This is a genomic window from Ornithinibacillus jepli, from assembly GCF_047228935.1.
GTDB lineage: Bacteria > Bacillota > Bacilli > Bacillales > Amphibacillaceae > Ornithinibacillus.
The window spans coordinates 288,358-346,028 of the sequence record NZ_JBFEGG010000003.1 but is presented as its reverse complement, the minus strand read 5'-3'; the positions used below and the strand labels follow the sequence as shown (position 1 = coordinate 346,028).

The window sequence follows — 57,671 nt, the reverse complement described above, 5'->3', positions numbered from 1 at the left end:
ATAAATTTTTTAATATTAGGTTCACTATCCATTTTTCTTCAATACTGTACCTATAATACCATTTATATTATAAATAATAACACTACTTAATTGCTTATGCCAACTACATCACATTGCATTTAATTTGAAAATTCTATATTAAATTCAAAAGGCGATCTCAAGATTTGAGATCGCCAGTAGTTTTATTTTATTAATTATTTGGTTCAATTAAACCGTATTTTCCATCTTTACGGCGGTAGACAACATTAGTATCACCAGTAACGGCATTTTCGAAAACATAGAATGCGTGTCCTAACATATCCATCTGTAGAACCGCCTCTTCTGAGTCCATAGGCTTTAAATCAAATCGTTTTGTTCTCACGATTTCAATTTCATCTGATTCTTCCACCTCATCTAACTTTTCTGCTAAGCTAGATGCTACAAAACTCGGAGTACTGTTCTGACGGACTTTACGATTAACTTTAGTTTTATATTTTCGAATTTGTCTTTCTAGCTTATCTACTACTAAGTCAATAGCAGCATATAAATCCATATGCTCGACTTCCGCTCTTAGTAATAGACTAGTCATTGGTACTGTTACCTCGATACGTTGTTGATTGTTGTAGACACTTAAATTCACATGTACATCTGATGTTAATGGGCTCTCAAAATACTTTTCAAGCTTACCAATCTTCTTTTCTACGTACTCTCGAATTGCTTCTGTTACCGTAAGATTCTCACCACGAATGTTGAATTTCATAAAGTGTCACTCCTTTTCTACCTTTGTATATATTATACTATACTTCCCATTAAAATTCCTGCCTAAACTTGTCCATTTTGTAAACACAGCCTTATCAAATACAATCAAATCTCTTGATACATATGGTGTAGACGTATTTACAATTTATTTACTTACAATTAAAAAATCTCGTTATATACTGGTTGCTAGGTCTAATGACTTACCTCTCCTACATCATAATTTAGTACATTCCAAAATAAAAAGAAGTTGTCCCAAGTGGTATTATGGTAAATAAAAATATCCGAATAATTCGCACTGAAACAGCTAGTTCAGCGTATTATTCGGATTAAAATTTCAAACTTTTTAATATTGGGACAACCTAATCATTTATTTACGCTTATCCATAAACATTCCATCGTTCGTCTGTACTTTATCATATGGATTGGTGTATTTAAGATTGGAGTTTTTTTGTTTTTTTACTTGTTTCATTTCTGCTTTTAAGCCTTGGAATAGAAGGTTAAGCTTTTGTTCAACATCTTTATTTAACAGAAGAAGTTTATTCCCTGTCTCTAACTCTTCTTTAGTATATGGCTCTTTCGCTTCTTCCATAATCGTTCCTCGCTGAAGAAGAAGTTTATTAATCTCTTCAATAACAGATTCACGATCATTCGATGTAGTAGTAGAAGGAAGTAGTTGTTGCATCTTTAATGTAATGTCATAGATTGGTTGTACACGATTCATTATACATGTTCACCTTGAGCATATTGTTTTTGTCTTGTTTTTAAGATGACTTGCTTCCACGTATCTCTAAAATCAACAACAAAACCTTCTACTTCTTGAAGAATACTAACATCATTTTTTATATTTGCCTCCATTAAACGATGATGCATGTAGTCATATAAAGGCATAATCTGATTAGAAATCTCAACCTCTTGGTCCAATGTAATCATTAATTCTTGAATGATTCTTTGTGCCTTTTGGATATTCGTATTTTTTGACTCTATTTTATTATCTTGTATATCTTTTATCGCTTGTTTAATGAATTTTATACAGCCATTATAAAGCATCAGAGTTAATTCGCCACCAGTTGCAGTGTTAACAGCATTATTCTGATATGCTTGATATGGTTTATTTAAAGCCATAAGGTAAAACTCCTTTTAGTAGAATTGAAATAATTACATTCCACCGCCAAATTGTGATAACAATTGTGCCGATTGATTATTCAGACGAGAAATCGCTTGCTCCATTGCACTAAATTGTCGCCAGTACCGATTTTCAATAGATACTAGACGGTCTTCAAAGTCCGATATTCTCGTATTTAAATCTATAATTCGTTTTCCTAATGTGTAATTATCCAAGGTACTTGTTGATTTACCTGCACGCTCTTCTATACGCTTCATTGTTGATTCTATAGAATCCTCTAAACGGTTGATTAAACCACGGCTAGGGTCATCTTTAGATTCAGTTGAATTTGAGAATAACTTGTAAACGCCATTCGGATCTTCTCTTAAAGCCTTTTTCAGTTCCTCTTCATCTACATGAAGCTTTCCACCGTTCATGTAATCTGCTGTTGTAGTGATTCCGATTTGTGTTAATGAAGTGATTTCTCCACCAGTTTGAACCGTTTCATACCAATTCTGTCTCATTGAGGATAGACCAGAAGTTAAAATAGAGTCGCCACGAAGAATCCCACTTTTGGCCCTCTCTTCCCATAGCTCAACTTGCTTATCCTCCATTTCCGCTTTCTGTTGATCTGTTAAAGGCTTATAATCTCGGTACCGTTCTTCTGTTTGTGATTTGTTAATTAATTCAACTATTTCATTGTATTTATCAACAAATTCCATAATAGAATCTATGGCTGCATCTACATTATTGTCTACTGTTAGGGTTACCGTTTCACCTTTTGTTACATTCTTAAATTCGAAGTTAACATTACCTAAAGTATAACTATTGGTTTTTGAAGTTAAAGTAAGTCCGTTATAGATAAACTCCGCATCCTGAGCATCTGTTTCACGTTTCTGCCAAGTCCCATTTACATTTTCGCCATTTTTAATCCCTAAAAAATCAGTGAAAAAGCTAGAATTAGTAGAAGAATTAAATCCAATTTCGGCTCCTAAAAATTCTCCAGACGTATTATACTTACCTGTACGAGTAGTTTCTAGAATAACTTTTTGAGAAGTAGAATCATAGAATGCACGGACATTGTTTCCTTTATCATCTGTAATTCTTTTTAATATATCGTTTAAGGAATCTCCGTCTTTAACCTCAAAAGTATGCTGTTGTTTGTTTCCATTTTCATCGAAGGTAAAAAATTCGTAAGTACCAGTTTTAAAAGCATCTGCATTTACTAGAGAATCCAGTTGGTCATTGATTGGCTTACTAGGGTCAAAGGTCTTCCCAGCTGCAACAATACCGCTTTCACTAATGTTTACTGCTGATTTTGCTAGTTGATTTACTTGGATGGAGTATGTACCATTTGATGCCCCAGTATTTGCTGTTGCTATAACTGCACTATCATTCGAAGAGCTAACCGACTTCGAATTATAAGTACTATTGTATTTCATATTTAAAATTAATTCGGTATCCATTTCATAAAGCTTTTGATAGATTTCACGATAACCATCACGTTGCCATTCTAGTAATGTACGGTCTTGTTGCATTCGATCCAGCGGCATACGTTCTGCTGTCATTAATTTTTGGATAATCTCATCAGTATTAATTCCGGATGCTAATCCACCGATTCTCATATTATTCATTCTTTATCACCTCTTCTAAATCTTCTTGTCAATTAAAAACCCCATATAATCGGCCATTGCCGCATACATATCCAATATTTTTTTTGATGGAATTTCCTTTATTACTTCATTCGTATTCGGGTTAATTACCGTAACGTAATATTCATTTAATTCTTCATGTAATTGAAACTTAAGGTTTGTAGTAACTGGTTCAAAAAAATCATTTAGTTTGTCTACAACTGTTTCTACTTGATTCTTTGTAGGTTCTTTTACTTCTTTTAATTGGTTTACTTGCTCAACAGCTTTGTCATCTGCTGCTTGTCTATTGTTGTAATCACTGTTTTGCAAGGGTTGTGTTCCAACTGATACAGATTCTACTCGCATCGTCTCGAACTCCTTACAATTGTTTTCTTTTATATCGGATCGATATATAAAAAGTTAAGCATTACCTTATTTGTCATTTTTCTGATTTAGTAAGTTTAATAAATCAATCGATATATTAGCTGCTTCATTGTTTTGATTTTGAATATCTACGTATATTTCCTTCCGATATATCTCAACAGATTTCGGTGCAGTGATTCCTAGTTTTATCTGGTCTCCTTCTATCGCTAATACTTTAATTTCAATATCATCACCGATCTGAATTACATCATTAAGCTTACGAGTTAGAACTAGCATCACTACACCCCTTTTCCAGCTGTAGTTGGTTTAATCAACGCTTTGCTCTCGTAATCGTCAGAGTTTAATATGTACTGTTTTCCAAGCATTTTCTTTTGATTGACAATTATGGGAGCCTTCAAATTAATCGTACTAGATTCAAATGGATCCTTTAGTGTAACAATAGACACAACCGTTACATCCGCTTCACTATTAACCTCTAAAGATTCAATCGTTGCATTATCTAATTCAAAGGTGTAGTCATTATAAAAATGATACGGACTAGCAACAACAAAAGCTAATTCAGGTGTATTAACCGACTGTAAAAATTGAAATACAGGATTTCCAGGAATATTTAATAATACAAATTCCTTCTCATCGATAAATCCAGGAATACCCGAGGGGAAATTTATAATTTGTGTATTTTTTATTTCAACATTATCAAGATACTTTGTTTGTATGTTCATTTTGATCTCCTTCATACATTATTTATCATCCGGAAAAAGATTTACGAAATCAATATCTAAATCTTCATACTGAGCCATAAAAATATCAACTTTGCCTGGAATATAGTTAATTTCCGGCTTATTAATACGGGAATCGATGATTGGTTTATTTACTTTCACATCGATCTCTAATTCGGATGGCTGATAATTTATTTTGACAGCAAATACTGAAGGAATAAAACCTATAGCTAAGGAACGTTCTGACTTATATCCATTTTGATATGCTTGAGTTTTTATAGGGTTTCCTTTATTTTCAATTTTCATAAGTTCAGTACCTTGGGAAGCCCTTCTAGCTGTCCCTTCACTTGCACTTTGCATTCCTTCTTGAGCAAATTCTTTTATCGACCGAGAAGCAGATTTAAGGTTCATATCTTCCCATGCCTGTGTTTGGTCTATCGTTAACTTTGCGGGAGTCGTTTTCATGGAAATCATTGCATGAGGCTGTTCTATAGATATATCTGCTTTAGGTTGACGAATTTCTAGTCTAGCAGGATTGGAAGTCATACTAATTCTTGCCAATTGTGATTGCATGCGAATCTGCGGCATTTCCATTCTAATCCCTCATTTCTTCAAAAAAACTATATAAAAGAAAACCCTATACCCTTATTTCGGGTTAGGGTTAAGTTTACCGTAGAAAATCTATTAACGATGGTTGAATAATTCTTGAACCAGTAGAAAGTGCTGCACGATGAATACTTTCTTGCGTTATTAATTTTGTAATAGCTTCTTCATAATCAACATCTTCATTCTTAGACATCATCTGAGTGGCCGAAATCTTTTGTGAGCTAAGACGATTTTCAATTAAATCTAAACGGTTCATTCTAGCACCTAGATCAGCACGAGCGTTTAGGATATTATCAATATTGCTATCAATATCTTCAATACTCGCTTCGATGTCCGCTTCATTTATTTCTCCGTTTTCACCGCCACCGAGAGCTAGAATCAATTTATCTATTTTTTCAAAAGCTTCATTACCAAATATTTCATTGGCATTTACATTCGCCTGAATCATAATACCACTGGATACTTCAATATTCACCGGATTTTCATCTAAGGTAATATTAGTTGGGTCTTCAATTGGCATTTTATCTGTATCGGAACCATTAAAAATATATTTACCATTTACATTCGTATTAGCAATATCTATTAAATGTTCTTTTAACTGTTCAACCTCTGCTTTAATGTGCTTTCTTTCCGCGTCATCATATGTGTCATTACTTGCTTGAACAGCCAATTCACGCATACGTTGTAATGCTTTTGTTGCTTGATCAAGCGCATCATCTGAATTGTCCATCCAATTGTGCACTTCGTTAGTATTTCGTTGGTATTGTTCTACTTGAAGTAGTTGACTACGATAATCCATTCCTTTTACAGCTACAACAGGGTCATCAGAAGGGCGGTTAATCTTTTTACCCGTATTCAACTGGTCCATATACTTACCCATATTTGCATAACTCTTCGATAGATTCCGTAGCATATTATTAGATAACATGGATTGCGTTACGCGCATTTATACCCCTACCTTCCTACAATTCCTAGATTATTAATGATTCGGTCAAGCATTTCATCAATAGCTGTCATATTTCTCGCTGCAGCATTGTATGCTTGTTGAAATTTAATCATATTCGTCATTTCTTCATCTAATGATACGGAGCTTATCGACATCCGTTGTTCTTCCACTTGGGAACGAAGAACAGTCGTATTATTTGTCATGCGATTTGATTCCTGTGCCGCGACACCTAACGTACCTATTAGACCTTCATAATAGCTTTTAATTGAATTTCCATTACCAATAGCAGGTTCTTGTCCAACTGCTTCGTTGAAAACATGGTCGAATACTTTACCTAATTCTAATGCGTTATCACCATTACCGTTTTTATTAGTTAAACTAGCCGCAATTAAATTCGGGTCATTAACGATATCTTCAACTACTGTCATCACACCTGTAGTTTCATTATATTGGAAAAAGTCCCCTGCTACTGCTTCATTCATGCCAGTACCTTCTCGATGCTGAGCATTAAATGCATTAACGAAGGTTTTAGCTAATTTATCCAAGTTTTGTAGCATTAACTCAAATGAAACAGTATCTTCATCTGGAGTGCTTTTACCATGTACATCGATAAGAGCTTTTAAAGAGCCTGAAGGTAATTCTGTAATTTCTGTATTACCAAAAAATACTTCTTTATCTTCTGTTACTTCAAACTGACCTAGTTCTTCGTCTGGATTCTCTGGATTTATTAGATAGATAGGATTCTCGAATGGCTGTCCGTTATCCTGTAATAATTCTATTTTAGCTAATCCAGCAGCAATATCAGGTGCACTATCTGCACTTGGAACACGGGTAACTTTAATATTAACAACACTTGATAATTGATCGACTAAACGATCACGTTGGTCATATAGATCATTGGTTAAATAACCATGTGGCTCCAATTCTTTAATTTGCTCATTAATACTATTAATTTGTTTTAGCAGTGAGTTAGCTCCACTAATCGTAACATCGATTTCGTTACTTACATCAGACTTCATTTTTGTTAAGTTCTGTTGTAAATAGTTAAACGTATCTGATACTGCAAGACCACGCTGTATAACAACTTTTCTCGCACCAGTATTTTCTGGATTACCAGCTAGATCTTGGAGTGATTGCCAAAATTTATCCATTGTATTGGCTAAACCACTTTCAGAAGGTTCATTTAGTAGACTTTCCATACGATAAAGTGAATTAGACATCGTCTCCCAGTAGCCTACTTTGCTATTCTCTGCACGATACTGTAAATCTAGAAAACTATTACGAATACGTTCCACAGATCCAGCTTGGACACCTTGACCAAGTTGGCCAGGTATTTGTGGTCGATTGCGGGAACCACTCGGATATGCTGGTAACGTTTCAAAATTAACTCGTTGTCTGGAATAACCTTCTGTATTCGCATTTGAAATATTATGACCAGTTGTATATAAAGCTGATTGTTGTGTATATAGCGCTCGTTTCGCCATTTCCAATCCGTGGAATGTACTCATGTGATTTCTCCTTCTCTACTCATTTCTTTATGCTTTTGAATCAAAGACCGAACGATTAATTTGTGACTCTCCTTCTTTGTCCTTACTATAGTTTATATTTTTCAAAGAAGGACTAAGTAAATCGATAGAAAGCTGAACAAATTGCATGGACTGTTGAATCAAGGCCATATTAAGTTGTTCCTGTTGTTTCAAATTCACGACAACCTCTGTTAAATAAACCGCTTTTTCTGCTAGTAGTCTTTTCTCTTCATCATTTTCTATATTATTAATTAAATTTGTTACAGTTGCCTCTTCGTTTGATAAGCCACGAACTGAGAACCATTCATCCACTTCTTTCTGGCGACTTTCTTCTACTTGGGCTAATTGAAGAACCATTTTACGTTCTTGGATTAATTTAGCTTGTAATTTTTCAGCATTTCCTTCTTTAACGATATTCGTTTTTTCCTTAGAAAGCTCTAACAGCTTTTCATGTATACTGATTAGCTTGTTCAGTTTTTCAAGAATTGATTGTACGGACACTAGATGAGTCCCCCTCTTATTGGTTCGACCAGAAATTAATCATTTTTTTTGCTACAATGTCATGATTGATTTCGTATTCTCCTGATTCAACACGGTTTTTAATTTCTTGGACATATGCATCCCGCTGTGCATTCACTTTCGTATTTTCCTGTAATTGCATTGCTTGAGATGAGATCTGTAATTGATCTTGTTGCTTTACAGCTTTTTTCAAATCCATTTGTTTTTGAATCTGGTTCTTATATGGATTAAAATTCGTTTGATTTGGTCCGTTAATTTTCATAAAGATCACCTCATTATTATTCCGATCTATTAGAGTCTTAGTTTTATTATCGGCATCATTCTAAATGTTTGAAGTATTATCTGCGATGTTTATCCAATGTGTAATAGATATTTTCTTTTGGTTTCGTATCTTTATTCCGCTCAGCTACTTTATGAATTTGATTAATGTGGTTTAACTCACTCTTAAGTTCAGATGAACAATTGGTACATAACTTACCAGTGGAAATCATGGAGCCACAACGTTCACATGGATAACCAAGCTTTGGAAACATCGAAGTTCGCAACCTGTTTTCTTTAATAAATTTCGTTATTAATGTTTCTTCTACTCCTGTTGCTTCCACTACTTCTATTAATGTAGCTTCTCTATTTTTTTGCTGCTTTAAAAATTCATATACTTTTTTAAATGCGGCTTCCTCTTCTTTATAGCAATCTGGACAGACATCCCGAAGACTTTTTACAAATACTTTTCCGCATCGACTACAATTGGATAACTCAACCATTTTTATCATTTCTCCTCATACTGATCTTAACATAATAATAACTTAGCCTCGAATTAATGTATATGTGTAAACACTTGAGCAACCAGCATCTTTTAATAACTTGGCGGCATGACGTAATGTAGTACCTGTTGTATATATATCATCGACAAGAATGACTGAATTGTTTAGTTTTTCATGTAATATAAACGGATTTTCAGAAGAAATTCTTTCCTTGCGGGATTTTTTGGATTGTTTTTCCCCGTGGATACGGGATAAAATGTGAGCTTGTGGAAGAGGTATAAACGTAGCTAGCATCTCAGCTTGATTAAAGCATCTTTCCTGAAGCCTTTCTGGGCTGAGTGGGATTGGAACTAAAACTGCATCCTTGAGTTGTCCAAAGACATGATGAAAATGCTCGCTTACTTTTTTCTTAAAGATATTTCCAAGTTCATAATCTCCGCGATATTTCCATTTTGCTATAAAGTCTTGCATGAACGGTGAGTAATGATAGATGGAATAATTAAACTCAAGTAAATCGGCTCCGTTATGGTATTTTTCCCACCATTTACAATCACTACATATGGTTTCATCTGTCACTCGACTACACTTTCTACAACGTTCGCCAGAAAGTTCCACTAAATTATCTCGACATTTATCACAAAGCAGTTCTACTTTATTTGGATAGAAAAGATTCGTCCAATTGACTTCAAATAAAATTTCTTCATTGCACCATAGGCATTTCATGATATGAATCCTCCCCTTTTATTCATCTGTTTTATAGAGCGGACTGCATTTACCATTGCATCGGTTTTTCCTTCGTGCAGGAAAATAACTTCTCCAGTCGGGTCATCCGCACTTCTTCCTGCACGACCTGCTATTTGTACGAGTGCAGCTTCATCAAACACAGAATGACCAGCATCTATAACGACCACATCAACAGATGGAAAGGTAACCCCCCGTTCTAGAATAGTAGTAGTCACCAATAAATCAATTTCTCGATTTCTAAATCGATTTATCTTTTCGAATCTATCGACATCCTCAGAATGAACTGATTCAATATAACGGAAGGAGAATGGATTGTTCCCTTTAACCATATCTACTAAGTCTTCTGCTAATTGGATAGTAGGGACAAACAGTAGTACTTGCCGTTTTGGATTTTTTCTATTTTTCACCCAATCTTTTAAGGAATTTGGCAATTTCTTTTGTTTTAAGCTTTTTTTAAGTGAAAAACTTATTTGTAATTGAGGAACAGGCAGTGGATTACCGTGATAACGTACAGGAACAAAAGTATGTGGTAATTGTTTTAGGGCAATTTGAAGTCTGTGCTCTTTTCGTGGGGTAGCAGTTAAGTAAATCGTGGTGCTTTTCTCCTTTTTCGATTGATTAACAGCATAAGAAAGAGTAGGTTCATTATGGTAAGGAAAAGCATCGACCTCATCAATTATTATAATATCAAATGTCTTATAGAAGCGTAGTAATTGATGGGTGGTGGCGATAATAATTTGTGTAGTGCCTTCCTTATCTCCGCTTCCTCCATATAATGCTTGAATGGGAATGTCTTTAAATGCTGATTTAATTCGTGGCTTTAATTCTCTTACGACATCTGCTCTTGGTGTCGCAATGCAAATCCTTTTTCCCTCCTTAAGACCTTCTTCTATTCCTTGAAAAAGCATCTCTGTCTTTCCAGCTCCACATACAGCCCAAATCAAATACTCAGGCAACTCTTCTTTAATAGCTTGTACTAATCTTTCAGATGCATGTTGCTGGGCAGAAGTAAGTTCACCTTCCCAGGTTAAGGACAGTGGATAGCTAGGCCAATCAGGTTCTGCACCAGAATAATAATATAATGGTTCACATTCCATCACACGTCCCATTTGGATACAACTTCTACAGTATAAATGGGATTGCTTACACTTTGCACAAGGAATCCTTCCAAATAAATCTCGGTTTTGGTTTCCACAACGCATGCATACATAATTTAGAAATTTTTTTCTTATTGAGGAGATTTCGGTGAAGGTTAATAAGGAATATTCATTAGGAAGCTCATTCTGGAGGAATAATTTTCCTGCATAGCGGTAAAAATCTTCGTGGCTCAACATTTCTGAGGATATTTTATTAGTCATAGTCACTCTCACTTTCAATTAAAAGTATGGACTGCCAGTTCCCTGGCAGTCATCAATAAAATTAAAAATGATTGCTTATTTATAATACCAGCATACTCCGATTGCACCTTCACCTACATGAGTGCCAATTACTGGGCCGAAGTAGCTAATTAATGCTTCTGTATTAGGATATTTTTCATTAAATCCTTCTTTTAATTCCAAGGCAGCTTGCTCATCATTTGCATGAACAAATACAACCTTTGCAACTTTATCTTCTTTGGCATCGTCTTCCAACATACCTAGAATTCGATTCAATGCTTTTTTACGAGTTCGTATTTTTTCAAAAGGAACGATAACTTTATCAACAAAATGTAATACTGGCTTTACTTGAAGTAAGCTACCAACTAATGCTTGAGCTCCATTTAATCTACCACCGCGATGTAAGTTAGTTAGGTCATCTACCATAAAGTATCCGTGCATTGTTTCCTTCATTTCATTTAAACGATCAAGAATTTCTTCGGGAGATCTATTTTCTTTTGCCATCTCTGCTGCTTCAAGTGCGTAAAACCCTTGTGCCATACAGCTAATTTCAGAATCAAACGCATACACTTTGATTCCTTCAACCATATCTCCAGCACTTACCATTGCCTGATACGTACCACTTATTCCGCTAGATAAATGAACCGAAACTACTGCATCATACTCTTTACTCAGTTCTTCTAATTTTTCTGTAATTAATCCGATCGCTGGCTGAGAAGTAGTTGGAAGTTCCTTTACATCTTTAATTTTTAGATAAAATTCTTCAGTCGAAATATCAACTTCTTCTTGATAAATCTCATCCCCAAAAATAACACTTAACGGAACCATATGTATTCCGTAAGCATTACGCATATCCTTTGGGATATATGCGGTGCTGTCTGTCATTACAGCGACTTTCATCTCTTCCCTTCCTCTCCTAGTTATTTTTGATAATCTTAAATGATTGCCCTTTATATTTTACATGAATGCTATAAAAAATGCACCATGATATATTTAGGTCAAGTATTGAAAGAGATGATGATCTCCTAGTTAATTTTATTTTTTTATAAAACACATTAGTGGATCACTTGTCTAAATCAATAAAACATTGCAATAATCCCACAAAAAAACCTTGATATCATAGACATCAAGGATTCTCTTATGTAGACTATAAAACCTCAACCCAACCTTTTCTTATTGCAGAAACTACTGCTTGGGTACGGTCATTTACATTCATTTTTTGTAGAATGTTACTTACATGGTTTTTAACTGTTTTTTCACTAATGTATAGTGCCTCTGCAACAGCACGATTGCTTTTGCCATCCGCTAATAATTGAAGTACTTCACATTCACGTTTTGTAAGCAAGTGTAATGGGCGGTGATATTCCATTCGACCTGCACCAATACCTACAGCAACTGTTTCTTTCGCTAAACGACGATATTCTTGTACTAAATTATGTGTCACTTTCGGATGTAAATAGGAACCGCCTTCACTAACAACCTTAATTGCTTCAATTAGAGAATTAGAGTCCATCTCTTTTAAGAGATAGCCTTGTGCACCAGTCTTTAGTGCATGGGTGACATAGCTTTCATCATCATGAATGGATAAAATAATAACCTTTGATTTTGGATAATTACGAACTAATTCAGCTGTAGCCTGTACACCATTCATATGTGGCATATTGATATCCATTAAAATAACATCTGGGTTATATTCTTTTACTAGTTTTGTTGCCATCGCCCCATCATCACCCTCTGCTACAACATTAAATGATGGTTCGAATTCTAAAATACGTTTAACCCCTTCACGGAATAGCTTATGATCATCAATTAGTACGATATTAATAGTCTTTTCTAAATTCATTGTCTTTTCCTCCTCAATACGTAATATTTATCCCCTATTACGTTTACACGATAGACAATTTCTATATCTCTATTTATTTAAATAAGGGCTCTTTGATAAGGTACCCGAATTGCTATTTTTGTGCCTTTGCCAATAGCTGATTTAATGTCCATTACACCATCAAACATCTCAACACGCTCTCTCATCCCCATTAAACCAAATGATTTATCTCGTTTAATAGTAGGATCGAAGCCTTTCCCATTATCTTCCACAATTAAATTTAAATTTCTTGAGCAAATTTCAATTTTAACTGTAATACGAGTTGCTTCCGCGTGTTTTACGGCATTTTGGATTGCTTCCTGGGCTAATCTAAAAAATGCAATTTCATATTTTTGATTAATCCGTTTAACTTCACCAATCGACGTAAATTCGATTTTGACATTGTTATACTCTGACGTTGTATTAATATATTTTTTAATCGTAGGGATGAGTCCTAGGTCATCTAGTGCCATTGGCCTTAGATCATAAATGATACGGCGAACTTCATATAGGGAAGAACGGACCATTTTTCGAACACTACGAATTTCCTCTATTGCATCCTCTGGACTGCCTTCACGGAATGTACGATCTACTAATTCAGATCGTAGTAGAATATTTGCTAGCATTTGTGCTGGTCCATCATGGATTTCTCGAGAAATTCGTTTACGCTCTTCTTCTTGTGCCTCGATGATTTTTAAACCAAATTCTTGTTTTTCCTTTGCTTCCTCTAGCATTTCGTTAACTTGTCTAAAGTCATCAGTTAAATATGTGAGGATAACGGAAATTTTGTTTGCAAGGTTTTCTGCGCGCTTAATTGTTTGGTCTAAGTTTTTTAATCTTCGTTCTAAGTCATCACGTTTTTCACGTAGTGCTCTTTCCTCTTGACGAAGCATTGCTAGTTTCGTCTGAAGCTCATGAGTAGTTTCATAGATTTCACGAATCTCATCTTCTGAATAGCGATCAAAATATTTACTAACTTCGGATAAACGTTTTCTAGAATAGCGAACATTATGCTCTAATTTGTCACCATCATCTATGTATTGTAAAACTTTAGCTTTGGTGTACTCTAGTTCCCCAAGCAATTGTTCATACTCCGAACGAGCCTCTTCACTAATATGAAAAATCTCATCCTTACTATTTTCGACTACGTCTACCATTTCATCCAGTATAAAATCTAATGCTTTCTCCCTAGTTTTTACTGCCATCAGCACTCACCAACCTATGGTATAATTATACGCGTTAGGAATTATTTTTTATAGGGTTATATCGAAAATATTTTAAAAAATGTTATAAAATTTTCATATTCCCTAGTTACTACTACCCAACCAATTCTTTACTAAAACATTTTTTAGAAATTTTTAACTATATTTGTATTCAAGGGAGGATTTTTTCCTGTGTTATCTAGGTACTATACTGTAAAAAAGGATGGTGGAACCCACGAGATTGTCATTCAAAAGTCGAGGTTCATTGGTACCATCAAGCGTGTGGAAACAGAAGAAGAAGCTCAAAGCTTTATACAAGAAATGAAGAAAAAATATCATGATGCTACACATAATTGTTCAGCATACGTTATTGGAGAGCATGACCATATTCAAAAAGCAAATGATGATGGAGAACCTAGTGGAACGGCTGGAGTACCGATACTGGAAGTTCTTAAAAAGCAAAATTTAAAGGATACAGCAGTCGTTGTTACTAGATATTTCGGTGGCATCAAGCTAGGAGCTGGTGGATTAATTAGAGCTTATGGTAGCTCAACATCTGAAGCTTTAAAAGCAGTCGGAATTGTTAAAAGACAACTTATGAAAGGATTCTCCATCACAGTAGACTATTCCTTACTTGGTAAATTAGAAAATGAACTTCGAAATTCAGAACATATTTTGGAAACAATCGAATATTTAGAGAATGTGGCATTTATCGTTTATGTAGAAGTTGGTAAGGAAAAAGCATTCCAAAATTGGATAACCGATATAACAAATGGTCAGTCTACTATTAACCACACCAATGACAAATATATAGAAATAGTTGTTGAAAGTACTAAAGAATAAAAGGAATCTTCCATCAGCTTACCGAAATAAGCGGAGATTGCTTCGAAGGAAGAGTAACAGAGTACACCGAGATGTTGCCCCTGTATTTGCAAGAAACGCTTCGAAGCAGATACAGGGGCAAAACATCTTTGAAGTTCTCTATTTTAGCAGCTTAGCTTAACTGCCGCCCGATGGATAAGTTGACACAGCGGGGCATTTTTCGGTAGTTGTCGCCTCTTGCTAGAAGAAAGCATCGTATTACTACTAGTTTATTCATTTTTGCAATAATGACCAATCCGACTATTCCAATCTCAGTTATTTTGATAGTTTTGATAAAGAAGCTACATCGGCAATAATGGTAACATTTGAATGTTCATTTAAAATCGAAGCAGGAAAAGTTTCCGAAATTTCCCCGTTTACTAAACGAGCAACTGTTTCGGCTTTATTTTCTCCTGAAATAAGTAAAATTATTTTTTTGCTTTCCATGATGGTCCCAATTCCAGTTGTTATTGCTTGGGTTGGCACGTCGTCCAAGCTTTTAAAAAAACGGGCATTTGCTTGTCGAGTTATTTCATCCAATTCTACTATATGGGTACGACTAGTGAACGAAGTACCTGGTTCATTAAAACCAATATGACCATTTAATCCGATACCAAGTATTTGTAAATCAATGGAAGCATGTTCTTGAATTAAGTTCTCATAGGAAGTACATTCTTTCTCTAAATCCTCTGCTACTCCATTTGGTACATATGTATTTTCTAATTCAATATCAATATGCCGGAATAACTTATCATACATATAATATCGGTAACTATTGGGATCACTCCCATGTAATCCAACATATTCATCTAAATTAAACGTCGTCACGTGACGGAAAGAAATGTTACCTTCTTTATGCTCATTAATTAAACACTGATAAAGCCCTTCAGGGGTTGAACCCGTTGCAAGTCCTAACACAGGTTTATCCATTGTGTTAATTGTTTCCGAGACTATCTCTGCGGCTTTTCTACTCATATCTTGATAATTCTTAACAGGAATTATATTCATTTCATTCTTCTCCTTTATACGCCATAACTCCACGACAAAATGTATATCGTATGTTGTATTTGCTATCAACTAATAGGATATCTGCATCTTTTCCTTCTTCAATACTACCTTTTCTATCAAAATAACCAATTTGCTTCGCTGGGTTAGCACTAGTCATTTTGATAATATCTTCAAAACCAACACCCGGTAACCTCAGAAGCTGCCGTACCCCCTGGTCCATTTTCAAAATACTACCAGCCAAGGTACCGTCCTCTAAAACAGCTTTCTCCTCATCAACGAATACCATTTGGCCACCAAGATCATAAGTGCCAGCGTTGAGGCATTTTGCCCGCATGGCATCCGTAATTAAAAGTAGTCTTTCACTACCCATATTTTGATAGATTAATTTTAACATTTCTGGTACTACATGAATCCCGTCTGCTATTAATTCCGCACGTAATTCTTCCAACAAAAATGCCGCACCAACAACCCCAATATCACGGTGATGAATACCGTTCATCGCATTACATAGATGAGTAACTTGCTTTACCCCATGTAATACTGCTTTTTTCATTCCATTAAAATTTATAGCAGTATGACCCGCAGAAACATTTATCCCCTGCTCTGCTAAGTATCGGATAAACGAACCGTCCTCATCATGTTCTGGTGCCATGGTAATTGTTTTAATTTTATTGTTAGCAATCGCCTGCCATTTATCAAACAATACTTTATCTGGTCTGTGAATATGCTCTAAAGGTTGTGCGCCTTTTCTACTTTCCTCAATAAATGGTCCTTCTAAATGGATACCGAGAACCTCAGCAAAGCCTTCTTTTATTTGATAATCTGCTATATTTTGGAGTGCCAGTTCAATATTCTCTTGAGACTGTGTGATTGTAGTAGCTAAGAAACTAGTGGTTCCTTCTTTTGGCAGTACCTTTGCTATATTATCTAATGATTCTTCTGTTCCATCCATAACATCTGATCCATTTGCACCATGAATGTGGCCATCAATAAATCCCGGTACAGCATTTAAGCCTCCTACATCCATAATCTTAAAATGACTTGGATAACTATTCGGTATTTCTTTTTCTCGAAAAATTGCTTTAATCTTACCTCGTTCTATTAATAAACTACCATTTACTAATACTTCTTTCTCTAAGTATACGTTTACATTTCTTATTAATAGTGATGTATGATCCATTCTGTATATTACCTACCCTTCAAAATACAATTACAAAGTAGCATAAGGCTATAGAGTTGTCCAGTTAAGGGCGATGTTACGGCCTACGCATAGAGGAGCTATTCCAAAAGAATAGCTCCTCTTTGATCACCAATTAATTTACAATACGTTTCTCCTCTTTGAATGCTCCTTGATCACTTAACTCTTTAATCAGTGTTTGAATTAGTTCATCAGATGAACGTATTTTATTTTTTTCAGTATCATCAATAACTCTCTTCATCATATTCTTAAAAAACTCACGTTCAACCATTACATTACCGCCTTGACCTAGTGTTTTGATATTATTGAAACCTATCTTATCACAAAATCGATGCCTTTTTGACCACAATTCTATTAAATAATTTTTACAAACGTTTTTTTAGCCAATTTAATAGAATGAAGCAAGCTATTATAGCTCCAAAGCCATCAATTAATACATCTCCATAATAAGGCGTTCTATTTGGTGTGAATCCTTGATGTACTTCATCAATAATAGCATATGCAAATGCGATTGAGAATGAGACAACTAGAATTTTTTGTAAATTCCATTCTAATGTCTTTCGTAAAGCTATCGTAATAAGAATTGTTAAAATAAAGAAAGAACCGAAATGGGCTCCTTTCCGAATGAAAAACTCTATAAATCCATTTTCTCCTAAGGCAGCAATACTAACTTCTGACTGATTATAATAAAAAGAAACCCAACTAAGATAGGGTCTTATAAATGAAAAATCAATTACACCTGTAAGATACGGTTTTATATCCTGTTTCTCATAAGGTGTTGATGAAGAAATAAAAATAATTGCCATCCATATAATTGGTAAAAACCAGTACTTAAGTTTACGAATCATCATTCCACCATACTTGTCTAATGTTTTTTCACAATGATACCACAAAAATAAAAAACCGCAGTTTGGCCCACGGTCTTAGTTTTGATTTTTTCTCCATTTATTAAATTCAAGAAAGTTTTTAAATTCCTCTTTAGAAACACCGGACTCCATAGCCTCTTTGACTATTTTAAGCCACTCGCCATCTAAATCTTCTAGTTCAACTGCGTCATTTGTATTAATTAACTCATTAACAGAGACACCTAAAACCGCGCTTATTTTCTCAATAAACTGGATTGATGGATTCGATTGGAGGTTACGTTCGATTGAACTTAAGTAAGATTTTGCGACATTCGCTTTTTCTGCGAGTTCCGATATTGACATTTTCTTTTCTTTACGTAGTTGTTTAATTTTTTCTCCGATCAAGTCGACTCACCTCTTTCAAGCGAAATTATACCACATAATAGGTGAGCAGTTCTATATAAAGTACAAAAATACACCAAAAGTCTTATGTATGTTTCTTGGCTTCAGCTAGAAATAGACGAACTTCTTCTAAAGTTATCCCTTGCTTTTTTGCCTCCTTGATTAACAAGATCCACTCATAGTCTAAACTGATCTCTTTTTCCACTTTATTCAAATCCCCATCCCCCATAGTTATCTATGCAATCCAGCCATCCAAGAATGGACCTGTGATTTTGCGTCCCCACCTTTCAATGGGTTTGCCTTTGTATAGATGGTATTATATTCTAATTATATTATACTAAAGAACTAGTACTTCATGTGTGTCTTGTTTTGTCAGAATGTAACTAGTTTTGTACGAGGAGTTTGCAGAAATAATACTTTTAATGATAATTTATACCTTACTAATCCGAGCTTTTCTCTTTCTTTTCGAAATTAATGAGATAAGTATTCCCGCAATTAGTAAACAAGCACCTATAACTAAATAATTAAACATATTTGATGCTGTATTAGGAAGCTGCTTACCTCCTGTATGATCATCACCGGTATTGATGACACCGTCTACCTCATCATTTGCTACTGGATTCTTATCGCCATTTTTTGGGTCTTCTGGATCTATAGAGTTTTCACTACCTTCTGCAACAAACGTAAGTTTAAAACTTGTACTAAGTCCCTGGAATTCATTACCTAAATGTTCAGGGAAACGAAGCGTAATGGTTAACTTCTCACTTTCAGTTGCTTCAAGTAATCTCTTAGGCAGTACGTCAAATTCAACTAGTTTTCCATTATAAATGGAACTGTCCTTATCCGTAATTTCTAATAGAAGTTCGTTAAATAATTTTTCGTCCCCTTCATTACTAATGCTCATCTGATAGGAGAAGTCCTGCTTTCCATTGTTTTTAATAGTAAGCTCTCTCGGAGCCCAATCCCCTGGTTTCATATTACTAACCTCAAATAAAACATCTGTTGGCGATAAACTAATATCAATCTCGGAATTTCCAGCGGAAACATTCGCATAGCTATTAACTGGGCCCATTACGATTGCAAAACTAAACATACATAAGATACTTACAAATAATATCCGTTTCACTTGATTGCCCCCTTTTCAGGCAAGATTTATATGTTGTTTAGAAATTATGTCAAACTACTATTCTCTTCTTTTACGCTTTTTTCTTTTGGCACATCTAATTCTTTGATTGCTCTCCATATTGTTATTGCAGCATAACCAAGTAAAATAACCCCTGGTATTAATAATAGAAAAGCACCATTTTGGGACTGTGAAAAATTAATAAAGTATCCTAGGTATGGAATTGTAAAACCTGTATATTCCGCCACCACATTTTCAGAAAGAACTGGGTTTAGATCCTCTGCATCATTGTTATCCCCTTTTGTTCTATACATAATGTTGCCACCACTATCTACAACTTCAGTAACTCTATGTGTAATTAACTTCCCATCTTCCTCTTGAAAGGTAATGACATCTCCAGGTTGGAATCGCTTCATATCCCCCCCAGGCTTAACTGCAATAACAGAACCCGTTTTAATACCCGGCTCCATCGAACCAGATAATACCGTTTTTAATTGGTATCCAAATATTTCTGGTTCACCTCCAGATGCCTTTGAAGAAATGACAAAGAATGTCATACTTATTAACAGAAGGAATAAGAGAACCGTCGTTCCATGATTTAATACTTTTAATACCATTTGTTTAGTCTGTTTCTTCATTCATTACCTCTCCTTCATCGGTCTTGTCATTATTTTCAGGCGAATTAGTATGATACTCTTTATTCGTATCGGTTGAAGAACTATCTTGTACTTGACTATCTTCAATTAATCCATCTGAAGTTTCTTCTTCTACCACTACTGAATCTTCTATAACTTCATTCGTTTTACTTTGCTCAGTTGGAGACTCATTAACATCCTTTTCTATATCTGTTGAATTAAGTTCTCCTTCCATATCGTTAGTCGTTTGTTTTTCGTTACAACTAACGATTATTTTTTCGCTCCAAATTATATCGTTTTCCCCTTCATATCCCTTACGTTGAAAAGCCTTAAACTCATAAAACCCACTATTAGTTGCTATATACGACAAAGATGTTTCTTCTCCAGCACCTAATGGGCCAATCACACCCTCACTATATACTGACGTACCATTTATACGCGGTTCTCCGTTTTCAACATAGTAAATTTCATACTTAGTAGGACCTGTCATATTAAAACCTTGATTCTTTATCTTCACTGTGATTTCAACATCAGTACATGATTTAATATGTTGATTTCCCTTTCCAGTAAATATAAGTTCACTTCCATCAAACCAGCTACCAGCCTCAAAGGTAATGCCTAAATTACCATTTGTGTTAAAGTAAGCAACGGTTCCATTTGTTAAATAACTAAAGGACAAGATGATTAGATAAAAAACAATCACGATCTTGGAAAATAATATTAATTTCTTTTTTCTCTTGTTTTTGTATACTTGAAGGCGACTAATTTCCAAATGCCTTTCCTCCTTTGAGACAACATTATTTTGCTTTAGTAAGCAAAACAAATTTGTGATGTTTACTAAAACAAAATAAAATTATTTTGTTATGATGAAAGTGAATAAACCTTCTCCATCCATAATTATGTAATTTATAGAGGAGAAGAATTCGTTCTCCTCTATAAATTAAGTAAAATTATTTCATTTCACCTTCTGTTTGATGAGCGTTAAAAGTCCAAGCAAGCTCTAAAGAATCTCCTTGGAATTGATTTTGATCTTGGCCATTATCTACGAATTCAAACGCAACATACATTTGGTCACTAGTTCCAGCTTCTAAGCCACTACTTTCTCCGTTTAATCCAAGTAGCCAAGTAAAGAAGCCTTGAACGTTTTCAACTGCATCTGGTGTTTGAGATTTTAAATCATATAAAGTTGTTTCAGAAATTACATCGTTGTAATCACCAATGATCCATCCATCACCTGTTTTATCTGCATTTTCTAAAAACAACACTTTAATGTGACGTCCAAAGTCTTCCGTATTATCTCCTTGAGCATCGTTTACAATATAGTCTGTTAATAAATCAATTGAAGAGATATCCAATGACCCATCATTAGATAGAACAAATTCACGAACAATTGTATCTCCTGGTTTTAAGTTTCCTACATCGACAATAGTAGTAGGATCAACAGATAGATCCAAAGTGCCTGCTGCAAATGTATTGGTTGTTTCTTCCACATCGTTAAAGTAAGCAAAAGTTCCTCCACCAATTAAAGCGATCCCTAAAGTTGCAGATGCAATACCCATACCTAATTTTTTCTTAATACTCATTCTCGTTTTCCTCCCTAAATTAATTCAAAATATAGAACAAACACTTTTAAACCTGCGCAAATTTAAAAGTGTCGGAGAAGAGTCATCGAGAAGACTCTTCCCATATGTATCTAACTAGTTAAACACTGTTGTTCTTTAGTAAGATTATTTTGTTTCTTATAAAGAACAATCTAGTTGGTAGTATAGGCTATTTTGCTTAGAAACAAAAATCCCAAAATCGGCGAAATTTTCACTATTGCGAACGTTTTTCTTTGAAATTCTTTATTTACCTTTAAATTCCTTACATTTTCATTCTTTAAAACATTCAATAAGTTCTTTAAAACGCACAATTAATTTGATAAACTGTTTTTAATACTTACTTCTCCAATTACCTTAGCAAAATAAAATTTAGGGGGAATGTCCTATAAATAAAATTGCTTTCCTTATTATTTTAATTGGTCTCGTTTTAATAAGCATGGGGACATATGAAATGATAAAGACAAACTTTTCTCAAACCCAAACACTTGCTGAAGCTAAAGACTTAGTGAAGACAAATTCTAATGAGCCAAAGGGTGTTAATGTTAATCTTAAATCAACCATTCCGAATGACTTCAATCCTTCAAAGGGTGAAACCGTAGGAATTCTTCACATCCCTTCACTTGAAGCGGAGCTACCAATAGTTGAAGGAACCGATCCTGACGAATTGGCAAAAGGAGTTGGTCATTACAAGGGAACAGCCTATCCACTCCAAAAAGATCAAATCGTGCTATCCGGTCATCGAGAAACAGTTTTTCGCAGAATGGGGGAATTAAAGCTCGGTGATACTCTAATTATTCAACTTCCCTTTGGAGATTTCTCTTATGAAATTATCAATACTAAAATAGTTAGTGCTGATGATCGAACGGTAATTAAATCCACTGCACCAAACGAGGTTTTAACGCTTACGACATGCTATCCGTTCAACTTTATTGGTGATGCACCAGAACGCTATATTATTACTGCCATTCCACTATCCAAAAATAATGAGTAATAAAACCTATTTTGCAATAGACTAAAACGACAGGATTCGATATAATATTTCCAATAGTTAACAATTGAGGAGAATGACAGTGGTCGATTCACGAAAAGAATTCAAGAAAAAGAAAAAACGTAAATGGTTATACTGGGTCGGTGGGATACTTCTATTCCTTTTACTAGTCGGTGGGGGATATGCATGGTATGTATGGGACAAAATCCACGACACAGTTGATACGATGCATGAACCTTTAGAACGGGATAAAGATCCTCAAAGGCAAAAAGTGATTAACAACATTTTTTCGGATAAAAAGTCAATCAATATTCTACTATTAGGTGTCGATGAGCGAGAAGGTGACAAAGGACGCTCAGATACTATGATTCTCATGTCCTTAAATCCTAAAACTAATTCGATGAAAATGCTTAGTATTCCAAGAGATACATATGTTAATATCCCTAGCCGTGGTTTGGATAAAATTAATCATGCATATGCTTTTGGAGGTGTAGAGCTAGCAGTTCAAACTGTTGAAGAAGCCTTTGATCTTCCAGTACACTTTTACGGAAAAGTTAATATGGAAGGGTTTAAACTTGGTGTAGACTCTTTAGGTGGCGTAACCATTAGTAATGATATGGAATTTACTCAAGATGGTATAGTCTTTGAAAAAGGTAACCTACATTTAAATGGGAAAGAAGCTTTGGCTTACATTCGTATGCGCAAAGGAGACCCTAGAGGAGATATGGGCCGTAATGAAAGACAACGTGCTGTTATCACTGCAGCCATGGATGAGGCAGCAAGTTTTTCAAGTATTACCAAGGTTGGAGAAATTCTTGATATACTAGGCAATAATGTCAATACGGACCTCCAAATGAAAAACATGCAAAATCTCTTTACAAACTATCTAGGGACAAGAGCCAATATTGATACAATGGAAATCTCCGGAAGCGGGCAAATTATTGGAGGAATATGGTATTATATTGTACCAGAAGCCGAATTCAGTAGAATTTCAACTGAGATAAAAAATCATATGGAAGCACGATAGAGTCCAAGTCACCTAATGCATTTAAGGTGACTTTTTCTATTATTTCAATTATATAATGGAACTAGTGAAAATAACGTGTAATCAGGGGGATTAATTATGAAACGCTTTTCCATCATCTTCTTTACATTATTCTTTATCTTAATTTTAGCTGGATGTTCCGAAGATGAAGTAACACCACACGATCGACTCGATGACTATTTTACACTTTGGGAAGAACAAAATTTCCCTAAAATGTATGACATGCTTACAGAGGAATCAAAACAAGCTTATCCTACAGATCAGTACATAGACCGCTACGAGAAAATATACAATGATTTGGGTATTACAGATGTTCATTTATCTTATGAGAAATTGTCGGAAGAACAGTTAAAAAAGGCATTAGAAGAAGGAACTGTAACATTACCATTTGCAGCCAGTATGACGACTATAGCTGGCCCAATTGAATATAATTATGAGGCAACATTAAAACAAGTAGGCGAAGAAGAAGAGAAAAATTGGTACTTAGAATGGGATCCAGGATTTATCTTTCCTGAAATTAAAGACGGAGGAGAAATTCGAATATCTACTGTTGAACCAAAGCGTGGGGATATTTTAGATCGGAATAGACTTCCCCTAGCTCTAAACGGAACGGTATATGAAGTGGGAATTGTTCCAGGAAAATTGGGTGATAATCCTGAAGCAAGTAAGGAAAAACTTGCTTCCTTATTGAACATTTCCGCCGCTTCAATTGACAATGCATTAAACGCTAGCTGGGTTCAGCCAGATTTCTTTGTTCCAATAGGTAAACAGGTTCCGGAATCCAATCAGGGATTATTAGAAGAATTATGGCAAGTAGAAGGTGTTATGACTCAAAAAACGACCGGAAGAATTTATCCTTTAGGTGAAGCTACTGCACACTTAGTTGGATATGTCACTAAAATAACCGCAGAAGATTTAGAAGACAAAGAGAATACTGGTTATACAGAAAATGATATTATTGGTAGAACCGGATTGGAACGACTGTACGAAAAGGAACTTAGAGGTGAAAAAGGTGTTAAAATTTATGTTACGAATGGTGATGAAGAGGTTGCTACCTTAGCAATGAAGCCTGTACAAGATGGTAAACATATTCAAACTACCATTGATAGTAAGATACAAAATGAAATATTTAGCTCACTTAATAATGCACCAGGAACAGCGGCAGCTATCCATCCAAAAACAGGAGAAACATTGGCTCTAGTTAGCAGTCCGTCCTTTGATCCAAATAAAATGGTATATGGTATTTCTCAAACAGAATGGGATGAACTTCAAAATAATCCAGACCAACCATTATTTAATCGATTCAGTGCAACCTATGCACCTGGCTCCGTCATAAAGCCAATTACAGCTGCAATTGGGTTACAAAATGGAACAATTACACCAGAAGAAGAACTGGAAATTTCAGGTTTAACCTGGGGAAAAGGCGATTCATGGGGAAATTATGAAGTAACTCGAGTAGTAGAGACTAATCCTGTTAACTTACTTACAGCTATTACTCATTCTGATAACATATACTTTGCCATGAAAGGAGTAGAAATGGGTGGTAACAACTTAGCAACAGGTCTAAAGAAATTCGGATTTGGGGAAGACTTCCCATTTAGTTATCCGATTTCGACATCTACTATTTCAGCTTCTGGTACACTCGAGGATGAGGTATTGGTTGCCAACACTAGCTATGGCCAAGGCGAAATTGAAACCAGTGTACTACACATGGCAACTCTTTATACTACATTTATGAATAATGGAAATATGATAAAACCTGTATTATTTTTGGATGATGAAACATCACAAGTATGGAAAGAAAATCTTGTAACTGAAGACCAAGCAAGCTTCATACAAGAAGCACTGCGCACTGTTGTAACAGATGGTTCTGCCCGCATTGCCAAAGACATGTCCTTCCCGATATCTGGTAAAACCGGTACTGCAGAATTAAAGCTTACATTAGATGAAGAAAACGGCGACCAAAACGGCTGGTTTGTAGGATATCCAACAGAGGATCAAGATATTCTTATTGCAATGATGATGGAGAAGGTTCAAGATGATGGAGCAAGTGGATTTGTTGTAGAAAAAGTAGCAAAAGTTTTAGAAGCGATTAAGTAGTTCAAATTTAACTAACGAAGCACCCCACTTACTGAAAAGATTAAGGAGGGTGCTTTTTTTTCGAGATAAAGTTCGGTACAGATAGAATGAAGCTTACCTATACGAGAGTACAAATTATAACATAGCAATCAAGTCATAAAACGCTTCTTCATTTCGCTCGTCTAAAGCCTTATCGATTAAACGCTTAATGTTTTGCTGTTCTAGTATATCTATAATAACATCGATATCATCATTAAGATTTTCCTCTTGCCTATAGTCGATATGTGACTTTGTAATAAAATATAATTTTATAAGGAAGTCTGGTATATTAATTAATTCATTCATAGATAAATAAAATACTTTATCTGCTTTTTTAAATGCAAATGTTGCATCTAAGTTTTCAATTTTCTTTGTTCTTCGGTTAATGATAAATTCTCGTGATTTTTCAGGGATAAATTGATATGTTTCATTTTGAATGGAAATAGTAAAATGTTCTTCATCCAAAATTACATATATATTTTCTAAATCCGTTTTTATACAATAGGGCTTTAATAGTTTCACAGTTACCATTGTTAATTCCCCCCATGCTTCATAGTAAAGAATAAATCTTATAAGCTTAATACCCCGTCTATTACTTTTTAAACATCGTGAATCAAAAATGAATCAAAAGGAGCATGCCTACCTAAACATTTAGGTAATCCGGCATACTCCCTTTGATTCATAACAACTCAACTAGTTCTCGGAACGTTTTTTCGTCACGTTCGTCCAGTGCTTTATCTATTAAACGCTTTAAATTTAATTTCTCCAGTTCATCCATAATCAGTCTATGTTCTGTTTCCATTTCATCCAATCCATGAATTTCATCATAATATGGTTTTGCAATATTGTGTAATTGGGTTAAAAATTCGGGAAGTGTTATAAGTTCGGTCATCGTCATATAAATAATTTCTTTTCCTTTTTGAAAAGCAAAACGACTTCCGACATTTTCAACTTTTCGTGTTCTGCGGTTGATGCGAATCTCTTTAGCTTCAATCGGAATAAATTGATACACATTATTATTAATCATTACCGAAAAGTATTGATACGCTAAAATAATACGTACATACTGATCGTCTGCCTTAATATAATATGGCTTAAGCATCTTTACAGATATCACGTATCCCACCTCCCCATTTATTATTAATCTTAATTTTCAGTTAATTAATTTTACATGATATTACAAGAAAAAACAAGAGTATTTTGGGTAATTACAAATATTGGTACAAAGGTCCTTTATTTGTGCGAAAAGTCCTGCGAGTATTTACATTATACTCACAGGACTTTTAATTATTCGATAATTTTACGAAAAATAAACGATTTAACCTTTTCAATATCTCGATCGTTTATTACAAAATTTTGTTCGACATTCTTTAATAAATCACCTGCTTCTTTCAAGCAGATAACTCCCTTCTTCATGTATGATTTATAACTATTAGTTAATTCATTAATTTCCTCACTATATTTTTCATCAGTACCTGGAGTTACTGCCTTATCATACATATCAATCACTTCTTCCCCCGGACCATTAGGGAAAAATTCATGTGGGTCTGTACTATCAAAGATACAGAAATCTAAATCTCTAACTAAAACCATATCAATACTATTCGGATCAAAGCTACAATGGTATAGTTCAACATCAAAACCATGTTCCCTACAAGCTGTCATAATTTTTTTCATAAACGTAGATTTTCCTGTTCCAGCACGACCTTTAATGAAATATTTTTGAGATACTTGACTTAAAATATCCGGAACGACATTTACAACGCCATCTTTCGTGTTAGTACCGAATAACCGGTGATATATTTGGGCGTTATTTCCTTGAGGCGATCCGTACTTTAAAATCGTGTCTATAAATTCTTCCGCAATTTTATTTGCCTTTATAAAGTCCATCTCCTTAATATAGATATCCTCTAATTGATCATGAATTCTTAACCCAGTTTCAAAATTAGTATAGGCATCCTCCGTTAAGGATTTAATCTGTGTACGTTCTATTGAGAAATCCGATGTAGTAACGTCGTCAACAGTAAAAAGAGATAGATCCATTTCAAATGCTCCATTTAAATCAGCACTACCTATTCGCTCATCAATTAGAGCTATCTTTTTGTCTCGGATAATAACGCCTTCCAAAAATTCCTCACCTAATGAGCTGTACAGTATTTCAAGATTATCCTCGGTTTCATATTCCTTTATGACTTCCTTAATAATCATTGTTTTCACAGTGTGGGAAGGGTGTTTCAGAATGATGTGGTGATGAAAATCCAATGTATTAGATGATAAATAATTTACAAAGCCTTCTGCTGTATTTCCACTAACATAATAACCTATTTTGTTTGGCAAAAAGACACATCCTTTAACTAATTTCTATAGATTAATTTATGTATAGGCGATTATCTTGGTGATTATTTTAATCAATTCAGCAATTTAACAATAAACTAAGAAAACACCCCCAAAAATTGGGAGTGCTTTTCTAGTTATTTATCGTTATTTATTTCTATTTCACTTCTGGTAATACTCTTACTTCTGTTGTCATGACGGATTGGCATAGTGGGCACTCTGGTTCTTTGTCGAAGCTAAATGATTCTCTCATCCAGCCATTACAATCATCACTTGAACATGCCCATACATTTGTTTCAACTTCCGGGACTGGCTCTTTTGGTCCTCTTGAGAAAGACATTGCAGCATCCCCTTTCAGGCGTTGTATATCTATTATACCTCTTTTTATATCACAATGAAAGGGACCTTGGATTTAGTTATCCGACAACATTATAAGACAAACTTCTCGATTGCTTTGGCGACACCGTAATTTATATGAGTATCCGTAACGTGATTAGCCACTTTCTTTATTGCTTCTTGTGCATTCCCCATCGCAACCCCGATACCTGCTTCTTGAATCATTTTAATATCATTTAAGCTATCACCACATGCCATCACTTCATCCATCGTGATACCAATTTCTTTACATACACGTTTCAGAGCTTTTGCCTTGCTAACACCTTTTGGATTGATTTCAATATTAGTTGGTAGCGAATTCGTAATCTCTAAATCAGCAAAATAGGATAATTCTTTTACTACATGATCTAATTTATCTTTATCATCTGAATCCACACCAAACTTCAACCATTGGTAATCATATAGATTTTCAGGTCGTTCACCTATGAAAAATCCTTCTGTTGAAGTCATCCACATATGGAGACCAAGGCCTTCCCCTAGATTCCAGATTTTTTCTACAATCTCTGTTTCTAAAAGATGTTCTTCCAGTAACTCTTTCTTCACAGTCCAAATTTGTCCACCATTACAAGTGACTAAATATGATGTCAGTCCTAGTTCTTCTGCATACGGATAACAGGTCCCAATCGATCTTCCCGTACTTAATACAACATGCACACCTTTAGCGAGTGCTTTTTGTATTGCTTCCTTCGTACGACTATCAACTTCGTGGTCTAAATTTAGTAACGTACCATCCATATCTAGTGCAATCAACTTAATCTCAGACATCTAAAAACTCCTTTATGCTTCTTTTTCCATTACTTGCTCGGAATCTACTATCCCTCGGTCATAAAGTTTTGTCGTAAAGAATGGAATAAATAATAAAACAATTAAACCAAAGAATAGTACTTGAATATTAAAGAAATCAACAACTAAACCACCTATGAAAGGTCCGAGCATTCTACCTGCAGCCGCAATACTATTCACAAATCCTTGGTAAAAACCAGCACGGCCTTGTGGTGCAAGTGCATTAGCTAATGTTGGAATAGCTGGCCAAATTAACATTTCTGCTATAGTTAATATTACCATACCTACTGCAAACATCGTAAATTGTTCTGCAAACATTGCAATGAGATATGAACCTAAAAAGATTACCGACCCAACATAAATATGTGTTCTAGGTGAAGTAATTCTATCCGTGAATAACTTTAATACTGGTTGACCTAATACGATCAAAAATCCATTAATTGCCCATAATGAACTATACTGTTCTAATGGAACACCAATGTCTTGTGTATACGATGCAATCGTAGACTGCCACTGGCTATAAGCAAACCAAGCAACAAAGAAACCTATACTTAAGATGATAAGCGCAGTAAATTTCGATTTATCTTTAATTTTTCCACTTTGTTCAATGACACTTGTGTGCATTTGACGATTTCGTTCTTCGTCCATTCCTTTAAACGCAAAGACGACCATCAAAGTAAAAACAAAAAATAAGGCTGCATTTGCCATAAAGATATAATCAAACGAAATACTTGCTACAAAACCACCAATAGTCGCCCCAAGTGCAACTCCAAGATTTTGAGCTACATAAATAGCATTAAATGCACGTCTTCCACCTTCTGGCCATACCGAACCTGCCATAGCAAACATGACCGGCCAAGTTATCCCAGAACCAAGTCCAATCAATAGTAGACAAATAGAATATGCGAAAATACTCTCATGATTAAATGTTAACAAGATTGATGAACCGGTGGAAAGAAACGTTCCTAAAAGAATAGTTTTGTAGGCACTAAATTTATCAAACAGAATCCCTCCAACTAAATTACCAACGATGTTAGCTCCTTGGTTGAACATTAAAATAAAGCCAGCAAATGCTAAGCTTTTCCCTAATTCGTTATGCATGTATATGGTGTTAAGCGGCCATAAAAAAGAACCACCAGTTACACTAATGGTTGTTGCTATAACTAAAAGCCAAATATATCTTGGCATAATCTCATCAACTCTCAATCTAATTTTCTCATCAACTACGTAATTTTAATATATTTAGTTGGGGAAAGCAATGGAGTTAATGTAGTATTTTTATAAATTTTTATGCACCTGAAGAATAAGCGTTTCTTCTTTGGAACATGAACGTGGAGAGAATACAATACCCTTTCCATCAGGTGACCCGTGAGACTCCGTGTATTCTCTCCACTCAGAGTAAATTCTTCTATATATTTACCCTTTAAATAAATTATTTCATTAACTATTTACTCGATACAACCCAATGCTAATCTCACTGCTTCTGTTAAGTCTTGTTGTGACCAGCTGGGCATGTTTTTCTTTACTGCTAAAGCATGGGATGCTGGAATGTGGATGAATCCGGATGGACGATCTAGTTCTTTTTCATTTAAATAATGTAAACTATGGTACATGACATTATTGCAAAGGTAAGCTCCCGCAGTATTTGAAATTTTTGCAGGATAACCTGCTTCCTCTAACCTTGATACGATTTCATAAATAGGAAGCTTAGAAAAATACGCATCAGGTCCATCTTCAAAAATCTTCTCTCCATTTGGTTTGTGTCCATTATTATCAACTGGACCATCATTACAATTAATAGCAACTCTTTCTGGAGTAATACAATTTCTTCCACCAGCCAGTCCTAAGGATACCACCGCATCCGGGTCATGCTTTTCAATTAAACCTAGTAACTGTTTTCCTGATTTGTGAAAGTCTACGGATAATACTTCCCCAATTACTTCATACTTACCAATCACTTCCCCATTTAAAGTGATGGCGATATCAGTTGTTGGGTTAATAGGAAATTCTAAAAATGGTTCGAATCCTGTAAGTAATAGTTTCTTCATGTTAACACCTCTCCTTTTTATACATATTTATCCCTACCTGCACCAAATCCAAAGAAAGTGACTAATACAGCTACAATGATTAAAGTAACTATCGGCACTGTCCATGCATGTGTTAAGTCGAATAAATATCCAATAAAGATTGGACCTACTGCTGCAAGAACATAGCCTAAAGCCTGAGCCATTCCGGATAAAGAAGCTGCTTGTTTTGCATCTTTTGCCCTCATTCCTAAGAAGGCTAATGCCAATGCGAATGTACCACTTAAGGCAAGACCAATTAATGTAATGCTAATGATTAAAGTAAGATGAGTCGAACCAAGTAACAACCCGCCATAACCTACAATGGACATTAGCCCCATAGTTGCAACAATTAAACGTTGTGAGGCAAATTTCCCAGCGAGTACTGGAACAATAAAACTGGCAGGAAGACCAATAAATTGTGTTAACGATAACATCCAACCAGCTGTCTCCATACTCATTCCATTGGAATGCAATATTTCAGGTAACCAAGATATCGTTACATAAAACAAAAAGGACTGTAATCCCATGTAGGCAGCAATTTGCCACGCTAAAGGCGACTTCCAAATATTTGTATCCGTATCAGTTATAAATGGGGTTTTACCTCTAGCATTCCTACTATTATTAGCTAAATAAATCCAAACAATAATACCGACTACAGCTGGTATTGCCCATACTAGAAGAGCTATTTTCCAGCCTAGGCCTAGCCCATCTGCTATTGGAACACTTACACCAGACGCAGTAGCAGCAAAAATCCCCATAGCAGTGGAATACACACTTGTCATTAAACCAACCTTTAATGGATATTTATCCTTAACAACCCCTGGCAACAGAACATTAATAACCGAAATCCCGATACCAACTAGTAATGTCCCGATAAAGATCAAAAGTATTATGGATACGGACCGGACTGCTATTCCGATTAACAGAAAAATAAGTCCACATAATATAACTCTTTCATTCGTAAATCGATTACCTAGCCTAGCAGCAATAGGCGACATAATTGCAAAAGCAATTAACGGTAGACTAGTTAACAACCCTACACTCCAATTTGATAAGCCAACATCATCACGAATCGTACTCATAAGCGGTCCAACAGACGTAATCGCCGGACGAAGGTTAAAGGCAACTAATATTATCCCAGTAAGTAACAAGAATTTATATAACTGATTATTCTTTAAGTCATGTTGATTAAATTCCAAACCTTTTGCCCCTTCCAATATATTCTGATATTACTATAGCATAAGGGAGTGTAGGAAGGAAAAAAGTTGGATTAATTGGTGCGGGTTGTCAGTTGAAGGCGAAGGGCATTTGGTTGATGTTTACTTAATTTCAGTTGATTTTTTTAAGTAACGGTTGATACACACCATTTCACGATCATGATGCCTCTTCCCACAACACTACAGCAACTCCCCCAACTAACTTCAAATATTTCCTCGGAAATAATAGAATATTGTCGAATGAAGCTCATCAAAAAGACACTACACAAATAAGTAGTGTCCTAAGAACATACTCTTATTCCGTTATCTGGCCACCTACTTGACCGGACTCTTCCTCTCTTTGCCTTTGAATAAACCATACTACAACAAGCAATGCAAATCCTATAATACTTGTTATTACTTCAGGAATAATCATCATTAATCCACCCACTAAGAGTATTACCCTTTCCCATACTCTTGAATGACAAATGAAGTACCCGATTACGGCGCTACTTACCCCAGCCATTCCAATCAATGCTGTTAAAATTCCAATAATTAATTTCACAGCAGTTACATCGACTAATACTAATATCGGATTGAAAACAAATATATATGGAATAATGAAAGCTGCGATTGCTAGTTTTACAGCATTCACCCCAGTTTTAAATGGATTTGCTCTAGCAATTCCAGCCCCTGCATAGGCGGCTAAACATACTGGCGGTGTAATGTCCGCAACAATACCAAAATAAAATACAAACATATGAGCAGCTATTGGAGCGACGCCAAATTCATTAATTAAAACAGGAGCTGCGATTGTCGCTGTTACAACGTAATTGGCAGTAGTAGGGAGGCCCATTCCTAAAATGATACACGCAATCATGGTGAATATTAGAGCGAATGGAAGTATCCCCCCAGATAAAGCGATAATTCCCGCTGCAAACTTGGATCCTAACCCCGTAATACTCACAACTCCAGCAATAATTCCTGCAGTAGCACAGGCAGCTATTACAGGAAGTGCTATCCGTGCACCTTGCTCCAGTACATTAATTGTTCCGTGTAAATTCAGACGAGTTTCTTTTCTAACTAAACTTACAATGAATGCCGAGATAATACCGATTAGTGCAGCACGCTGTGGGGAAAAACCTGTTAAAATAGTTCCTACTATCAACACAAGTGGCAAAAGCATGTACCAATTTTTTTTCATAAGCTTACGAAAACTAGGTAAATCTGCTCTTGGTAAACCCAGTATTCTTAACCGCTTCGCCTCAAAATGTGTCCCGATAAATATGCCAGCAAAATAAAGCATTGCTGGTATAATTGCAGCAAGCATTATAACCCCATAATCAACACCTAAATACTCCATCATAATGAAAGCTGCTGCCCCCATTAAAGGTGGCATGATTTGTCCACCAGTCGATGCAGATGCTTCTGTCGCTGCAGCAAATTCTGGCTTGAAACCTGCCTTTTTCATCATCGGGATAGTGAACGATCCAGAGGCAACAGTATTTCCAACCGAGCTTCCTGATACCATTCCTTGTAAAGAACTTGCAGCAACCGCAGCTTTTGCAGTACCACCGGTAAACCTACCTGTTAATGCAAAAGCTAAGTCATTAAAAAACTGACCAATTTTCGTATGAACTAAAATAACACCGAAGAATAGAAAGAGGAAAATAAACTTTGCAGAAATCTGAATTGGTGTACCGAACACACCACTTTCGGTAAACCATAAATTCGTAGAGATACGGTCAACAGCAAACCCTGGGTGTGACAAAATTTGCGTTGGAATCACATTACCGAAGATTCCATATAAAATCATGATGCTTGCAACTATGACAATTGGTACTCCAACAGTACGACGAGTGGCCTCTAATAATAGTAAAATAGCGACAATGGAAATAATAATATCTAATGTACTATAACCAGCTACTCGACTTCGTAATATATCATCAAAAAAAATAATCTTATGATACGCAACATACATGGAAGTAAAAGCTAACATTATATCATACCATGGAACAGTTTTTTGCTTTTTTTGTAGTCCCCTCTTAGCTGGGAAAAGTAAAAAGATTAAACCTAACGCTGTCCCTAAATGAATTGCGCCTTGTTGTTGGGAAGGGAGAACACTAAAATATGCTGTATAGAGATGAAATATTGTTAGCGCGACACCTAAGAATGTCACAACCCAAGCCCACTTGCCTATATTAAATCGGTAATTGCTTTCCTTATCATATTTTTCTAGAATCTTTTGAGCAGTGATTTCTTCTTGCGTCATTTGCTGTTTATCTATCATAATTTCACTTCCTTTCACTGTAAAATAGGAAGAAAGGGATCAAATGGCGAATCCATGATCCCTTTACTGATGTTTCATTAACTATTTCAACGGCTATTTCAAATCATCTAAGCTTTCAATTCCTGTTGTTTCTCGAGTGACGATTTGCACAACTTCTGGATAAATATGACCGATAAAGGCAACGTTTTCCACTTTAGCTCCTTCAAATTCGCCTGTTCCGTTAACAGCATCAAGTGCCGGAACGTGAACGGTCATCCCAATGTCCTGGTTCCCATCTCGTATGTCGGCTAAGTTTTGTAAAGATGCACCTGTTTCCGTATTCGTTACGTTAATTCCATCAATATTATTATTCCAAACAGTCGCCATTTCGCCACCAAGTGGATAGTATGTACCACCCGAACTACCAGTACCTAATATGAGATCAGCTTTTTCTTCTGTAATATTTAGCTCAGCAATAGGATTATCAAACTCTAATCCTTGTTCTTTATAATAACGTGCTGCACCGGGATGAATTGGTAACCCTTCCTCTCCTTTTAATGCGTTTTCTAATGTCATTTGGACACCTTGGGCATGGGTAATTTCACTTGAGTTTTCTACCATTATTTTTGCTAATTGATATCCTAGTTCCTCACTAATCGTATTCGTATTCGCCATTAAAATTGCATATGCTGTAACTGTCTCTACATCACTATCTAGAAAATCATACATATCTTGTGGAATCGTGTGGCGCTTATAGCCACTGTTCTCTTCAATGTAAGCTATTGCTTCATCGGATAATTCAAGCATTCGTACATCACCAGCAGAAGCTTGTAAACTCTCAATACTACCAGCTGGAAGCCCCAAAATCCCAATGGAGATGTCTATGTTTCCATCCTGTACCCCATTAGCAGCATCCCCAAAACTTTCCTGGAATGCGGTATAATCTCCTTCCTCAAGTCCATATGCTTCTAATATTAATTTTGAAACCGTATTCGTTTCACTTGCTGGTGGACCAATCGCAATATTTTTACCCCCACCTCCACAGGCAACTAACACCATAAGCATACTGAAGAAAATAATCAACATACTTGCAAACCGAAAATTCCGCAAACCTTTCCCCCCCTTTAAACTAAGTTAAATAAATCTAGGTAACAATTTTCATTGTGAATATTATTTTTCAGACTATTCTTTTAAATAGTACGCGCTACCTCCCATATTTATGCAAAAAAAAATAGGATGAGAGATTTGTCCCTCATCCAAAAAGGGTCAGGACCTCCAAAAAGAAGGTCTGACCCATTTAGTTTTATAATGTTATCCAATTATTTTTAATCGCTTTAATCACTGCATTTGTACGGTCTGAAACATGCAGTTTTTTTAAAATAGAACTAACGTGATTGTTTACCGTTCTAGTTGAGATATATAGTTCCTTAGCAATACTGCAATTGTTTAAACCTTTACCAAGCTCTTCTAAAACCTTCCATTCTTGCTCTGTTAAAATTCCAGCTGGTCTAATCGGCTTGTTTCTAGTCAATTTAACATAATCATCTAGTAATACCGTTGATAGTTTCGGATGTATATACTGCTGATCATTTAACATCGATTTCGTAGCAAAAATAAGTTCACTTAACTCCATACCATTATAAAAATATCCATGCAATCCATAACGGAAAAGCTCTCGTAACAAATTATCATCTAAATCAGATGCCCAAATTGCTACTCGGATATTTTGCTCTATAAAGTTATCAATTGCTGCTTGAATATTAATATTGGTATTCAGATCAATAATGACCAGGTCACTTTGAATAAAATTTTCTTTTTTTTGAAATTGATTTGAATCTAGTGCAGTCCAACTATGTTCTGGTAGATTTTCTTCTAGTTTTTCTACTATTATATCCCGTACTAAATCTTTTTCTTTAATTATTGTTATGTTACACATAGCCACTTCTCCCATCAAATTATTAACGTTTAAAAAATGGTAGAAATTGCCAAATATGAATTACTCCATTAAAAAAGACTATTCGAATAGAATAGCCAAAATATCATTCAATCCATTTTGGCAACCAGGCGATCATAGCCTTTCGACCTTAGACCCTTAGCTTTGCGTCCTATCCTTTCAGATAGTTTGCCTTTTTCAGTTGAAAATTAACTTCCTTGATTATCGTAACCTATATCTAGTATAAATAGCAACTAAAAAATACTAGACCTATGTGTGTAATTTATGGAAGAATGATATATTAAAAAAAGAAAGGCACTAACATGGATGTTAGTACCTTTCAATGTTATTTAATTACTTCCTGCTGAATTACCATTCTTTACTTTTTCTTTCTCTTGACCTTTACCTGTATTACCATTTCCACTGCCTTTTCCCTTACCGTTATTACCTTTAGTATCTTCAACATTAGAAGAATCAGTAATAAATAGTCTACCATCTGCTTGCATGCGAGTTTCGTTACCGAAGCGGTCACTTACTTTTACTTCGATAACTGCACCTTCCGCCAGTACGTTGCTCGGTACAGTCCAATAACCAACATAATGACCAGGTGTTGTTTCCATCATCGGAAGTTCAATTGGATTATAGGAAACTACCCCGTTTAGGTTCGTTAATGGCAACAAAATGGAAAACGTTGCTCTTAAGCCAGGTTCGGCATCAAATTCAATTCTTACACTCTCACCAACTTGAAGATGGACATCCTCGCTTGGTGTTAGGTTCGTAATTTCAGGAGCAGTATAATCGGCATCAAGTGTAATTAGCTCAGACGATACGTTCCCAGCAAGGTCTTGTGCTACAACCTCAATGGTATTTTCTCCCTCATCTAGAAGAATTCGTTTAGAGAACGTACCATCTTCTGATACATCAGCTTGTTGACCATTTACAGTAACAAAATCAATATACTCATCCGAAACCATTCCTTCAACTGTAACTGTTTCACGATTTGTCGTATCTCCATCAACTGGACTTATTACGGTAAGCTCAGGAGCATGTGAATCCAGTGTAACCGTAATAGGTTCAGAAATCTTCGCTAGTTCTCCATTAATTAACGTATGGGCAACTAACTCATTCGCACCTTCAACTAGTTCTACATCAAGTGCAAATGCACCTTCATCATTAACATCCTGTATACCAGCAGATTCCCCATTATTAAATAATTCTATCGTAGCTCCTGGAGTTGAAGAACCTTCTATTGTAAGCACGGATTGATTAGTAAAGGAACCATCAAGTGCTGGATCAAGTACAGCACCTTCTACCGGACTTGCAATATTCGCTCTAATCATTGCATTTCCATAATCAGGGAATAATTCAAACTCCCTTGCAGAGAAGAGATATGTTCTTTGTGCATTTTGACTATTCTCATCTACTGCAATACCTGGTCCTGCACTACCCCCTTCAGTTTGAACATAAACCATAAAGAAGTCACCAGTTACCTCAATGTTGTGAGCACTTAAATCTACAACAGTTTGTTGATTTACATCACGGATAGCAGTCCCTTCAACTGGTCCTGCAATCATCTCATCTGGCAAACCATCTTCACCTGCAGACCATACTTCAACCGTAAAGGCTGTTCCACCAGGCGATGGGAAATCAGTACCCCAGAACTGGAAGACACCTTCTGTTACAATTGCACTGTCCATACCTTCAGGTAATGACATTTTCACCGCTAATCCATCTCCTCCAGCATTTAAGGAAAGAGCATTTTCTGCTGTACCATCATCATATGCGATTTGACCAGCTGGTATCGTAAACGCTGGCTCAAGTTCAATATCTAAGGTTGTATTGCTATCTAATGAAACCTCAACCTCTGTACCTTCATAATTTGCCGCAACAACCTTCAGTGTGTAGTCTCCATGATATGCAGTTAATTCAAAATGACCATCTGCATCGGTTTGAACTGGTGCAACGTTAGCATCTTCTACTAACAATACGGTTGCATCTGCAACTGGATCCCCTGAATATTCATTTGTAATTGTACCGCTAATTGTTGCGCGTTCTAACTCTTCAAGTACAAAATTCGCTGCTGTAACTTCTCCATCTTCAACTTCAACGGATTGTTCCGCTGAAGCAAAACCATAGGACTCTGCTACTGCTGTGAATGTTCCTGCAGTATGAAGTAGGGAATAGCTTCCATCAGCAGGATTTGTTGCGGTAGATGCTCCCGTTTCTAAAATACTTACTGTTGCATCTAGCGGGATATTAGATGGTCTAACAACTTGTGCGTCTGTCTTATTTTCACTTGTAGAAGTAACTTCTCCTAATGCAACATCGGCAACTGTCACATTATCAACATACCAACCTGGATATAATACACTACCGTCAGTAAGTAATGTGTAAGAGATGTATACTTCGCCTCCACTGTATTCGGAAATATCATAGGTTGCTGTTTCCCAACCATTCGAACTACCAGTAAGTTCATCCAAAATGGACCAATTTTGTGCATCCGTTGAAATTAGTAGATATCCATAATCCCAACCTTCTTCAATATCATACCAATGGTCAAATTGCAAATACGCTTCTCCCTCAGGTACAGATATTGCCGGCGAATCGAAATAAGACTCTTCATTATTGTTATAGTTCCCCGCCAAGTTTGTTCCAACAAGATTTTCACCTGATGGAGCACTACTTGGACCAGAGCTAGGCACTCCCCACTCCCAGCTATTAGCTCCAGTACCAACACCTAGGAAAGTCCAGTCAGTAGGTTCTGTCTCAAAATTATGGAAATAGATTGGCTCAGTTAATCCTAATTCATACGTATCACTTGTTACTTCATTTCCACCAAAGTCATTGATAATCCATTGATAACTAAACGTATCACCTGTAATATCTGAACTTGGAATCGTAACGGAATAATCACCAGATTTAAAATCACCAGATACACGGCTTGCTTCTAATGTATTACCAGCATAGCTTACTTCTACTGACGTAACGCTAACATTATCACTAACTGAGATAGTTAATGTTACATCTCTTCCTTCTAGAATGCCATTCGGTGGTGTGTGAGTAAATACAGGTGCTTCTGTATCTTCACCATCCATTGATACGACACCTTCTACAGTTCCAATTCCATCAGCAACTGAAGTAACTGCTGCCAGGGCATCAATGATACCATGACCATAGCCATTATTCGGTGACTCCGGATATTGGCTATCAGTTCCTGCCTCAGAATCAGCGGTATCCATTAGCACTTGTTCCATTTCATCAACAGATAGGTTACTACCCGCTTGTTTTAGTAATGCAACAACACCTGTAACAGCTGGGGCCGCCATCGATGTTCCACTATTACCAATATAACCACCACCTACTGCTGCAGAACGAATTCCAGCTCCTGGTGCTGCAATATCTGGCTTGATTTCCTCATATGGAGAAGGTCCTTCTAGCGAAAAGCTTGCACGATTGTCATTACTATCTGTTGCACCAACTGCAAATGACTCTGGATAGTTACCCGGAGATGATACGGATCCTGGTCCACCTGGATTTGTTAGTGTCGTATTACCCGCAGCAAACACTGGGAATATCTCAGCTGCTCTCCAAGCAATGACCATATCCCGATACCATTCATCAATACCAGGGCCACCACCCCAAGAATTGTTTACTACATCTGGTGCTTTAGAAGAATCTCCACCTGGAGCCATAATCCACTCTCCGGCTGCGATTAAATCATCATCGTAAGCGTTTTGACCTTCAAATGCTTGAACGGCAATCCAATCTGCCCCTGGAGCAACCCCAATTTGGTTAGAACCGTCGGGCTCACTTCCAACAATTGTTCCAGTTACATGGGAACCATGACCTTCTTGATCATATGGCTCAGTTTGTCCATTTACAGGATCATAGAAACTGTATGTATGATCTACTTCACCAGTTTCTGGATTATACCCGCGATATTTATTCATTAATGCCGGATGTGTCCAATCCACGCCAGTATCAATAATCGCAACGGTTACTCCAGAACCATCATACCCAAGCGCCCAAGTATCTGGAGCATTTACTCTGTCTACATTCCACTCCACATTTTGAGGAGTATTTTGAGTTTCTTTATTTAGTTCCTTCTTTGCGGCTTCCGTTACTTTCTCTGGTACATCAACCAAAACACCTTTATCTAATTTAACTTCTGTTTTACCTTTTTCAGCAATAGCTTTTTTAAGAGTACCTGACTGTTCAGCACCTTCCATCAATTGACGCTGCTCGTTCGGCAAAACCTTTTCAACCTCTTCAAAGGAAGCAATTTTTTCGGCAATTTCTTTAGAAGCTGTAACGGATAGTCCATTCACAATATAGAATGATTTTACATCCTTTACATTTCCTTTTTGCTCTTCCTGCTCAAGAAATTGTATAACATTTTGCTGAGATTTTGTGGCTGTTGCTTTTAATTCAGAAATAACAGCTGAGCGCTGTATAAATTCCTTATTATAAGCTGATAGATTTTTTGCATTAGTTAACGCTTTTTTAGCAGCACCCATTGGGTCTGCCTTATCTTTAAATTTGACTAAGAAGGTTACAAAGTCACTTTTTTCAAATTGACTTTGTAAACTTTTACTTAATTTAGAACCTGTTGAATTCGACACGGATTTACTAGACTCCTTGTAGCTTGTAACAATATCCCCTTTAGTTGCAGCACCTGCTAATCCTGGTGTTATTAATGAAAAGATCATTAATAGAGTTGCAACTAGGCTAAATAGTCGGACTTGTCTTTTTCTCTTACTTTTCATTACGTACTCCCTCTTTCCTAGTAACTAGTATTTTTAATTCTTTAAAATTCGCCTCCCTTTCATAGATTCTATTGACAACTATGTCTGTTGCCTCTATCTATAGTTCAGTGAAACTATAATAGATAAATGATAAATCCTAACTATACAGATTTGTGCATATACGCCTTTGGTTGCAATACAGGGTGACATCTGCTCAAAAAACATTACCATGTCTACCTTGCACTTCTTAGGACAAAGAAGTCTTACAACAGTCAAACATCGCAAACATCAAAAGTGTTATTACTTTTTCAAGGAATCCCTGCATATTTCCCTAGCGGATAAAGTCTACTACTCTATTTTTTGCTAATACCAAGCGGGATTCGATATGTAAAAATTCTTTATTGGGAAGTTTTTTCTATTTGGTGGTTTTCTTTTCGTGAGGATAAAATATTATTTAATTTTGTGTTACAATTTGTAATTTATTTAGAGTATAGAAATAATAAGTACAATAGTCAATAAATTCTGAATAATTTAATTCGTACGCACTAGACAAGTTACATGATACGACATTTTCTAGGAATTTAGTTGCTGGTAAAATAGTTCCTAGAAAAAATAAGCCCCCATCATAGATGGAGACTTATCTCATATAAATCATATTACAATTTAAACTTCGCTATTAATACGTTTAGTTCTTCAGCAAGTTTTGCTAATTGTTCGGAGCTTCCTGCAACTTCTTCCATGGATCCGCTGACTTGTTCAGCAGATGCTGATGTTTCTTCCACTCCTGCAGCAGATTCCTCCGATATCGCTGCAATCTCCTCAATTGAGCTACTCATCTCTTGGCTATTAGCTGCAATATTGGATAGGTTTTCTGTAATAGTAGTAATATTATCTACCATGCTAGTTACCGCGTCGGTTATTTGGTTAAAGGTTTCTTCTGTTGAAATGATTTGTTCTGTTCCAACTTGAACCTCTTTATAACCATCCTGTAGAGACTCGGTTACAAGAGTAGATTCTGTTTGAATACTTGTTACTGTTTCCGTTATATCATTTACTGATAAAGCTACTTGCTCCGCTAATTTTCGTACTTCATCCGCAACTACAGCAAACCCTTTACCGTGCTCACCAGCTCTTGCTGCTTCGATAGCCGCATTTAGTGCTAGTAAATTCGTTTGTTCTGCTACATCTCTGATGACAGATACTAAGCTTGTTATCTTTTGCGTATGATCATGCAGACCTTCTACCTTAATCACTGCAGCATGAACAATTTTGTCTACCTTTTGCATTTGTGATGTAGATGATTTCATTAAATTACTTCCATTATGTGTTAAGCTAATCACATCTTTAGAATTAGAAGCTATACGCTCTCCACTCTCACTTGATTCTTGCACTTGACGAGTAAAGGAGGTCATAAGTGAGGATAAGTCCCCTGCACTATTTGCTTGGGATTCTGTACCTGTTGCCAACTCTTCCATGGTCGTCGCAATTTGCTCTGCACCAGTTTTTACCTCATTGGCAGATTGAGTTAGTTCTTCACTTTGACTCGCAACCGTATTGGAAACTCTATTAATATCATGTAATAAATCTCGAATACTATCATTCATCTTATTTGTCATGCGTACTAATTGTCCCAGTTCGTCCCGGTCATTTGATTGTAATGCTTCTTGACTTAAATCCCCTTCCGCAATAGATTCCATTCGAATCATTACTCGTTTAATTCGTTTCGAAATCATCGATGCAGATATAATGGCAATTAGGATACCTAGCGCTATACTTGCAATACTTAATATGATAGTTAAAAGTCTCATGAGATGGCCATTTTCAATAACCTCTTGACCCATCTCATTAATAATCGCTTTTCTATGGGTTGATGCTTCAGTAAAACCTGCAATAATTTCATTTTCCAATGGAGCAATTTCTGTTTCCATAATTCTTTGAGCAGTTTCTTTATCTCCTTGATCATATGCCTGGAATACTTTATCTGTTAATGTGCCCCATTGAAACTTTTTATCTATTAATTCTTTCGTTTGGTCAGAATCACTTAATTCCAATAATTGATTCTCAAGCGCAATACTATACTCTGTCCCATCCTCAAACTTTTTCCGAGCTTCATGATCCTCATACAACATATATGCTCTAACTAATCCTGCTCGATTAGCCATATCAAACGCAATATCTTCATCTAATATCAATAACGTTAATTGCTTGTCTAATATTTCTTCCGTTTGTGTATTCATTTTATTAATAGAGTATATAGAAAACCCCGCATACAGAGCAGTCATAGCTAATACTGCTGAGAATAATAATAATATTTTTGTTCGTATCGTCTTAAAATTGAAATATCGTTTCATTTCAGTCCACCTCTTGATGTTTATTAATTAATCTACATGTTCCGTAATATCATAGTTAGGCAAAATTAGCACTTCAACACGTCTATTTTTCGCCCTATTGTCAGCACTATCATTCGGTACAATTGGCTGATGTTCTCCGAACCCTTTTGCACTGAATTTAGCTGGATCAAGCTGGTCATTCTCTAAAATCAGTGTCATAAAATTAACTGCACGCATTACACTCAATTCCCAGTTAGAACCAAATACTGCGTTATTCATCGGTACATTGTCTGTATGACCACTAATGACTATTTGGTGTGGTGGATCGGTATATAATAACTTAGAAATTTCTGTTGCAATCTCCATCCCCTCAGGATTTACTTCCGCACTTCCAGGATTGAAGGAGACGTCGTTTTTTATGGAAATCATTAATCCTTCACCTGATAGATTTGTTTCTAATGATGCGGTTAGATTATTCTCTTGTATATAGCTGTCAATCTTCCTTTGCAGTTCTTGTAAATTTTGGTGTTCCGTTTTTCCTTCATCTGATTCCTCTTCCGGCTTCTCTCCCTCTTCTTCTACCTCTTGGGGTTCTATTTCAGGAGTAGGAGCAGGATTTTCCATCAATCCATCGTCCCCACTTGAAAATTCACTCCGGAAAATGGCGGCCAATTCTTCATATTTTTTCACGTCAATTTCACTCATCGCAAAAAGAACAATAAACAAGGCAACCAATAATGTTAATAAATCGGCATAGGGGAGTAGCCAAGATTCATCAATATGGTGGTCTTCCTTCTTCCTTCTATTCTTCTTCATAATTCTTCACCTGATTGATTTGTTGCAATTCCTTTGTCGTTAGATAAGAACCTAGCTTATCTCTTACGACCTTTGAAGACTCCCCTATCGTAATTGATACAATCCCTTCTATCATAATTTCCTTAATTTCCACTTCTCTTTTCGATTTTGCTTTTAACTTGTTCGCAAATGGATGCCATAGCACATAACCAGTGAAAATACCGAGTAGAGTCGCGACGAAGGCTGCAGAAATTGCTTTACCTAATGCAGTGATGTCTTCCATATCAGCAAGTGCTGCAATTAATCCGATTACCGCTCCAAGTACCCCTAGTGTTGGCGCATATGTACCAGCTTGTGAGAAAATTGCCGCACCCTCCTGATGACGCTTTTCCATTGCGTCAATCTTTTCCATCATGACATCTCGGATAAATTCAGGTGTCTGGCCATCTACAGCTAGTTGCAAACCTGATGATAGGAAGGGATCGTCAATTTGATCTAATCTCGTTTCTAATGATAGTATTCCTTCTTTTCTAGCAATATCTGCCATATCAGAAAACTGATTTATTAAATCTTCTATACTTTGTTCTTTTTTCTCCGTAAAAAGGATTTTTAAAAGAGATGGGATGTTTTTAAGCGTACTCATCGGAAACGCAATCATAACGGAAGCTACTGTTCCAGCGAGGATAATAAGTATAGCCGCAGGGTTAATCAACGCACCTAACCCAACCCCTTTTAATACCATTCCTAATCCAATGGCAAGAATTCCTAGTATAATTCCTATTAATGATGATTTATCCATTTGTAGACCTCCATTTAGTAATTAAAAAGACTATTCTTTATAAGAATAGCCAAATAGAATTTTCATAGATTCTATTCTTGGCAACCTGGCAATCTTAGTCTTTAGACCTTAGACCCATAGCTTTGCGTCCTTACCTTTCAGTAAGTTTGCCTTTGACAGAAGTTATTAAGTTGTAACTTTTGACCTACCGTTTATATCGTACAGGTAGGAATAGATGTTTAGGAAAATTTAATTTTTGACTCTAAAAAAATTGAGACTTACCTTTTTAAGCCTCCATAACATAATTATTATGTATACTAAATATATTTCGTCAAATTTTTACAATTTTTTTACTTTTGATTTATATAAGTGCTAACTTATTTATTTATACTTATTAATAGGATGACATTAAATACCTACTTAAAGGTGGAAATATGAAAAATAACCAAATGAAAAAATTCCTGGATTACATAATTGAAAACAAAAATACGCTATATCTTGAGTTTCAAAAAAGGGAAGAAGTACAGGCGTTATTAAACACTGAAAAAGTTAAGACTTTCTTTCAGCCAATTTTGACTTTAGATAAGGGGACGACTATTGCTTATGAAATTTTAAATCGTCCAGAAAGTTCAACACTTTTTCCTACCACTGATAAGTTTTATGAATATGTAGGAAAAAGCAGCTGTGCGCTTCAGGTTGAACACTTTCTCTGTAACCTAGCACTTAGTAGATTTACGAATCAAATTAAATCGCTAAAAGCTCAAAAAGACATCTTAGTTTTTCTAAATATACAACCACAAGTATTGGGAGATGTTTATTATCAAAGAGATATACTTTTGAATTTATTAGACAACTATCAACTTACACCTAATCAGATTGTATTAGAGCTAACCGAAAGAGATGCCGGTATTAATCATGAACAATTTATACCAATTATCGAATATTATCGAGAAAAGGGATTACGAATCGCACTTGATGATGCGGGAACGGGCTATAATAGTTTACAAACACTTCTATATCTGAACCCTGAATTTATAAAAATAGATAAATCATTAATTAGAAATATTGAAGAACATCATGAGAAGCAAAATTTAGTGGAGCTTATTATAGAATTTGCTTCCAAATCGAATACTAAAGTAATAGCAGAAGGAATCGAGAAAATATCAGAATTAAGTTATTTACAACAGCTTGGTGTTGAAATGGGGCAGGGTTACGCATTAGGTAGACCAATGCCACAAGTTTATAAGGGGATATTACCAGATACAAAAAATGTAGCTAATCAGCTAACCTTAGATTTATACTAAAAAAACACATCATTTTGATTAGCCAAAATGATGTGTTTCTGCTATATCCTCTAACGCAAGGAATACGCTTCGCTTAATTTCTTTACAATATTTTTTTACCTCTGCAGCTTTCATGCTAAGTTCATCAATCGTACCAATGGTATAATGCTTATTTTGAATGACTGCAATAGATATGCTCAGTAGAGGGATATTCTCCCATTTCCCTTGCCGACTATATGCCTTTACATATCCTCTTTGAATATCCTCTTCTGAATAAAACCGCTTAATGTATTCATCAAATCGTGAAATGATTAAATGACAAAGTTCTTCATGTTCAAAGTAAGGTACAGCTGCAATAAAATCATCCCCACCAATATGCCCGACAAATGCAAGGTTATCGTCTTCTTTCATAATGATGCTTTTGATAATTGTTGCAGTTTCTTTAATAACACCATCACCCTCTTTGAAGCCATAAGTATCGTTAAATTCCTTAAAAGAGTCTAGATCAATATATAAGACAGTATATTTTTCATATGTTAATACTTCATTTAAGGTTTCATCTATAATGTGGTTACCAGGAAGTCCACTCAAAGGATTGGAATATTTTGCAATATTGATTTGGACTTCGGATAATTTGTTTACTAGTTCTCTTATACTTACAACTCCATGTAACTTGCCTTTAGATGTGACAATAACATAGTCATAAAGATTTTCCTGCTTACGATTCATGGCAAGTGGACTGACCTCCGTAAGAGCTAGTGACCGATCAACAGTTAATAATTCTTTACTCATGACTAAGTCTATTGACCTATTCATAAACAAATCGAACCCGTACTTTGTGGAAAGCTTTTGAAAAAAATACGTTCTCATCACGATTCCTATTGGATTATTATCAACCTCAACAACAATTCCTTCTAATGATGGATTATTTTCAAATATGGAATAAACCTCCTCACATTTCGTAGAAGGCTTTACACATACAGCATTACTAGCAATATCTCCGATAACTACTTTCATTTAGAAAGTCCCCTTAATTTCTTATTTTACATGATTATTTTTGTATAAAAATGACCCTGTTTTTAAAACTATTTATCAGGGTATCGATTGTTTATAAGGAAAAAGTGTACTAATTTCAAAATGACACATTTTCCATATAGGTATATAAAATAAGTACTTTTACCTATATTTTACATCAAAAATATTAACTTGACGTAAAAATTACGTAAATCCTCACAAAAATTGCGAATATTTTAGCGGAGAAGTTTTGAAAGTAGATAAAGAGACCTATTGAAAGGTTTCTTTTACCTAGTGAAATGCTAAGATTAATTGATTACAATGGAAGTATAACCATTTGATTTCTCATAAAATTTAAATGGTTATTTAATATTTTTTATTGAACAATGATAGTCGCTATGGATTACGTAATAATATAGTAAAGGAGAAGAAAATTTTATAATATATCTAAATTGACGATAAAGAAGGTAAAGAAATAATTTGGAGGATATAAATCAATGGATAACCCATTTTTACAAATTGATACAAGAAAGATTGGATTGGATTATGAACCAATCGTAATTGCAGAGATAGGTATTAACCACGAAGGTAGCTTAGATGTTGCCAAGGAAATGGTAGATGCCGCATATCATGCTGGTGCAGAAATCATCAAACATCAAACCCATGTAGTAGAGGATGAAATGAGTAAAGCGGCTAAAAACGTAATTCCAGGAAACACTGACCTTTCCATATACGAAGTGATGGAACGTTGCGCTCTAAATGAGGAAGAAGAAATAGAATTAAAAGAGTATGTTGAAGAGAAAGGTATGATATTCTTAAGTACTCCATTCTCAAGGGCTGCAGCTAATCGTCTTGAAAAAATGGGGGTAAAAGCATATAAAATAGGATCTGGTGAATGCAATAATTATCCTTTAATTGAACATATAGCTTCTTTTGGAAAACCAATGATTGTATCAACAGGAATGAATGATATTAATAGTATTAAAAAGACAGTATCAATTATCGAGAAACATCAAGTACCTTTCGCACTACTTCATTGTACAAATATATACCCAACACCTCCCGAATTAGTCAGATTAGGTGGAATGGAACAGTTGAAGCAAGAGTTTCCAAATGCTGTTATAGGGTTATCAGATCATACCGTAAATAATAATGCTTGTTTAGCTGCAACCGCTCTTGGGGCTTCTATTCTTGAAAGACATTTTACTGATAGTAAATCAAGAATTGGTCCAGACATTATTTGTTCAATGGATCCTACTGAATTAAAACAACTAATAATTGGGAGTAAAGAAATTTTTAAAATGCGCGGCGGAAAAAAAGAGCCCGCAAAGGAAGAACAGGTAACAATTGATTTCGCATTTGCAACAGTTGTAACCACAAAAAATCTTCATGCTGGTGACGTACTTACTGAAGAAAATATTTGGGTTAAGAGACCAGGAATAGGAGAAATCAAAGCTGAACATTATGATAATTTAATTGGTAAAAAAATTACTAGAGATATTAGTAGAGATGAACACCTATATTGGAATGACATTGAATCAAACTGAAAGGTAAAACACTTATGAAAAAGATTTTATTCATTACAGGTACTAGAGCAGATTACGGAAAAATAAAATCGTTAATGAGAGAAGTAGAAAAAAGCGATCAATTTGAACTCTACGTTTTCATAACTGGGATGCATATGCTTGCAAAGTATGGTTCAACCTGGAAAGAAGTTAAGAAAGATGGCTTTAAAAATATATATCAATATATCAATCAAAAAAATCATGCCCACATGGATATTACATTAAGCAACACCATATTAGGCTTAAGTAATTATGTACAAGAATTTAAACCAGACATGATTGTCATACATGGTGATAGACTTGAAGCTTTAGCTGGTGCTATTGTAGGAAGTTTTAACAACATTAAAGTAGCACACATAGAAGGCGGAGAAGTTTCGGGTACTATTGATGAATCTATTAGACATGCAATTACAAAATTCTCACATATACATTTAGTTAGCAATGAAGAAGCAAAACGTAGAGTTATTCAATTAGGTGAAAAAGAGGATTCCATCCATGTAATTGGCTCACCAGACATTGATATTATGTTATCTGAAGAATTACCATCTATTGATGAAGTAAAAAAGAGGTATGACATTGAATTCAATTCATATGCGATATTGATGTATCATCCAGTAACTACAGAATTAGATTCTCTACCAATAAAAGTAAATACGTTGGTTGACTCACTAATTGAATCAAAAAGGAATTATGTCGTTATTTTTCCTAACAACGATGAAGGAAATTCTATAATTATAGATGCCTACGAAAAATTTAAGAATAATCATCATTTTAAAGTGTTTCCATCCATGCGCTTTGAATATTTCTTAACATTACTCAAAAATGCCCAATTCTTAATCGGAAACTCTAGTGCAGGTATAAGAGAATCTGGAATCTATGGGATTCCTTCAATTAATATTGGTACGAGACAAAGTGGCAGATACGATCCAAACAAACATAAAGAGACAATTATTACAATTCATGAAGATAAAGAAGATATTTTATGTGCAATTAGAGAAATAAAAGAACCTAGTTTAATAAAATGCGATTTCGGTGATGGCACTAGCCATCAAATGTTTATTAAACTCTTGGAAGATCAAACACTTTGGAAAATGCCAATTCAAAAAAAATTTATTGATAAATTTCATTAAGCAGGTGGAATTATGTATCAAGATAAAAGCTTTTTATGCGTAATACCAGCTAGAGGTGGGAGTAAAGGAATTCCAAGAAAAAACTTAGTAAAGGTGAATAATAAACCTTTACTACAATATACGATAGATGAAGCACTGGAATCGAAATATTTAGATGATATCATTGTATCAACAGATGACCAGGAAATCGCAAATGTATCTATCAAACTAGGAGCAAACGTTCCTTACTTAAGACCTCCTGAACTAGCAAGTGACTACTCTAAAACAATAGAAGCTGTTATCCATGTCATTGAAAAACAAAAAACTCTTGGTAAGGAATATGATTATGTAGTTGTTTTACAACCAACTCAACCATTAAGAAAGAGCTGGCATATTGATGAGGCTATTGAGAAAATAGTAAGTGAAGGCATGGAGAATCTAGTTAGTGTGTCCGAAGTAAGTGATCATCCAATTTTAATGCGTACAATTAGTAAAGAAGGTTTTCTAATAAGTTTATTAAACAGTAATAGTACAGTTAGACGGCAGGATTTTCCTGAAATATACAAAGTAAATGGGGCAATATATATAAATCTAATTTCTAGCTTAAATCATAGTACAAGTTTAAATGATAACAAACTTGCTTATATTATGGATAAAAAATATGATTTAGATATTGATGAGCCAATGGATATAGAATATTTCAAATTAACACAGACAATAGATAAGGACGTAAAGTAACTATTCGTTCCTCCTCTATAAGTTTCTAAAAACCTATCTTTGTTTATATAAGAACAGTGTAATTGGATTGGATTTCAATACATTAAAACAAACTACCTAAATAAGAATTAATGTGTTAGATTTAATTAATTGAGGAGGCAATGATATGATATTAAAATATGATGAAAGTAAAGCATTTGATTATGAAAATGGATTTATATTGACTTCAGAAGTATACCGATTAGGAAATATTTTATCGCATTATGAATTGTATAAAAAAATTATTGGATTACCTGGAGATGTAATTGAGTTAGGTGTATTTAAAGGTAATTCATTATTACAATTTGCATCTTTTAGAGAATTATTAGAAAACGAGAAGTCTAGAAAAATTATTGGTTTTGATGTGTTTGGAGAATTTCCAAAGGTGGATAAAATAGCGGCTGATAAAGCCTTTGTAAATAATTGGAATAAGATTTTTGAAGGTGATTTTTTATCTCAGGAAGACTTGTATAAAAGTTTACAATTAAAAGGGATAGGTAATGTTTCATTAATAAAAGGGAATATTTTAGAAACACTACCAAAATATTTAGAAGAAAACTCACATACAAAGATATCCTTATTACATATCGATACAGACGTTTATGAGCCTTCCAAATTAGCATTAGAGTTATTATTCGATAGGGTCGTTTCGGGCGGACTAATTGTATTCGATGACTATGGTACTGTAGAAGGGGAAACACGAGCTGTAGATGAGTTTTTACTAGACAAAGAATATCAAATAAACAAACTTACATTAAGCCATGTAAAGCCTTCATTTATTATAAAAAAATAAATAAAACTTCCCTAGCATAATAATAACATTTTTTACGGCCTTAACCCCAGGGGTTAAGGTCGTTTAGTCTATAGGATTGTATTTTTCACTCGATATAATCTATTCAATACATCATCTAACTATTAATTAGCTATTGTTACTCATTGAATTCACTATGTAATAGAAATAAAAAACTCCCCCTAAAGTAAAACAGATATTTATTTTTTCTGTCTACTTTAAAAGGGAGGATATCATCTAGGACGCTCTACTTAAAGTCTTATGTTTATAGGTTATAAAAATCAATGTGTCTCCCTATTTAAAAATTCATCTTAATAAGAATCTCATTTAATTCGTGACTATTACATTTGCACTTCTCCAAATATCCACTAAAAACGCTGAAAACCTCTCTCCCCTTAATAAAGGGATCTCTTTCTCTATTCAGTCTTCTAATCTCATTCTCTATATATTCCACATCAACCCGCATATATAGAGATAAAAAGTTTTTATAATAGATGTTTTCAAATATTGCATTATATAGAGTATCAAATTGAGAAAGAGCCGATTCTATATTCGATTTATTTCTTACCTTGGTCGAAGTAGAAATAGATTCAATAACTTTATACATCTTCCGTAACAACTCTTGGAATTCATTTATACTATGCATCACTTTTTTATTCTGTATTTGAACAACACTTTGATTATACTGATTCTGTACTTTCCACCATTCTTGTTTATTAATTGGTTCTAAAAGCACATTTTTTATGACCTCTTCTATCGTATAGAATGGAACTCCTTCAATAGCCGCTCCGCCTTTTGTTGTATTAATAAACGTATTAACGGCATAAACTCTCGCAAAGTGTTCAATGGTTTCTCTCATTCTATTAAATACACTATTAGTTTTTATCTCATTTCCATAGACATCCTCTGTAGTTATTGCGTTATCCATTTCTTGTTTATCTACCATGGATTCAACATGTTTATACTCAATTCCATCTGAATATCTACGGTCATATAAGTATCCCAAATTCTGCCCAGCAAATATTATTGGGCCAGCTTTTAACTTGTTCAACAATTGAAACATCATTACTGCAATAGATGGTGAATCTATAATTAAATCATGAGGTTCAATTTGACCTTGTAATAAATATGTTGAAGTTTTATCCTGAGAAGTTATAAAATGAACTTTTGGTCCTTCATATTGTGTTATGGTTTCATACCCAACACTTGAACCAAAAATCATCGGAATATCCCTTATCCCTTTTTCAATCATTTTATTAAAAACTACATGATTATTCCTACCAGGATCGTATGTACATACTGCATCTGGCAATACGTCATACTTAATTAAACTATTAATGGCAGATCCTACGGAAAAAAGATAGGCTAAGTTATTTTCTTTAATATAACGCAGATGTTCTATATCTTCGGCAAGAGATGGTCCTGCTGAGACAATAATGACAGGTTTCCCCTCAAATTGTTTCCTATCAATATCTTTCAGCATATTTGGCGTATCAAGTACAGCTTTAAAATTTAAAATACTATTTAACACCCATAACTTTTGAAAGCTCATATCAACTGATAAATTTGACCTTCTATTCTGGACGATCCTTTTAATACCATCCTGAAAATGTTGCACTTTTTCTTTAACGATGTTTTTATAACTTGGTAAAATAATAAAAAGGATATGCTGATTTCTAGATTGTAATTCTTGTAAATACCCTTTTGCAGTTGCACTATGGGTATCCATATAAAAATTAGACAAGTTGTTTCTCATTATCCTTTTTAAGTCCACATTTTTTAATGCTGTAAAGAAAATCTCAGGAATAGGTTCATAAATAGAATAAGTATTTTTAGGAAATGCTTCACAAAACTTCTCAATATGATACCCCAAGCCAATTCCATAGAAAAATACGTGTGTATCATCCGTAATCTCATCCTTATGTGCCGCAATTATTCTTTCTGCCTCACGAATTGGATCATACTTACTATGAATCATCATTTGTTTATCTTCTATAAGGTATTGTAGGGTTTTTAACCCTTTATTGGAATCGACTACTTCCACTCGAGCTGTTTCAAGACTAGTTTCATTGTCACGAAAATAGTCCCGTAAGGTTGGATGCTTTTTCATCAAAAATAACTTATTATCAATTAACATCTTGTAAAAATACCTCATCTTTCAATGCAATTTCAAGATTTTCTTTAATTAATTCAAATACAGGTACTAATTCATACGACAAAATATCTGAAATAAGTATGGTATCTTTCACCTCGACCGCAGCTAGTAATTCTGCAAACTTTTCTTCACAAACCTTTAGATTTTCTTCAACCTTAGACCAGTTAGTAGGTTGTTTAACTGCAGCATTTGCAACCTCTTTAAATTGTAAAATCCACTGCATCCCTTCAGCCAACTGGTTAATACCATTCCAAGTTTCACTAGTAAAATTGTTATAACTTTCATCAACCAACGTATTTAGAGCCGGTATTGCTCTTACTAAATATTGATGAACCGATTTCATCGTATTCCATATCATTTCGTTCATCGTAGTAGTAATTATTTTTATTGTTTCGATTTCACTAATACGTTCTCTTATATATTGTTCATGATTCTCATAAACTTCCACTTGATTTATTACTAAATGGCTAAAAACCTTTCCACTATTTTCCAATATCTTATTTACTTTATTTAAAATTACATCGATTGATTCTAAACTGTTTTCTAATAAAATATTTTCCTCATTATAGATTAACTGCATGAGTAATTGCCCCCGAACATAGTTTTTGTATTCTATATTATTATCGGATTGAACAAGAATTTTTAAAGGAGGGATTACGAATATGTTATGGTAAATAGAGGAATTTATTTAAGTAATAATAGGTTTAAAAGACTTTCTGGATATTCACTATCGTATCTCTAACAACTATATGATGTGCAGTTAAGTTTAATTATCAAGCTATGTTTAGGAGGGATTAGAAGATAAAGCAAAAATCAACTTAGTAGAATCAAAAGTTAAAAGTCTTGTATATTATAATAAAAAATAAGGTTATCACTAAATCAATAGTGATAACCTTAAAAAACTTAATTAACGAAGAAGTTGTAAAACTCCTTGAGGTTGCTGGTTAGCTTGAGCTAACATAGATTGTGCTGCTTGAGTTAAGATGTTATTCTTAGTGAATTCCATCATTTCTTTCGCCATATCAACGTCACGGATACGTGATTCAGCAGCAGTTAAATTCTCAGAAGAAGCACCTAAGTTACTAATAGTATGCTCTAAGCGGTTCTGAACAGCACCTAATGCAGAACGTTGAGTTGAAACTTGGTTAGTAGCTGCATCAATAGCTGCTAATTGTGCATCAAAACCACCTGAAGCATCAGCTGCAGTTGTAGCGAAGCTAGTTACATCAATAGCTTCCATACTTAATGTTACATTACCACCAGAATCTTTAGTACCAAGTGCAGAAGCACTCATATCTTCAATATGAACGCTAAGTTGTTGTCCACCATTAGCACCGATTTGGAATGTTAATGCTTGAGCTGTACCTGAACCAGCAGCTGTTGCTGAGTAAGTACCATCAAGTAAGTTTTTACCGTTGAATTGAGTACGATCAGCAATACCTTTACTTGAACCAGAAGCAGTTACTCCACCTAGTTCTTCTACTAAAGCATCAATTTCATCTTGAATAGCTTGTAAATCAGTATCATCTTGAGTACCAGTGTTTCCAGCTTGTACTACAAGTTCACGCATACGTTGAAGAATTGAATGAGTTTCATTCAATGCACCTTCAGCAGTTTGAATTAAAGAAATACCGTCTTGCGCGTTTTTAGAAGCCATTTCTAAACCGCGGATTTGTCCACGCATTTTTTCAGAGATTGCTAGACCAGCAGCGTCATCTCCAGCTTTGTTAATACGAAGACCAGAAGATAGTTTTTCTAAAGAATTTTGAGTTGAGCCAGTATTTACACCTAATTGACGGTGTGCGTTTAAAGCAGAAATATTGTGATTGATAATCATGTTATTACCTCCATGTAATTGTTTTTTATTTTCGCGAGTCACATCCATATGTCTCGCATATAAATGTTTGGCCAAAACATTTACTAACATCTATGATGTTGTACCTATTATATCGGCATGAAAAATAGATGTTTAATGTTTTTTGAAAAAAAATATTCATTTTTGTAGAAAATTACTTACTCCCTATGAAAGCAACAAAAAAAGCCCATGGCACTATACCATAGACTCCTCACCAACCAACTTACTCGATACTTTTTCTTTCCGCTTCTCTACCATAATTCTATTCAATAACCGATACAACAACTCACGATCCTCATCGAATAGATTCGTAAACTTAACTCCATATCCAAAACGATTCCTTTCAGGATACAATTCTTTACGCACAATAATTCCTTTGAGGATAAATCTACTATCATTAAGAGAAAAACGTACCTTTATCTCCAATTCTTCCTCTATCGGATATTCATAATCGCATACAAACTTTACACCGCCAACACTAATATTCTTTAACACACCATTAAAGAACTTTGGATTCAGATTATCATTATCTACATCCAGAAACTCAACGAAACAATTTACATCATCTAATGCGACACGAAAGTTTTCTCTATTATTTACGCCGGAAAACGATGGACGTCTTGGGGTCTCTTTCTGTTCCGAAGTGGATGCGACATCTTCGTGAGAACTTCTAGTAAACTTCTTAATAAGAAATATTAATAGCATGAATAATAGAAATGCAACCGCAATAAGAATATATATCCACTCTTGTTCAGTCATTTCAAGCACCTCCCCATTGGATAAGTTGGTTTTCGAAAATACCTTAGGTCCAAAATCACACATAAAAGGAGAACCCAAGAAACGGTCCTCCTTCTCTCTAACTTAAGTCCCTGTTTTCTTCGGTAGCTAGGCTGCCATTGCACTAGTGCTTTAGGCCCTCGGCTTTGCGTCCTTACCTTTCGATAAGTTTGCCTTTTTCGTAAAACCTCTATATTTAGTCCTATTATACTAAAAGTTTTTCCATAATTCGACATATTTTTAATTAAAAACTCACAAAATCACCGTTTTTACCATAATTGAGTCAAAAGTCCTATAGATAAACATAAAAAAGCATGCCGAAGCACGCTTTTCATTACCTATATTATACCAACAACTTTCGATCCTTTCGATTTGTAAACCGCATGAAAATCATAAGGGACAACAACACTAAAATCATTAATAATAACGACAGTGCTGCACCAAGCTGCCAGTTCATTTCAACTAAGAACGCATCCCTGATGACATTACCAACCATCAGTAGTTTACCACCAGTAAATAAGTCTGTAACAACGAACACACTTATTGCTGGTACAAACGTAATAATAAATCCTGCAAGAATTCCTGGGAACGTTAATGGTAACGTCACATTTAAGAACGTCTTCACTGGACCCGCACCTAAATCCTCTGATGCTTCCAAATATGTTTTATCCAACTGTTCAATAGAAGAGTAAATCGGTAAAATCATAAATGGTAAGAAACCGTATACCAAACCTAAGATTACCCCACCAGGTGAGTACATTAATGCAAGTGGCTCATCAATAAATCCTAGTTCTATCAACACA

At 35.1% G+C, this 57,671-nt stretch carries 58 protein-coding genes and 4 riboswitches (1 of these 62 running past the window's edge); of the genes, 9 read left to right on the top strand and 49 right to left on the bottom strand.

Annotated features, from left to right (window positions below):
• Positions 1-190 precede the first annotated feature (190 nt).
• The 18 genes from hpf to AB1K81_RS13400 all read right to left on the bottom strand — a co-directional run bounded on the left by hpf (position 191) and on the right by AB1K81_RS13400 (position 14,118).
• Complete coding sequence (gene hpf / locus AB1K81_RS13485) at positions 191-739, bottom strand: ribosome hibernation-promoting factor, HPF/YfiA family (RefSeq protein ID WP_412977175.1); 549 nt, start codon at positions 737-739, stop codon at positions 191-193.
• A gap of 366 nt (positions 740-1,105) precedes the next feature.
• Positions 1,106-1,459 (bottom strand): flagellar protein FliT, encoded by a 354-nt coding sequence (gene fliT, locus AB1K81_RS13480; protein WP_412977174.1) that lies wholly within the window; start codon positions 1,457-1,459, stop codon positions 1,106-1,108.
• A complete protein-coding gene (gene fliS, locus AB1K81_RS13475; RefSeq protein ID WP_412977173.1) occupies positions 1,459-1,860 on the bottom strand; it encodes a flagellar export chaperone FliS in 402 nt (133 codons plus the stop codon). Before fliS ends, fliT begins: the two co-directional genes overlap by 1 nt.
• Before the next feature lie 33 nt (positions 1,861-1,893).
• Positions 1,894-3,474 carry a flagellar hook-associated protein 2 gene (locus AB1K81_RS13470; protein ID WP_412977172.1) on the bottom strand — a complete coding sequence of 527 codons (1,581 nt, stop codon included), beginning with the start codon at positions 3,472-3,474 and terminating at the stop codon, positions 1,894-1,896.
• 15 nt (positions 3,475-3,489) lie between these two features.
• Positions 3,490-3,837 (bottom strand): flagellar protein FlaG, encoded by a 348-nt coding sequence (gene flaG, locus AB1K81_RS13465; protein ID WP_412977171.1) that lies wholly within the window; start codon positions 3,835-3,837, stop codon positions 3,490-3,492.
• 66 nt (positions 3,838-3,903) lie between these two features.
• Positions 3,904-4,131 carry a carbon storage regulator CsrA gene (gene csrA / locus AB1K81_RS13460; protein ID WP_412977170.1) on the bottom strand — a complete coding sequence of 76 codons (228 nt, stop codon included), beginning with the start codon at positions 4,129-4,131 and terminating at the stop codon, positions 3,904-3,906.
• A gap of 2 nt (positions 4,132-4,133) precedes the next feature.
• Complete coding sequence (gene fliW / locus AB1K81_RS13455; RefSeq protein ID WP_412977169.1) at positions 4,134-4,577, bottom strand: flagellar assembly protein FliW; 444 nt, start codon at positions 4,575-4,577, stop codon at positions 4,134-4,136.
• An 18-nt stretch (positions 4,578-4,595) separates the two neighbouring features.
• Entirely contained in the window at positions 4,596-5,168 is a 573-nt protein-coding gene (locus tag AB1K81_RS13450) for a DUF6470 family protein (RefSeq protein ID WP_412977168.1), read from the bottom strand.
• A gap of 73 nt (positions 5,169-5,241) precedes the next feature.
• Complete coding sequence (gene flgL / locus AB1K81_RS13445) at positions 5,242-6,126, bottom strand: flagellar hook-associated protein FlgL (RefSeq protein WP_412977167.1); 885 nt, start codon at positions 6,124-6,126, stop codon at positions 5,242-5,244.
• Between the two features lie 8 nt (positions 6,127-6,134).
• Positions 6,135-7,634 (bottom strand): flagellar hook-associated protein FlgK, encoded by a 1,500-nt coding sequence (flgK, locus tag AB1K81_RS13440; RefSeq protein WP_412977166.1) that lies wholly within the window; start codon positions 7,632-7,634, stop codon positions 6,135-6,137.
• A gap of 27 nt (positions 7,635-7,661) precedes the next feature.
• A complete protein-coding gene (locus AB1K81_RS13435) occupies positions 7,662-8,153 on the bottom strand; it encodes a flagellar protein FlgN (protein WP_412977165.1) in 492 nt (163 codons plus the stop codon).
• 16 nt (positions 8,154-8,169) lie between these two features.
• A complete protein-coding gene (flgM, locus tag AB1K81_RS13430; protein ID WP_412977164.1) occupies positions 8,170-8,433 on the bottom strand; it encodes a flagellar biosynthesis anti-sigma factor FlgM in 264 nt (87 codons plus the stop codon).
• A 76-nt stretch (positions 8,434-8,509) separates the two neighbouring features.
• Positions 8,510-8,932, bottom strand: coding sequence for a TIGR03826 family flagellar region protein (locus tag AB1K81_RS13425; RefSeq protein ID WP_412977163.1), 423 nt, complete (start codon positions 8,930-8,932; stop codon positions 8,510-8,512).
• A gap of 42 nt (positions 8,933-8,974) precedes the next feature.
• Positions 8,975-9,655 carry a ComF family protein gene (locus AB1K81_RS13420; RefSeq protein ID WP_412977162.1) on the bottom strand — a complete coding sequence of 227 codons (681 nt, stop codon included), beginning with the start codon at positions 9,653-9,655 and terminating at the stop codon, positions 8,975-8,977.
• Positions 9,652-11,010 (bottom strand): ATP-dependent helicase ComFA, encoded by a 1,359-nt coding sequence (locus AB1K81_RS13415; RefSeq protein ID WP_489685624.1) that lies wholly within the window; start codon positions 11,008-11,010, stop codon positions 9,652-9,654. The genes AB1K81_RS13420 and AB1K81_RS13415 overlap by 4 nt, the downstream gene beginning before the upstream one ends.
• 99 nt (positions 11,011-11,109) lie before the next feature.
• Entirely contained in the window at positions 11,110-11,952 is an 843-nt protein-coding gene (locus tag AB1K81_RS13410) for a DegV family protein (protein WP_412977160.1), read from the bottom strand.
• Positions 11,953-12,199: 247 nt separating this feature from the next.
• Positions 12,200-12,895 (bottom strand): response regulator, encoded by a 696-nt coding sequence (locus AB1K81_RS13405; protein WP_412977159.1) that lies wholly within the window; start codon positions 12,893-12,895, stop codon positions 12,200-12,202.
• 77 nt (positions 12,896-12,972) lie between these two features.
• The gene (locus tag AB1K81_RS13400) at positions 12,973-14,118 is read right to left on the bottom strand and encodes a sensor histidine kinase (RefSeq protein ID WP_412977158.1); all 1,146 of its coding nucleotides are present in this window, start codon (positions 14,116-14,118) and stop codon (positions 12,973-12,975) included.
• 189 nt (positions 14,119-14,307) lie between these two features.
• Between AB1K81_RS13400 and AB1K81_RS13395 the strand changes: the two genes are divergently transcribed.
• Positions 14,308-14,958: a YigZ family protein gene (locus AB1K81_RS13395; RefSeq protein ID WP_412977157.1), complete on the top strand. Its 651-nt coding sequence runs from the start codon at positions 14,308-14,310 to the stop codon at positions 14,956-14,958.
• A gap of 294 nt (positions 14,959-15,252) precedes the next feature.
• Here AB1K81_RS13395 and nagB read toward each other — a convergent pair whose 3' ends face one another.
• The 10 genes from nagB to AB1K81_RS13345 all read right to left on the bottom strand — a co-directional run bounded on the left by nagB (position 15,253) and on the right by AB1K81_RS13345 (position 21,770).
• Entirely contained in the window at positions 15,253-15,984 is a 732-nt protein-coding gene (gene nagB / locus AB1K81_RS13390) for a glucosamine-6-phosphate deaminase (protein WP_412977156.1), read from the bottom strand.
• Position 15,985: 1 nt separating this feature from the next.
• Positions 15,986-17,164: an N-acetylglucosamine-6-phosphate deacetylase gene (gene nagA, locus AB1K81_RS13385; RefSeq protein WP_412977155.1), complete on the bottom strand. Its 1,179-nt coding sequence runs from the start codon at positions 17,162-17,164 to the stop codon at positions 15,986-15,988.
• Positions 17,165-17,297: 133 nt separating this feature from the next.
• Entirely contained in the window at positions 17,298-17,453 is a 156-nt protein-coding gene (locus AB1K81_RS13380) for a hypothetical protein (RefSeq protein ID WP_412977154.1), read from the bottom strand.
• A gap of 94 nt (positions 17,454-17,547) precedes the next feature.
• A complete protein-coding gene (locus AB1K81_RS13375) occupies positions 17,548-18,030 on the bottom strand; it encodes a VanZ family protein (protein WP_412977153.1) in 483 nt (160 codons plus the stop codon).
• A gap of 75 nt (positions 18,031-18,105) precedes the next feature.
• Positions 18,106-18,432, bottom strand: a complete 327-nt coding sequence (locus AB1K81_RS13370) for a helix-turn-helix domain-containing protein (RefSeq protein WP_412977152.1) — start codon at positions 18,430-18,432, stop codon at positions 18,106-18,108.
• Positions 18,433-18,514: 82 nt separating this feature from the next.
• Positions 18,515-18,634 (bottom strand): anti-repressor SinI family protein, encoded by a 120-nt coding sequence (locus tag AB1K81_RS13365; protein WP_412977378.1) that lies wholly within the window; start codon positions 18,632-18,634, stop codon positions 18,515-18,517.
• Between the two features lie 30 nt (positions 18,635-18,664).
• Positions 18,665-18,740: riboswitch (cyclic di-GMP riboswitch) on the bottom strand.
• 119 nt (positions 18,741-18,859) lie between these two features.
• Entirely contained in the window at positions 18,860-19,555 is a 696-nt protein-coding gene (locus AB1K81_RS13360) for a TasA family protein (protein ID WP_412977151.1), read from the bottom strand.
• A gap of 44 nt (positions 19,556-19,599) precedes the next feature.
• Complete coding sequence (gene sipW, locus AB1K81_RS13355; protein WP_412977150.1) at positions 19,600-20,190, bottom strand: signal peptidase I SipW; 591 nt, start codon at positions 20,188-20,190, stop codon at positions 19,600-19,602.
• Positions 20,174-20,959, bottom strand: coding sequence for an amyloid fiber anchoring/assembly protein TapA (gene tapA / locus AB1K81_RS13350; protein ID WP_412977149.1), 786 nt, complete (start codon positions 20,957-20,959; stop codon positions 20,174-20,176). The genes sipW and tapA overlap by 17 nt, the downstream gene beginning before the upstream one ends.
• A 178-nt stretch (positions 20,960-21,137) precedes the next feature.
• Positions 21,138-21,770, bottom strand: coding sequence for a TasA family protein (locus AB1K81_RS13345; RefSeq protein ID WP_412977148.1), 633 nt, complete (start codon positions 21,768-21,770; stop codon positions 21,138-21,140).
• A 469-nt stretch (positions 21,771-22,239) separates the two neighbouring features.
• Between AB1K81_RS13345 and AB1K81_RS13340 the strand changes: the two genes are divergently transcribed.
• The 3 genes from AB1K81_RS13340 (at position 22,240) to AB1K81_RS13330 (ending at position 25,921) form a co-directional block, all read left to right on the top strand.
• Positions 22,240-22,779 (top strand): class D sortase, encoded by a 540-nt coding sequence (locus tag AB1K81_RS13340; protein WP_412977147.1) that lies wholly within the window; start codon positions 22,240-22,242, stop codon positions 22,777-22,779.
• A 79-nt stretch (positions 22,780-22,858) separates the two neighbouring features.
• Positions 22,859-23,803, top strand: coding sequence for an LCP family glycopolymer transferase (locus AB1K81_RS13335; RefSeq protein ID WP_412977146.1), 945 nt, complete (start codon positions 22,859-22,861; stop codon positions 23,801-23,803).
• A 96-nt stretch (positions 23,804-23,899) separates the two neighbouring features.
• A complete protein-coding gene (locus tag AB1K81_RS13330) occupies positions 23,900-25,921 on the top strand; it encodes a penicillin-binding transpeptidase domain-containing protein (protein ID WP_412977145.1) in 2,022 nt (673 codons plus the stop codon).
• A gap of 114 nt (positions 25,922-26,035) precedes the next feature.
• Here the strand turns inward: AB1K81_RS13330 and AB1K81_RS13325 are convergent, their stop codons facing one another.
• The 15 genes from AB1K81_RS13325 to motA form a co-directional block, all read right to left on the bottom strand.
• The gene (locus AB1K81_RS13325) at positions 26,036-26,470 is read right to left on the bottom strand and encodes an IDEAL domain-containing protein (RefSeq protein WP_412977144.1); all 435 of its coding nucleotides are present in this window, start codon (positions 26,468-26,470) and stop codon (positions 26,036-26,038) included.
• Between the two features lie 148 nt (positions 26,471-26,618).
• Entirely contained in the window at positions 26,619-27,056 is a 438-nt protein-coding gene (locus AB1K81_RS13320) for an IDEAL domain-containing protein (protein ID WP_412977143.1), read from the bottom strand.
• Positions 27,057-27,226: 170 nt separating this feature from the next.
• Entirely contained in the window at positions 27,227-28,276 is a 1,050-nt protein-coding gene (locus AB1K81_RS13315; protein ID WP_412977142.1) for a hypothetical protein, read from the bottom strand.
• 154 nt (positions 28,277-28,430) lie between these two features.
• Positions 28,431-28,613, bottom strand: a complete 183-nt coding sequence (locus AB1K81_RS13310; protein ID WP_412977141.1) for a cold-shock protein — start codon at positions 28,611-28,613, stop codon at positions 28,431-28,433.
• Positions 28,614-28,702: 89 nt separating this feature from the next.
• The gene (locus tag AB1K81_RS13305; protein ID WP_412977140.1) at positions 28,703-29,434 is read right to left on the bottom strand and encodes a Cof-type HAD-IIB family hydrolase; all 732 of its coding nucleotides are present in this window, start codon (positions 29,432-29,434) and stop codon (positions 28,703-28,705) included.
• Between the two features lie 12 nt (positions 29,435-29,446).
• Entirely contained in the window at positions 29,447-30,640 is a 1,194-nt protein-coding gene (locus AB1K81_RS13300; RefSeq protein WP_412977377.1) for an MDR family MFS transporter, read from the bottom strand.
• Between the two features lie 260 nt (positions 30,641-30,900).
• On the bottom strand, positions 30,901-31,500 hold the full coding sequence (locus AB1K81_RS13295) for a pyroglutamyl-peptidase I (RefSeq protein ID WP_412977139.1): 600 nt from the start codon (positions 31,498-31,500) through the stop codon (positions 30,901-30,903).
• A 17-nt stretch (positions 31,501-31,517) separates the two neighbouring features.
• On the bottom strand, positions 31,518-32,717 hold the full coding sequence (locus AB1K81_RS13290; RefSeq protein ID WP_412977138.1) for a CynX/NimT family MFS transporter: 1,200 nt from the start codon (positions 32,715-32,717) through the stop codon (positions 31,518-31,520).
• Between the two features lie 313 nt (positions 32,718-33,030).
• Positions 33,031-35,004, bottom strand: coding sequence for a TRAP transporter permease (locus AB1K81_RS13285; protein WP_412977137.1), 1,974 nt, complete (start codon positions 35,002-35,004; stop codon positions 33,031-33,033).
• 93 nt (positions 35,005-35,097) lie between these two features.
• Positions 35,098-36,093: a TAXI family TRAP transporter solute-binding subunit gene (locus AB1K81_RS13280; protein WP_412977136.1), complete on the bottom strand. Its 996-nt coding sequence runs from the start codon at positions 36,091-36,093 to the stop codon at positions 35,098-35,100.
• A gap of 193 nt (positions 36,094-36,286) precedes the next feature.
• Complete coding sequence (locus AB1K81_RS13275; RefSeq protein WP_412977135.1) at positions 36,287-36,919, bottom strand: helix-turn-helix transcriptional regulator; 633 nt, start codon at positions 36,917-36,919, stop codon at positions 36,287-36,289.
• A gap of 116 nt (positions 36,920-37,035) precedes the next feature.
• Positions 37,036-37,120, bottom strand: a riboswitch (cyclic di-GMP riboswitch).
• A gap of 146 nt (positions 37,121-37,266) precedes the next feature.
• Entirely contained in the window at positions 37,267-41,682 is a 4,416-nt protein-coding gene (locus tag AB1K81_RS13270) for a S8 family serine peptidase (RefSeq protein WP_412977134.1), read from the bottom strand.
• A 635-nt stretch (positions 41,683-42,317) separates the two neighbouring features.
• Positions 42,318-44,012, bottom strand: a complete 1,695-nt coding sequence (locus AB1K81_RS13265; protein WP_412977133.1) for a methyl-accepting chemotaxis protein — start codon at positions 44,010-44,012, stop codon at positions 42,318-42,320.
• Positions 44,013-44,039: 27 nt separating this feature from the next.
• Positions 44,040-44,807, bottom strand: coding sequence for a flagellar motor protein MotB (motB, locus tag AB1K81_RS13260; protein WP_412977132.1), 768 nt, complete (start codon positions 44,805-44,807; stop codon positions 44,040-44,042).
• Complete coding sequence (motA, locus tag AB1K81_RS13255) at positions 44,794-45,585, bottom strand: flagellar motor stator protein MotA (protein WP_412977131.1); 792 nt, start codon at positions 45,583-45,585, stop codon at positions 44,794-44,796. The genes motB and motA overlap by 14 nt, the downstream gene beginning before the upstream one ends.
• 76 nt (positions 45,586-45,661) lie before the next feature.
• A riboswitch (cyclic di-GMP riboswitch) is annotated at positions 45,662-45,746 on the bottom strand.
• A 252-nt stretch (positions 45,747-45,998) separates the two neighbouring features.
• Between motA and AB1K81_RS13250 the strand changes: the two genes are divergently transcribed.
• Positions 45,999-46,868, top strand: coding sequence for an EAL domain-containing protein (locus tag AB1K81_RS13250; RefSeq protein WP_412977130.1), 870 nt, complete (start codon positions 45,999-46,001; stop codon positions 46,866-46,868).
• Positions 46,869-46,886: 18 nt separating this feature from the next.
• Here the strand turns inward: AB1K81_RS13250 and AB1K81_RS13245 are convergent, their stop codons facing one another.
• The gene (locus AB1K81_RS13245) at positions 46,887-47,864 is read right to left on the bottom strand and encodes a GGDEF domain-containing protein (RefSeq protein WP_412977129.1); all 978 of its coding nucleotides are present in this window, start codon (positions 47,862-47,864) and stop codon (positions 46,887-46,889) included.
• A 494-nt stretch (positions 47,865-48,358) separates the two neighbouring features.
• On the opposite strand from AB1K81_RS13245, the gene neuB reads away from it, so the two are divergent.
• The 4 genes from neuB (at position 48,359) to AB1K81_RS13225 (ending at position 52,084) form a co-directional block, all read left to right on the top strand.
• A complete protein-coding gene (neuB, locus tag AB1K81_RS13240) occupies positions 48,359-49,408 on the top strand; it encodes an N-acetylneuraminate synthase (protein WP_412977128.1) in 1,050 nt (349 codons plus the stop codon).
• Positions 49,409-49,422: 14 nt separating this feature from the next.
• On the top strand, positions 49,423-50,556 hold the full coding sequence (gene neuC, locus AB1K81_RS13235) for a UDP-N-acetylglucosamine 2-epimerase (RefSeq protein WP_412977127.1): 1,134 nt from the start codon (positions 49,423-49,425) through the stop codon (positions 50,554-50,556).
• Between the two features lie 12 nt (positions 50,557-50,568).
• Positions 50,569-51,273, top strand: coding sequence for an acylneuraminate cytidylyltransferase family protein (locus AB1K81_RS13230; RefSeq protein ID WP_412977126.1), 705 nt, complete (start codon positions 50,569-50,571; stop codon positions 51,271-51,273).
• Between the two features lie 145 nt (positions 51,274-51,418).
• Positions 51,419-52,084: a TylF/MycF/NovP-related O-methyltransferase gene (locus tag AB1K81_RS13225; protein WP_412977125.1), complete on the top strand. Its 666-nt coding sequence runs from the start codon at positions 51,419-51,421 to the stop codon at positions 52,082-52,084.
• A gap of 295 nt (positions 52,085-52,379) precedes the next feature.
• Here AB1K81_RS13225 and AB1K81_RS13220 read toward each other — a convergent pair whose 3' ends face one another.
• The 5 genes from AB1K81_RS13220 to AB1K81_RS13200 all read right to left on the bottom strand — a co-directional run.
• On the bottom strand, positions 52,380-54,218 hold the full coding sequence (locus AB1K81_RS13220; protein WP_412977124.1) for a motility associated factor glycosyltransferase family protein: 1,839 nt from the start codon (positions 54,216-54,218) through the stop codon (positions 52,380-52,382).
• Positions 54,208-54,816 carry a DUF8042 domain-containing protein gene (locus AB1K81_RS13215; RefSeq protein ID WP_412977123.1) on the bottom strand — a complete coding sequence of 203 codons (609 nt, stop codon included), beginning with the start codon at positions 54,814-54,816 and terminating at the stop codon, positions 54,208-54,210. The genes AB1K81_RS13220 and AB1K81_RS13215 overlap by 11 nt, the downstream gene beginning before the upstream one ends.
• 327 nt (positions 54,817-55,143) lie before the next feature.
• A complete protein-coding gene (gene hag, locus AB1K81_RS13210) occupies positions 55,144-56,073 on the bottom strand; it encodes a flagellin Hag (protein ID WP_412977122.1) in 930 nt (309 codons plus the stop codon).
• A 213-nt stretch (positions 56,074-56,286) separates the two neighbouring features.
• Positions 56,287-56,850 (bottom strand): PilZ domain-containing protein, encoded by a 564-nt coding sequence (locus AB1K81_RS13205; RefSeq protein WP_412977121.1) that lies wholly within the window; start codon positions 56,848-56,850, stop codon positions 56,287-56,289.
• A 118-nt stretch (positions 56,851-56,968) separates the two neighbouring features.
• A riboswitch (cyclic di-GMP riboswitch) is annotated at positions 56,969-57,053 on the bottom strand.
• Positions 57,054-57,211: 158 nt separating this feature from the next.
• Positions 57,212-57,671: the 3' portion of an ABC transporter permease gene (locus tag AB1K81_RS13200; RefSeq protein WP_412977120.1), read on the bottom strand. 392 nt of this gene lie beyond the right edge of the window; the window shows 460 of its 852 coding nt (coding positions 393-852); its start codon lies beyond the right edge, outside the window; its stop codon occupies positions 57,212-57,214.

Excerpts from the sequence above, each read along its gene's own strand:
- csrA (WP_412977170.1), bottom strand. The coding sequence starts at position 4,131 with ATGCTAGTTCTAACTCGTAAGCTTAATGATGTAATTCAGATCGGTGAT.
- AB1K81_RS13245 (WP_412977129.1), bottom strand. The coding sequence starts at position 47,864 with ATGAAAGTAGTTATCGGAGATATTGCTAGTAATGCTGTATGTGTAAAG.
- AB1K81_RS13450 (WP_412977168.1), bottom strand. The coding sequence starts at position 5,168 with ATGGAAATGCCGCAGATTCGCATGCAATCACAATTGGCAAGAATTAGT.
- AB1K81_RS13275 (WP_412977135.1), bottom strand. The coding sequence starts at position 36,919 with ATGTGTAACATAACAATAATTAAAGAAAAAGATTTAGTACGGGATATA.
- AB1K81_RS13415 (WP_489685624.1), bottom strand. The coding sequence starts at position 11,010 with ATGTTGAGCCACGAAGATTTTTACCGCTATGCAGGAAAATTATTCCTC.
- motA (WP_412977131.1), bottom strand. The coding sequence starts at position 45,585 with ATGGATAAATCATCATTAATAGGAATTATACTAGGAATTCTTGCCATT.
- AB1K81_RS13305 (WP_412977140.1), bottom strand. The coding sequence starts at position 29,434 with ATGTCTGAGATTAAGTTGATTGCACTAGATATGGATGGTACGTTACTA.
- sipW (WP_412977150.1), bottom strand. The coding sequence starts at position 20,190 with ATGAAGAAACAGACTAAACAAATGGTATTAAAAGTATTAAATCATGGA.
- motB (WP_412977132.1), bottom strand. The coding sequence starts at position 44,807 with ATGAAGAAGAATAGAAGGAAGAAGGAAGACCACCATATTGATGAATCT.
- AB1K81_RS13380 (WP_412977154.1), bottom strand. The coding sequence starts at position 17,453 with ATGGTTGAACGTGAGTTTTTTAAGAATATGATGAAGAGAGTTATTGAT.
- AB1K81_RS13420 (WP_412977162.1), bottom strand. The coding sequence starts at position 9,655 with ATGAAATGCCTATGGTGCAATGAAGAAATTTTATTTGAAGTCAATTGG.
- AB1K81_RS13400 (WP_412977158.1), bottom strand. The coding sequence starts at position 14,118 with ATGGCAGTAAAAACTAGGGAGAAAGCATTAGATTTTATACTGGATGAA.
- AB1K81_RS13285 (WP_412977137.1), bottom strand. The coding sequence starts at position 35,004 with ATGATAGATAAACAGCAAATGACGCAAGAAGAAATCACTGCTCAAAAG.
- AB1K81_RS13310 (WP_412977141.1), bottom strand. The coding sequence starts at position 28,613 with ATGTCTTTCTCAAGAGGACCAAAAGAGCCAGTCCCGGAAGTTGAAACA.
- AB1K81_RS13330 (WP_412977145.1), top strand. The coding sequence starts at position 23,900 with ATGAAACGCTTTTCCATCATCTTCTTTACATTATTCTTTATCTTAATT.
- neuC (WP_412977127.1), top strand. The coding sequence starts at position 49,423 with ATGAAAAAGATTTTATTCATTACAGGTACTAGAGCAGATTACGGAAAA.
- AB1K81_RS13300 (WP_412977377.1), bottom strand. The coding sequence starts at position 30,640 with ATGCCAAGATATATTTGGCTTTTAGTTATAGCAACAACCATTAGTGTA.
- AB1K81_RS13225 (WP_412977125.1), top strand. The coding sequence starts at position 51,419 with ATGATATTAAAATATGATGAAAGTAAAGCATTTGATTATGAAAATGGA.
- AB1K81_RS13215 (WP_412977123.1), bottom strand. The coding sequence starts at position 54,816 with ATGCAGTTAATCTATAATGAGGAAAATATTTTATTAGAAAACAGTTTA.
- hag (WP_412977122.1), bottom strand. The coding sequence starts at position 56,073 with ATGATTATCAATCACAATATTTCTGCTTTAAACGCACACCGTCAATTA.
- flgM (WP_412977164.1), bottom strand. The coding sequence starts at position 8,433 with ATGAAAATTAACGGACCAAATCAAACGAATTTTAATCCATATAAGAAC.
- AB1K81_RS13220 (WP_412977124.1), bottom strand. The coding sequence starts at position 54,218 with ATGTTAATTGATAATAAGTTATTTTTGATGAAAAAGCATCCAACCTTA.
- AB1K81_RS13325 (WP_412977144.1), bottom strand. The coding sequence starts at position 26,470 with ATGGTAACTGTGAAACTATTAAAGCCCTATTGTATAAAAACGGATTTA.
- flgL (WP_412977167.1), bottom strand. The coding sequence starts at position 6,126 with ATGCGCGTAACGCAATCCATGTTATCTAATAATATGCTACGGAATCTA.
- fliS (WP_412977173.1), bottom strand. The coding sequence starts at position 1,860 with ATGGCTTTAAATAAACCATATCAAGCATATCAGAATAATGCTGTTAAC.
- flgK (WP_412977166.1), bottom strand. The coding sequence starts at position 7,634 with ATGAGTACATTCCACGGATTGGAAATGGCGAAACGAGCGCTATATACA.
- AB1K81_RS13295 (WP_412977139.1), bottom strand. The coding sequence starts at position 31,500 with ATGAAGAAACTATTACTTACAGGATTCGAACCATTTTTAGAATTTCCT.
- nagA (WP_412977155.1), bottom strand. The coding sequence starts at position 17,164 with ATGGATCATACATCACTATTAATAAGAAATGTAAACGTATACTTAGAG.
- AB1K81_RS13250 (WP_412977130.1), top strand. The coding sequence starts at position 45,999 with ATGAAAAATAACCAAATGAAAAAATTCCTGGATTACATAATTGAAAAC.
- AB1K81_RS13405 (WP_412977159.1), bottom strand. The coding sequence starts at position 12,895 with ATGAATTTAGAAAAGACTATTAATATCGTACTAATTGATGATCATAAG.
- neuB (WP_412977128.1), top strand. The coding sequence starts at position 48,359 with ATGGATAACCCATTTTTACAAATTGATACAAGAAAGATTGGATTGGAT.
- fliT (WP_412977174.1), bottom strand. The coding sequence starts at position 1,459 with ATGAATCGTGTACAACCAATCTATGACATTACATTAAAGATGCAACAA.
- AB1K81_RS13375 (WP_412977153.1), bottom strand. The coding sequence starts at position 18,030 with ATGATTCGTAAACTTAAGTACTGGTTTTTACCAATTATATGGATGGCA.
- AB1K81_RS13410 (WP_412977160.1), bottom strand. The coding sequence starts at position 11,952 with ATGAAAGTCGCTGTAATGACAGACAGCACCGCATATATCCCAAAGGAT.
- AB1K81_RS13265 (WP_412977133.1), bottom strand. The coding sequence starts at position 44,012 with ATGAAACGATATTTCAATTTTAAGACGATACGAACAAAAATATTATTA.
- AB1K81_RS13345 (WP_412977148.1), bottom strand. The coding sequence starts at position 21,770 with ATGAGTATTAAGAAAAAATTAGGTATGGGTATTGCATCTGCAACTTTA.
- flaG (WP_412977171.1), bottom strand. The coding sequence starts at position 3,837 with ATGCGAGTAGAATCTGTATCAGTTGGAACACAACCCTTGCAAAACAGT.
- AB1K81_RS13340 (WP_412977147.1), top strand. The coding sequence starts at position 22,240 with ATGATAAAGACAAACTTTTCTCAAACCCAAACACTTGCTGAAGCTAAA.
- fliW (WP_412977169.1), bottom strand. The coding sequence starts at position 4,577 with ATGAACATACAAACAAAGTATCTTGATAATGTTGAAATAAAAAATACA.
- AB1K81_RS13425 (WP_412977163.1), bottom strand. The coding sequence starts at position 8,932 with ATGGTTGAGTTATCCAATTGTAGTCGATGCGGAAAAGTATTTGTAAAA.
- AB1K81_RS13270 (WP_412977134.1), bottom strand. The coding sequence starts at position 41,682 with ATGAAAAGTAAGAGAAAAAGACAAGTCCGACTATTTAGCCTAGTTGCA.
- nagB (WP_412977156.1), bottom strand. The coding sequence starts at position 15,984 with ATGAATATAATTCCTGTTAAGAATTATCAAGATATGAGTAGAAAAGCC.
- AB1K81_RS13205 (WP_412977121.1), bottom strand. The coding sequence starts at position 56,850 with ATGACTGAACAAGAGTGGATATATATTCTTATTGCGGTTGCATTTCTA.
- AB1K81_RS13470 (WP_412977172.1), bottom strand. The coding sequence starts at position 3,474 with ATGAATAATATGAGAATCGGTGGATTAGCATCCGGAATTAATACTGAT.
- hpf (WP_412977175.1), bottom strand. The coding sequence starts at position 739 with ATGAAATTCAACATTCGTGGTGAGAATCTTACGGTAACAGAAGCAATT.
- AB1K81_RS13230 (WP_412977126.1), top strand. The coding sequence starts at position 50,569 with ATGTATCAAGATAAAAGCTTTTTATGCGTAATACCAGCTAGAGGTGGG.